Below are 55,938 nucleotides of genomic sequence, written 5' to 3'. Positions count from 1 at the left end.
CGAGAGGAGCGATCACGATGGACAAGGAACGACCGCACCCGGAAACCGTCTCCGTGGAACTCAGCGGGTGCAGCAAGGAAGACGCCCGCGTCGTGTTCGACACCCTGTGCGCCTGCTTCAGCTCCGACCGGTGCGCCGAGGACGTACCCCAGGAGCTTTCGGCGACGCGCCCGACGGTGTGGCTCGGCACGTTCGACGTCGCCGACACGCACGAGGGCGCCCGCCCCGCCCGCCTCGCGGCGTCCGTCACGGCCGACGTCCAGGGTGGCTACTGGGCGATCGACCGCTTCCGTTCCACGCTGGATTCGCTGTTCTCCGTGCATGAGGTCAGCACGGCGTCCGGGGACCAGGAGGAGGAGCTGCACGTACGGCTGGAGAGCCGGCACCCTCAGGTTGCCTGAGTAGCTCTCCGGTGTCTTTGCCTGTTCTTTACAACCCGCTTCCTCGCTGTCTCGTCTCTCCGCTCGATCCGTGACACGCCCGCTGAATCCGTGGGCAGGCGGAGCGACGAAAGAGAGCGACTGATGCGCCGAACTGTCCTTGCCGCCATGGCACTTGTGGGTACGGCAGTGCTGGGGGGTGCGGTGCCCGCGTTCGCCGACGGGGGGGCTCCGACGTCGGTTCCCTCCGCCCCGGGGAGCGCCAAACCGGCCCCGACGTCCATGGCCCCGACTGAGGACGCTTCCGAGGCACCGGCCCCGACGTCCACGACCAAGCCGGCCCCGACTGAGGACGCTGCCGAGGCGCCGACCGAGATTTCCACCCCGGCCCCCGCGGATCCGAGCGCCGAGCCGACGGTGGACTCGGGTCAGGTCTCCGTCGTACCGAGCGGTGCGCCCGAGACCGGGGAGACGTCGGGGTCCGGGGAGTCCGGCGGCGCGCTGATCGGCGGGGGTGCTGCCGCTGTGCTCGTCGGCGGCGGTGCGGTCGTCTTCCTCGTACGCCGGCGGAGGGCGTCCGAGGTATGAGGGCGCCGTCCAGGCGTGCGGTCGTCGCGGCGGGGCTGGGCTCGTTGCTCGTGGGGTGCGGTGGCAACGGGGGCGGTGAGACTGCGAGCGCACGGCCCAGCAGTACGCCTTCGCAAGCTGCCTCGAAGGCGAAGTCGGCGCAGCCTCTCGGTCGTTCGGAGCCGGTCGGTCTGCGGATCCCGGCCATCGAGGTCGACACCCCGGTCATGCGGCTGGGGCTGGCCCGGGACGGCAGCGTGCAGGTGCCTCCGATCACGGCGGACGACCGGGCGGGCTGGTACCGGCACTCGCCGACGCCCGGTCAGGTCGGGCCCTCGGTGATCCTCGGTCATGTCACGGTGGGCAGTCACGGGGACGGGGTGTTCCGTCACCTGGACCGGCTGCACCGGGGGGACCGGATCGTGGCGCGCCTGGCGGACGGCGCGGCGGCGGAGTTCGCCGTCACCGCCGTACGGACGGTCGCCAAGGCGGACTTTCCCGCGGACGACGTCTACGGCGACGTGGACCGGCCGGAGCTGCGGCTCATCACGTGCGGTGGGCCGCGTAGCGGGGACTGGTACCGCGACAACGTGATCGTCTTCGCCGTGCTGAGCTCCACGAGCCCCTGACCTCCCCACCCCCCTCACCACTCCGGCCCGCTCATGGCGGATCCCGGGCCGATGGAACGTACGCCATCGGTCCGGGCTCTTTCCGTACGAGTGTCCCTCCGACCCTGGAGAGCGTTGAAACGGTCCCGCGACAAGCGCGACAAGGCAGCGTCCGAACTGTTCGCCGCCCTCTACCCACGTCTCGCCGGCTGGTGCCGCCGGCTCGTCGACGACGACGAGACGGCCCACGAGATCGCCTCCGAGGCGTTCACCCGGCTCTGGGCCCGCTGGACCTCAGTGGAGGAGCCCCGCGGCTTCCTCTACGTCACCGCGGCCAACTTGGTCCGGGACCACTGGCGCAAACTGGAGCGTGAGCGAAGAGCCGTACGCCGTGCCACCTCGGAAGCCGCAGTCCGCCCGCAGACCGAGCAGGCCGACCCCACGGTCCGGCTGCTCGTGCAGTCACTGCCGGAGCGGTTACGCGTACCGATCCTGCTGCACTACTACGCCGACATGCCGATCCGGGAGGTGTCCGTGCTGACCGGGCGCAAGGAAGGAACCGTCAAGGCCGACCTCCATGCGGCCCGAGAACTGCTCCGCGCCCACCTGAGGAGAAGCCTTGACCACACGCTTTGACGACGGCGGCCCGGAGCCCGGCCCCGACGACCCCCTCGCGGTGATCCTCCGGCCCCCCTCCGACCACCTCGCCCCGCCCCTCGGCCGGTACGAGTCGATCCGCCGCGGCGCGGCCCGCCGCCGGCTGCTCCGCGCCGCGGCCGGAGCCGGTCTGTCGTGCGCGGTCGCCGCCCTCGCAGCCCTGCCGCTGCTGAGGACCTCCGACGCCCCCGCGTCCCCGACGCCCCCGCTCGCCCCGCCTCCCGCGACCAGCCCTTCGACGCCGCCCGCTCCGTCCACTCCGCCGTCCACTTCGCCTGACTCGGCGAACCCGTCGGCGCCGTCACCCGGGCCGTCCAGCCCTCAGCCCACAGCCGAGACCCCGACGGACGCCTCCGACGTCCCGTCACCTCCGCGCACCTCTACGCCCACTTCTGCTCCCACCGCCGACACCGCAGCGCCGGCACCGACCTCGTACCTGCCCTCGCCCACCGTCGAGCAGAGAGCAGTGCCGAGCGAAACACGCTGACCTCAGTCCTTGACCGCCACGGCTCCCAGTTGGGGGACGACCCGGGTTTCCGTCCCGGGCTCCGGTCGCCACAGTGAGCAGGAGACGAGGCCCGGCTCCAGGAGCGTGAGGCCGTCGAAGTACGTGGCGGTCTCCTCCCTGCTGCGGGCGGTGACCGGCGGCTTGGCGTTGGCGTTCCAGAAGGCCATCGCCTCCAGTTGGAGGTCGCCGCCGAGTGAGGGCTCCGTGGTGGGGTGGGTCAGGACGAGGAAGCTGCCGGGGGCGAGCGCCGCCACGAGCCGGCTCGCGATGGACCGGGCCTCGGCGTCGTCGAGGACGAAGTTGAGGATGCCCAGCAGCATCAGTGCGACGGGCTCGGTGAAGTCGAGGGTGTCGCCGGCGATACGCAGGATGGCGTCCGGGTCGTGCACATCGGCGTCGATGTAGTCGGTGGCGCCTTCCGGGGTGCTGGTCAGCAGGGTGCGGGCGTGTGAGAGCACGATGGGGTCGTTGTCGACGTACACGATCCGCGAATCGGGTGCGATCCGCTGGGCGATCTCATGAGTGTTCTCCATGACCGGCAGCCCGGTGCCGATGTCGAGGAACTGGCGTACGCCGCGCTCCTCGGCCAGGAAACGCACGGCACGGCTCAGGAACGCCCGGTCGGCGCGGGCGATGTCGCGGATGACGGGGATCATCCCGGCGACGTGGTCACCCACCTGCTCATCCACGGGGTAGTTGTCCTTGCCGCCCTGCCAGTAGTTCCATACGCGGGCGTTGTGTGCCGTCCCCGTGTCGATCCGCGTCTCTGTGCCGTCGGGGTCGTCGGGCTGGTTCTCGCTCACGTCGTCCTCTCCTCGTACGTCCTCGTACGCCCAAGGGCCGGATGGCGCCGGGCACTTGGGTCACGACCGTGGTACGGCCTGCTGGTGGCCGTCATTCTGCCGCCCCGGCCGTCGTAGGTTTGTGGAGGATGCCGGTTGGTGGACGATGCCGACTGGCTGGAACTCCCCCGGGAGGTGGCCGTGTTCAGAGGTCCTGGGTGGCGGATCGACGGGCTGGCGGGTCTCGCCGTGAGCGGTCGCTCGTTGCTGCGACGGCGTCCGGCCGCGCGTCCGAGGCTCGAGTTGCTCGAGCCGTGGGAGCAGGAGGTCGACGAACGGACCGCGCGCGCCCTCATCCGGAGCGGCATCCGAGGCTTCCCGTACCGTCCGCGCCGCGCCGAGGACGTGCCCGGCGGCGCGCTCGAGGAGCTGGGTCAGGCGGTCGGAGTCAGCACGTTCCGAGACGTGTTCGTCGTGCCCGCCCATACCCGGCCCGGCCGCATGGGAGGGAGCCGTCTGCAGCTGCTGACGCCGGCCGGCGTACTCGGTTTCGGCCCCGGCGGAGTGGCCCTGTGGGTCGGTGCTCCCGCCGAGCCCGGAGTGCGGGTGGCCCTCCGGCCGGAACAGGTGGCCGCGATCGAGACCGCACACGTCCTGCTGTACGCCCGCCTGACGATCCTCGCCACCGACGCGCGCCTGAACATCCACTACAACGCCGTCGCCGAGCACGAGCTGCACCCCTTGGTGCTGGCCCTGCGCCGCCGCGTCGCCCCCACAGAGCTGGACCTGCCCGATGTTCCCGTACCGAACGCCGGGCTCCCGTACAAATGGCGACGCCTGCTCACCTCGCACACGGCACGCCTGAACGACGGCGACCCGGTCGCCGCCGTCGCCGGTCCGCTGCCGGTACCCCCGCGCTCGGACCCCGCGTACGCCGCCGTCGTACTCACGCCCCGCGAACTCGTCGTCCTCGCCGACCCGGTCCACGCCGAGCGAACCGGCGACCGTCACGGCCTGGACACCCACTGCATCCCGCGGACGAGAATCGAGCAGGTACGCGCGGACGGCCCGCTTCTCCGAGTCCGCGTCTCGGGAGCGGACCTCCAACTGCCGCTGGGCGAACGGCTTTCGGCCCGGACCGTGCACGCCTTCGCGCGGCATCTGCCGGTCGCGCCGTAGTGCCTCCGTCAGCTCGTCGAGGCAGATGGAGCTGAGGCAGCGGCTGGTACAGCGCATCGTCGAGAGCGGCGAACCGCATCCTGTGATCACCGGGAAGGCGTTACGCGCGTGAGGTCCTCGCCGTTGCTCCGGGCGCCGATCGGGTGCTCCCGTCCTCCCGTCGGACGACGGGCTCGCCGATGCCCAACAGGTTTCCCTCGCTGTCGCGGAACCAGGCGGCCCGTTTGCCCCGCGCCCTTGCTTCAGAGATCTCGGAGCTTCAGAGATCTCGGACCGCGTCGGTGAGCGCTTCGTCGAGGATGGTGACGCCGCGGTCGATCTCGTCGTCGCTCGCCGTCAGAGGGGGTGCGATCCGGAAGGTGCCGCCCATTCCGGGCAGCTGGACGATGTTCATGTGCAGCCCGAGCTCGAAGCAACGCCGGGTGACGGCCGCGCCGAGCCGGTCGGCGCCACCGGCGCCCAGAACCTGGTCACCGACCAGTTCCATACCCAGCAGCAGCCCGCGACCGCGGACGTCCCCGATGACGTCGTGGCGGGTGGCGAGCTCGTCGAGACGGCCGCGCAGGGTCGCGCCGAGCCGGCGGGCGCGCTCGTCGAGGCGGTCGCGGACCAGCACATCGAGGACGGTGTTGCCGACGGCGGCCGGCAGTGGGTCGTTGACATGGGTGGTGAAGAACAAGAAGCCCCGGTCGTACGCCTGCTGCTCGATCTCCGCGCTGGTCAGCACCGCGGCCAGCGGCAGTCCCGCGCCGAGCGTCTTGGACAGCGTGAGGATGTCCGGTACGACACCGTCGTGCTCGAAGGCGTACCAGTCGCCGGTGCGGCACAGTCCGGTCTGAGCCTCGTCGAGGATCAGCAGCATGTCCCGTTCCCGGCACTTCTGCGCCAGGGCGGCGAGATAGCCCGGCGGGAGTTCGATGACGCCGCCGGAGCTGAGGATCGGTTCGACCAGGCACGCGGCGAGGCTGCCCACCGACTGGGCGTCGATCAGGTCGAAGCCCAGGTCGAGCTGGCGGCGCCAGTCGAGCGAGCCCTCGGCGTCGACGATGTCGGGGTGGAAGCGGTCCGGCACCGGCAGCGCGAAGTTGCCCGGCGCCGCGGGTCCGTAACCCCTGCGCCCGGCGCTGTAGGTGGCGTTCGCGGCGGCCTGGGTCATCCCGTGCCAGGACCGGGCGAACGAGACGATCTCATGGCGACCGGTGACGAGCTTCGCCATCCGCACCGCGGCCTCGTTCGCCTCCGCCCCTGTGGTCAGGAGCAGCGCCTTCTCCAGCGGCTCGGGCAAGGTTCCGGCGAGTCGGCGGGTGAGCTCGACGACCGGGCGGCTGAGCATGCCGCTGTGGAGGTGATCGAGGACGGCGACCTGCTCGCGCACGGTCGCGACGATCGCCGGGTGGGAGTGCCCGAGGATCGCACTCATCTGACCGGAGGTGAAATCGAGCAGCTCACGACCGCTCTCGGTGAACACCGACGTGCCCGCGGCACGAGCGATGAGCTCCGGCGTGAACGCGGCATGGCCGCTGTAGCGGATGAGGTGATGCTCGGGTTCCGGGGTGGCACGGGTTGTCTCGGCGACATGGGCTGTCTCAGCGACATGAGTTGTCTCAGCGGCATGGGCTGTCTCGGGAAGCATGCGGCCGACGTTAGGGACGCACCACCGCGCGCGTCCATGGCACCGTCACCATCGCGGTCGACGCGGCACACCGCAGCGCGCCGCGGTGAACGCGGTCGTCGCAGCACTGCGCGACCATCCCGAGATCCCGGCCTCGACCACCCAGGGGCCGCTGAGCCGGTAGCAGATGCCGGTAGCAGATCCGGAGCCCGCGGGGGACGCTGGTAGCAGCCACCCGCGAGGCAAGGGTCCGCCCGATGCGGGGACGAGCCCGCACGTCGGAGCACGGGAACAGGACGGGGTGACCACGTATGCGCCGCCACGGGGTCGCGTCGCCGGGCGACGGCGGACCCGCAGAGCCCAGGAGTCACCCTCGCGGCCTCGGGCCCCGGTGGAGGGAACTGGGCCGGTTCCTCCATACCAAGTGGGTGCGCGTATGGCGGCGCGGCAGGGAAGTGGAGCTGATGCACCGGGCGATGGGCTTCGCCGCCCTGGGACTGGTGACGATCGCCCCGCTGCTGATCGTGGTCGCGGCGGCCGCCCCGCTCCAGGAACGCGGCTTCGCCCTGTGGGTCGTGGACGGCATGGGGCTGTCCGGGCGCCCGGCCGACGCCGTGCAGAACGTCTTCTCCGCACCTCGCAAGGTCCTGAGTACGACCAGCGTCCTGAGCGTGGTGCTGCTCGCGCTCTTCGGTGTGCCGTTCGCGGGCAGTGTCCAGACCGGTTACGAAAAGGTGTGGGACCTGGCGGCCGGGCGCTGGCACACCGTATGGCGGCGCGCGGTGTGGCTCGCCGCTCTGACGGTCTACCTCTTCGCCGAAGCGCAGAGCGGGGCGGCCCTGGGGTCGGGAACCCTGCGCTCATCGATCCGGATCGGGCTGAGCGGGCTGTTCGGCGTGCTCTTCTTCTGGTGGGGGCAGCGTTTCCTGCTGGGCGGCCGGGTCCCCTGGCGGGCCCTGCTGCCGGGCGCCATCGCCACGATGGTGGGCCTGGGAGGCCTGCGCGTGTTCTCCTCCCTGGTCTTCTCCCCGCTCATCGTCACCAACGCGGTCTCCTACGGTGCGGTCGGCACCGTCCTGATCGTGACGTCCTGGCTCGTCGGCGTCGGCTTCGTCGTCCTCGGCGGCGCCCTCATCGGCCGCTACTGGTACATCCACGAACCGCACCACATCCCGCACCCGCACCTCCCCACACGGAAGTCCTGAAGCGTTGCCCTCTTCGGCCGTTCGTGGCCGTTACGGCCCTGGGATCGGCGTTGATTAACTCGGTGACCGGACCGTAGTTGACGGCTAACGTCGTGTAGTGGCAACCGAGTTGGACGGCGAAGCGGACGTGGAGGGGCGAGGGATGAAACGGCTACGGGGGATAGGCGTGGCGATGGCCGCCGGGGCGGCGGCGCTGCTGCTCGCGGGATGCAACAACGCACCGACGGACTACAGCGAGATCGTCACGTTCACCGACGAGCACGGCCGCGCCTGCACCGCGGCGGTGGTCGTCGACCAGGAGCAGAACGAAGGCGACGACTACGAGATCTCCACCCTCGACTGCGACTACCCCCCGGAGGGTCAAGTGCCGGGAGACACCCGCTACCTGCCCCTGCCGGATCGGGATGGGGGCGGGGAGTGACCGGCGTCAGCCGTCCACGTCCGGCCCGGCCGTTTGCGCTGTGCCCCATGGCTGATCGCGTTGTTGCGGATCGGGATACATGCTCTTCTGCGACCGCTCCGACGAGCGCAAGCAATGCCTGGGCGGTCATGCGGTGGCCGTGACGACCGATCTGAACGGCCGCCCGGATAGAGCAGAAAGTCCCCTGGGTCATGAATGCCATGGGGTCAGCCGTGGGCGGCGAGGGAGACGTGCTCCCACTCGGCCCAGGTGGCCAGCTTGCGTGCGTAGTGGTCCTTGACCAGCTGGATCGGCGGTCTGCCGAAGAACACCCGCAACGGCGGGTCCTCGGCGTCCACGATGGTCAGCAGCGCGGGTCCGACGGCCTTCGGGTCGCCCATGTCGGACAGGTCCAGGCCCTCGGTCAGGGCCTGACGGACTCCGTCGTAGAGCGGGTCGGGCTCGGAGTTGACCGCGGAGGCGCCGGGCCAGTCGGTGGGGTAGGGGCCGGGCTCGACCAGGGTGACCTTGATGTTCTGCCCGGCGACCTCGGCGGCCAGGGCCTCGGACAGTCCCTCCACCGCCCACTTGGAGGCGGCGTAGACGCCGAGGCTGGGGAAGGAGAGCACGCCGCCGACGGAGGAGACCTGGACGATGTGGCCGCCGCCCTGGATTCGCAGCAGCGGCAGCGCGGCCTGGGTGACCCAGAGGACGCCGAAGAAGTTCGTTTCCATCTGGTCGCGCGCCTCCGCCTCGGTCAGCTCCTCGACCATGCCGAAGTGGCCGTAGCCGGCGTTGTTGACGACGACATCCAGGCGGCCGAAGTGCGCGTGGGCCTTGTGGACCGCGTCGAACGCGGCGGTCTTGTCGGTGACGTCCAGGGGCAGTGCGAGCAACTGCTCGCCGTAGGCGATCGCGAGGTCCGTCAGGGACTCCGTGTTCCGCGCGGTCGCGGCGACCGAGTCTCCGCGATCCAGCGCGGCCTCGACGAACGCGCGGCCGAAGCCGCGGGACGAGCCGGTGACGAACCAGGTCTTGGACACGAGAACTTTCCAGTGGGAAAAGGGAGTTGATGGAATATGGAATGGGAGGTCAGGCCAGGAGCTGCTCGGAGACCTGCCACAGGCGCGCGGCCGCCTCCGGGTCCACGGCGTGCGCGGCGACCCCGGTGTTGGTGCCGGGCCGGTGCGGTTCGGCCTCGTCGCAGCCTGGCACCAGCGTGAGCACCCCGGCTTCGGAGTGCCGTTCCCGCCGACCGGCGAGCGCTTCGAGCGGCTGGAGGAGACCGGGCCCAGCCGTGCTCGTCGGTACGTCACACGAGCGGAACGGACACCGCGTCGTAGGGGGTGTTCTCGTCCCGATCCGGGGTGGTGAAGCGGGAGTTGGGAAGGTACAGCCGACCCTTGTAGGCGGCGGCCGTGGTGGGCAGGTCGAAGCGGTCGTCCCTGATCACTCGGATCGCAGTGCCCTTCGTTCCCGAACGGTTGAGCCGGATGACGTCCACCTGGTTGACGTTGGGCTGGACGACGTAGAGCGTACGGCCGATGAGCACCAGTCCGTCGCCGCTGGGCAGTGTGGTGTCACCGAGGTCGACCTTGCGGGTGACGCCGGTGCGAGGGTTGACGCGCATCAGCGAGCCGCCGTCGGCGGCCGCGTTGGTGACGAGCAGGGCGCTGCCGTCGGGGGTGAGTGCGATGCCGTTGGCGGTGAAGCCCGACTGCACCCAGTCACCCCTCAGCTCCAGGGTCTGCGGGGCGCCGAGGCGCCCCTGCTTGCCCAGCGGAAGCTTGTAGAGCCGTGCGCCGAAGGACTCGGTGAACCAGGCGGCGTCGCGGGTGACCAGGACGTCGTTGACGAAGCTGCCTTCTCCGCCTATCGCGTGGTTGGCGAGCAGCGCACCGCTGCGGGCGTCGACGACGCGCAGTTCACCGCTGCTGCCGCCCGCCAGGAACAGCCGTTCCCAGGCGTCCACCTTCAGACCGACCGTCTGGCGTCCCAGACCTCGGTGGACCACCTTCCCCTTCCCGCTGGCCAGGCCTGCTCGGTAGACGCCGCCGGTGGCGATCGACCCGAAGTAGGCGTACGGCCCGGCGCCGATGGCGACTCCCTCCGGCCCCCAGCCGTTGGGGAGAGGGAACTCGGTGGGCCAGGATCCGGCGGTGCCCGGAGAGGCCTGCGCCGTACCGGCGAGCAGGGCTGTCGCCCCGAGAGCGATGCCGGCGCCGAGCAGCTGCCTGCGGGCGAGAGAACTTGTCATCGATGGTCCTTCCTCGGAAAAGGGATATAGGTGCGCCGCCTGAGACTCATGCACCCGCCTCAATTATTGAGAGTTCAATAATCGCGTCACAGAGACGAATGTCCTGACTCTCGGCCAAGCGGGGCGGAGCGCTGAGGAGGCTGGGGGCAATCCAGCGCCGCGCGTGGCTGCTACTGCCAGCCGTACCAACGGCAGTCGTGCGAAGAGCAGTTGGTCCCACCAGGAGTCATACGATCCGTGATCACTGGTTGTCCCGCTCCGTCTGCCGCAAGGCGTACGCCGTGCCGCATCCAAGGGGCTTGTGTGGCGGATGTCGAGCGACGCGGGACGCAACCGCGTCCCGCGTCGCCACCCGCATGGTCGCCTCCATGTCGTCCTGAGGATGGGCCGTCATGCCACGTACGAGGTTCAGTGCCGGAACGTCGACGGCTTGTGGCCGTATCCGGGGCCGGACCGCAGCCGCAGCCGGGGGGCGTCGGCCTCGTTCTGCTCTGGAGCGTTCTCGGGCCGATTCGCGCACACGGGGGTTGTCGATCTCCGCCACCTTCCCGGCGCACGTTCATCGCCACCACGATCGTCGATGGTGCCGTCGTGGCAGGCGGTCTGATCGCGGGGCCTGCTCCGTTCGGCGCCGAGGCGGCCGCCGCGAGCCGCCGACGTGTGGCCGCCTGTCGTTGACCGTGAACGGCGAGCGGCACATCGTCACGGTCGACACCGCACCTCGCTGCTGGACCTGCTGCGCGAGGGCCCGGGCCTGCCCGGCACCGAGGAGGGGTGCAACGCCGGTGCCTGCGGCGCGTGCACGGTGCTGGTCGACGGCGAGCGCAGCGAGATGGGGGCCCCGGCCGGAGGCTGGGGGAGGGGCAACTCGTGCCTGACGCCGGCGGTTCGACTGCAAGGCGCCGAGGTCACGACCGTCGAGGGCCTGGCCAAGGGCGACCGGCTGCACCTGTTGCGGCAGGCGTTCATCGACCAGGACGCCTTCCGGCGCAGGTTCTGCACCCCCGGCCAGATCATGTCCGGAGTCGGCTGCATCCAGGAGGGCCACACGGCTCCCCCGTCGAGATCCGCGAATGGATGAGCGGGAACATCGGTGCTCAGGTCTGAAGAGGGAATGGGCGGTGAGGTCGGCGCGGGACCGAGGCGGTGGACTGCGGCGGTGGACCGCCCTCGACGGCCTCAGCTCCTGCCTGAGCGGCGTCACTTTGCAGGAAGGTGAGCCCGCAGCTATCCTCATATGCAACAATGCGACTAGGTGCCCAGTTGTCTATCGATGGCCGTGTGCCACTTCCATCAGCAGCGTTGACGAGAGGCGGTCGCCCCATGTCGAGCAGTGGGTATCTGCGCTATGTCGCCCTGGGCGACAGTCACACCGAGGGGCTCGGGGACGGCGACGACGTCCGTGGTCTTCGGGGCTGGGCGGACCGGCTCGCCGAGCAGGTCGCCCGCCACAGCCCCGGCCTGCTCTACGCCAACCTCGCGGTGCGCGGCCGTAAGGCCGGTCAGGTGCGCGCCGAGCAGCTCGCTCCGGCTCTCGCGATGCGGCCCGACCTCGCCACCGTGGTGGCTGGGGTCAACGACGCGTTGCGCCCGAGCTGCGACCTCGACGAGGTGGCCGGCCATGTTGAGGCGATGTTCGCCGCCCTCACCGCCCAGGGCGCCACCGTCGCGACCCTCATGGTTCCCGACGTCGGGCGTATCACGCCGTTGGCCCGCCCGATCGGTCACCGTGTTCTCGCACTCAACGCGCGCATCCGGGAGGCCGCCGACCGCCACGGCGTGGTGGTGGCGGAGACGGCCACGCACGCGGCGGCGACCGATCCGCGGTTGTGGAGTGCTGACCGGCTGCACGCCGGCCCACTGGGACACGCGCGCATCGCGGCTGCCGTGGCCCAGGCGCTCGGTCTGCCGGGCAGCGACGACAAGTGGACCCTTCCCCTTCCGGTCGCGGGGACGGACATCTCTGCCTGGAGGGCCGTGGGTGCCGAACTGCGCTGGGCCGGCGCCTTCTTCGGCCCTTGGATCGGCCGCCGCCTGCGTGGCCGCTCCTCCGGCGACGGCCGCCAGGCCAAGCGGCCGGCGCTGCTTCCGGTGGCCGCGTCCGCTGGGGACACCTCCCCAGCGGTGTGATGCTCTGGCTTGTGCCCTCAGCAGCACGCTCATGCCGGGGATGGCTGTTCATCACGATCTTCTACATCGCCATGGCGGTACCGACGTCCGGCGCCACGGTCCCCCTCCGGACACTCCCCGGCTTCCACCGCACCCTCTGGCGAGTTCCAGTCCCTGCGTCAGATCACCGGCGTCGTTCGCTCCGTCCTCTACTACGACGCCCAGGGCGACGCCGGACTGCCCCGAGGCTGGGTGATCCTGGGCTTGGGACTCGCGGTCGCGTGTCTCTTCGGCTTCGGCGTGACCCGGTTCTACGACCGCAAGGAACTGCATCGCAATCCCGCCGACAAGGAACCGCAGCCGGTCCTCGCTCGGACACAGACCGACGACCCCTGAGAGGCCGGGCTGCTCACGACCGTCCAGCTCATCACTTTGTTGACTAACTGTGTGGGTGGGACCGCCGCAGGTCAGCCGTCGGCTAGGAGCGCGGCCGTGCGCTGTTCGAGCCTGCGCAGCGCCATGTCCCCCCACTGGAGGTTCTCCCGTTCGAACGACATCCCGCGCAGCAGGGTGAGATACGGGCCGATGCGCTCGGCCTCGGCGAAGTACGCCTCCTCAGAGCGCCCGTCGAGCAGGCGCTGCCGGAGCCGCTCGTAGCGGGCCAGCTTGGCGGTGGCCCACTCCATGCGCTCGGCGATGGCAGTCCGGACCGCTTCCATGTCGCCCGCGTCCAGGCACTGCACCTTGACAAGCAACTCGTCCCGGATCACCGCCGGTTTACCCAAGGGCTCGGCGGTGTAGGCGTGGACGGCCTTCCGCCCGGCCTCCGTCAAGGAGAACAGTCGCTTGTTGGGGCGGCGCTTCTGCTCGACGACGCGGGCCGTGACGAGCCCTTCGGCCTCCATGCGATCCAGCTCCCGGTAGAGCTGCTGAGGCGTCGACATCCAGAAGTTGGCGACCGTCGCGTCGAACGCCTTCGCGAGGTCGTACCCGGACGCCTCGCCCTCCAACAGCGCGGCCATCACCGCGTTCCGCAAAGCCATGGATGCACGCTAACAGATTAATCAACAACGGGATCAATGGTCACCTCTTCCCTGTAGACAAGCCCTGACGGGCCCTCTAATCTCAACCACACTTATTCACATTTTTGTGTATCAGAGGTGGGCTCATGCATCCCTTCCCCAAGGCCGTCGAGAGCGGCGACCTGGACGCCGTGGCCGCTCTGCTGGCCGACGACGTCGTCTTCACCAGCCCCGTCACCTTCAAGCCGTACCCGGGCAAGGCCATCACCGCGACGATCCTGCGCGGCGCGCTCCGGGTCTTCGAGGACCTCACCTACATCCGTGAGATCGCCAACCCCGACGGCCGCGATCACGCCTTCGTCTTCACCGCCACTGTCGCCGGCAAGCAGCTCCAGGGATGCGACTTCGTGCACTTCGACGACGACGGGAAAATCGACGAGATCACGGTGATGGTGCGCCCGCTCTCCGCCGCCCAGGCGCTCGGCGAGGCCGTGGGCGCCCAGTCCGAGCAGATCGCCCGAGAGGCCGCCGAACAGTAACCACGACGACGGACTTCGACGGACTGCGCAACCCTCCTGGCGGAGCGCCACAACGTCCCCGGCTGCGCCACCTCCTTTCGACGAGGCCGCTTCGAGTTCGAGACGGCGCTGCACCAGCTGTCCAGAGGCGGCCGGAAGGCCAGCCGTACACGCTGCGCGGGCCGTTCGAGAAGCTCGGCGTCGCTGACTCACTTAGTTCGTCCAGGCGCACGACCTGTATCGCGCCGTGGTATCCGGCCGGCACGATGTGACCCTGCCCGCCGACGTACTGGCGGCCATGTCCGGTATGGAGCGCGAGTACATCCAGCGCATGCGTTGGCCAGCGGTCACGAAACCGGGTACGCCTGGTTGTAGAGGCTCCGCAGTTCGGGGGTGACCTCGGCGTCGCCGTAGCACGGCGGGATCTTGCCGTCCTTGGCGTAGACGAGGTAAGTCTCACCGACGGTGAACTCCTGCCCGAAGGACTCCGCCGCACCCTCCTGGTTGTTGTTGATCCGGACGGTGGGGGTTTCTTCGCCGCGGTACCAGTAGTCGACCCGGAGGCTGACCTGGTCGCCCTTGACGGAGGTGGCCGTGCCCTCGAAAGCGGTCGTGTACTGGTGCAGGGTCGCGGCGTTCAGCTCAGCGCATGCGGTCATGGCGTCGCGCTTCTGGACGGTCAGGGTCAGCGGGGCGGCGGTGGCCGGCGGGGTGTCACCGCTCTGCGTGACTCCCCAGCTGATGCCGCCGCCGACCAGCAGGGCAGCGGCTGCCGCGGCGAGCATCAGGGGGCGGCGGCGGGGTCCGGTCGCGGTGCCGTGCGGGGTGTGGGTCATGGTGTCGGCGGTCATGGCAGCCTCCAGGAGACGGTTGAGATCGGGGGGAGGAGTCTTGGAGGTCAGCGCCGGGTCGGTGGCCTTCAGCCGGGCCAGCAGTTCGTCGTCGTTCACCGGTTGCTCCTTCCTTCAGCCGTCTCATGTCCGCCATGGTCGGCGTTCTTTCGGTCGAGCAGGGCGGCGAGTCTCTTCTTCGCCCGGTGCAGTCGGATGCTGGCGGCGTTGGCGGTCAGCCGGGTCACCTCCGCGATCTGGCGCGGCGTCAGGCCCTCCCACGCCCAGAGCTCCACCACCTCACGGTCCAAGGCGTTGAGCGTGCCCAGTGCGGCGTGCAGTTCGGTGTGGTCGGCTTCCGCGTGGTCCGGCGGCGGTGCCGTACGGGTCAGCCGCTCCACCAGCCGCAGCCGGCGCCCTTGCGCCCGGCGGGCGTTGGACAGACAGCCGCGTGCCACGCCGTAACACCAGGGCAGCACCTCGTCGGCGTCGACCGGCGGCCCCTCACCGAGGCCGGGCACGTCCTCAAGACGGCGCCACAGGACGAGCATCGTCTCCGCGAGAATGTCATCGACCGCGTCGGCATCCGCCCGGCGCACCAGATATCGGTGCAGCGGTACGGCGACCGCGCGCGCCAGCGCCTCAAAGCGGACCTCTCGGGCCCGGGCAAGCTCCTGTTCCAGCATGGATTCCACGCCTCCACCTGTCCGGCACCGGTCGGTTCCTTTCACTGCCGCGGGAACGTCGTCACCACTGCCCAGGACAGACTGCGCCGAGACCGTCGGGGATTCTCGCACGGCCCCGGCTTCCGGTCCGCCGTCGCCCGCACGGCGAACATCGGATCACGGGCCATACCACCGCACCTGCAAACGGCTGGCTCGCAAAGGCTCCGCCACCCGGTCCGACGGGAAGCCTCCCTGGCAGAGGCGCAGGAAGTGGAGGTGTTGGAGAAGCAGCAGGTCCAAGCGATGCGGAAGGTACTCACCTGCCTCGCCGACCAGGCGGGAGAAGACGCAATCGCGACATACCCTGGGGATTCGAACCCGTGCAACCGAAAGAGGGGCCACATATCGGCGCTTGGGACGTCCGTCTGCGGATTCGCGAGCCACAGTGGACTAGACATCATCCAGCGCGACATAACGCGCTGAGTAAATGGAGCGTCAAAAGTGCGCCCTGACCTGCGATGACGCAGAAACGAAGGTGTGCCCCCAACGGGATTCGAACCCGTGCTACCGCCTTGAAAGGGCGGCGTCCTAGGCCGCTAGACGATGAGGGCTGGGGCCTGCCTGGGCGCCTTACGGCGCGTCGGGGACGTCAGCAGCATATGGGATGCCGGGAGGTATCGGCAAAACGGATTACGAGGAGGGGGAAGGGGAGGGAGAAGGCGGACGGGAGCCCGGAGACGGGGAGCCAGGCGAAGGGGAGCCCGGAGACGGCGATGGCGACGGCGTGGGGGACGCGCCCGGCTGGTTCTCCTCCGGCAGGTGGCGGCTGACCTCCGCCGTGGTCAGGCCCAGGCCGCCGAGCTTGATCTCGTCCCAGGCCTGGAGGCGGCGGGTGTCACGGTCCAGGTAGAGGATCGACGTCTCGATCGGGTCGGGATACTTGCCCTCCAGCGCGCGCAGCCCGCTCCCGCCCGTCGAACCCTCGAGCCGCAGGCGCGTGCCGTACTTCATGACCTCCATCTCCGGATGGTGGAGGTGGCCCGCCAGGACGAGCGGTACCGTGCCGTCCACCTCGCGGGCGGCGTCCGGGTTGTGCGCGACGGCGATGTCCACGGGCGTACCCGCCGCCTTCTGATCGCGGATCGCGGAGGCCAGACGGGCGCCCGCCAGCTCCTCCGAGGCGGTCGCCTCCTTGGAGCGGTCAGGGGTGAACTGAGGGTCGCCCATACCCGCGAACCGCAGGCCCGCGACCGAAACGGCCCGCCCCTCGTCCAGTACGTGCACGTTCTCCATGTCCTCCAGATAGGCCTGCGTATCCCGCGAATCGTGGTTGCCGCGCACCCATACGTACGGAGCGCCCAGGTCGGCGGCCGGGTCCAGGAAGCCGTTCTCCGCCGCGCTGCCGTGGTCCATGGTGTCGCCGGAGTCGACGATCACATCGATCTTGTACTGCTTCACCAACGAGGCGATGATCTTCCAGCTTGCCGGGTTGAGATGGATGTCGGAGACGTGCAGGACGCGGATGGTGGAGGGGTCGGGGGCGTACGTGGGGAGCGTGGACGTGGCGTCGTACAGCTGCGTCACGTTCGTCACCAGGCGCGCCAGCTCCTTCTGGTAGACGTCGAATTCGCTGACGATGCTGCGGGCGTTGCCGACCACTGAGGGGGCACTGCTCAGCAGGCCCGAGAACTTCGGCTCCAGGACCGACTTCGGGTTCCAGGTCGCGAAGGCCGTCGCTCCCGAGGCCGCCAGGAGGGCGAGGGCCAGCCCGCCGGCCGCCAGGGCGCGGCGCGGGCGGCGGTAGACGGCGAGGCCGAGTGCGGTGGCCCCGGAGACGACGGCGACGCCGGAGCGTACGGCCAGGTCGAGCGTGCCGTCGCCGACGTCGCTGGTGACCTCGTCCTGGAGGCCGGAGAGCCGTTCGGGGTGGTCGACGAGGGCCTGGGAGCGGACGGGGTCGAGCTGGTCCACGTCGACGTCCAGGCGGATCGGCGCGACATGGCTGCGCAGTTCGAGGGCGCCCAGCGGAGAGACGTTGATCTTTGTGCCGCCGGTGAAGGAGGGGCGCAGGGTCATGGTGGTGTCCATGGGGCCGACCGGGGCGCGTACGTTCCCCACGATCAGCAGGCCCAGCCACGCGCCGACCAGGACGACGGTGATCAGGCCCAGGGCGCGTGTGTAGGGGTGCGGCTGGTGGACGAGCTCGATGGCCGGGTGTGTGCGGCGAGCGCGATAGTGGCGTACGAGCGCATGTGGTGCCTTTCGTACGCGTTGCAGAGCGGCGGCGGGGACGCGGGCCATTGATCCCGTATGCCCAAGTCCGGGGCCGGATATGCCGGGCCCTTCACCCCTCGTACGTGACCTCCGTACCTGACAATGGCTCTGTGCTGGAGATGACGCGCGAGGAGTTCGAGGAACTGGTCGCCGAGGCCCTGGACCGGATCCCGCCGGAGCTGACACGACTGATGGACAACGTGGCGGTGTTCGTCGAGGACGAACCGCCGAGCAATGATCCCGAGCTGCTCGGGCTGTACGAGGGAACTCCGCTGACGGACCGCGGCGAGTGGTACGCGGGCGTGCTGCCGGACCGGATCACCATCTACCGGGGGCCGACGCTGCGGATGTGCGAGTCGCGGGAGGACGTCGTGGCCGAGACGGAAGTGACGGTGGTTCATGAGATCGCCCACCACTTCGGGATCGACGACGCGCGGCTGCACGCCCTCGGGTACGGGTGAGGTGCGGATCAGGTCCGTCCGTACGACTGTTGAAATACGACTGTTGAAAACTGTCCTTCGGGCGGCGTGTCCTCTTGCGGGCGGCGGGAGTTGGGCAGGGGGACTGCTTGTCCCCGCCCCGGAGGTGGCTGCCCGTGCGCGCCATGTACGTACCTGTCCGTCTGGCCGCCGCGGCCCTGGCCGTCGCGGCGAGTGCCGGATGTATGAGCGTCAGTAATGACGACGACGATGCGAGCGGGTCCAGGCCGTCGCACTCCGCGGAGCGGCGGGGCGGTGAGGCGCCGGACGTCGGCTCGGCGGTGACGGGTGGCGGCGGCGGTGGCTCCGGGCAAGGCGGGGCGGGTGACGAACAACACGGTTCGGCGGGGCCCGGTAGGTCGGGGGATGACCGTCCCCAGGACGGGGACGGGCCGGCCTCGCCGTCGCAGGACGACGGGAGCGGATCCTCGTCGCAGACCAAGCCGGGGAAGAAGAAGCCGAAGCCGCAGGCACCCGGGCCGACCAGGGCGAAGCCCGCCCCGCCCCGTACGACTCCGACTCCCGGGCCCAAGCCGCCGAAGCCGCCGAAGAACTCGCCCACGCCGTCGCCGCCCGCCCCGACCACCGCCGAACCGTCGTCCTCGGCACACCCGGAGCCCACGCCGCAACTCGCGGAGCGGGAGCCGGCGCCGCAGGCGGGTGTGAGCGGCTGACCAGGGCTGACGTGGGGCCGGCTGACGAGGGCCGATCCATGGCTGACCTGGGGTTATCGGCTCAATGCGCCTCTCGATTTGCCTTGAGGGCCGGAGGGTGCGTATCTTGGTAGATCGTTTGATCCCATTTGCCCGGCGCCAATGCAGAGCGCGCCGTGTGGCGCGTACTCTCCCTTGCCGTGGCTGGACCGCATTGAGGCGGTCGATTTGCGAACACGGAGTTGACGGGCGCGTGCCGACGAGACTCCGGAAGGTTTCGCATTCGCATGTCCATTTCCAGTACTGATCACATCGTCGTGCCCGAGAACGAGGCCGTCGAAGTGCCCGAGGCCGCCGCGGCCGAGGCCCCCACGACCCCCGAGGCCCCCGAGGTCACCTTCGGCGACCTGGGTCTGCCCGACGGCATCGTGCGCAAGCTCGCGCAGAACGGCGTGACCTCCCCCTTCCCGATCCAGGCCGCGACCATCCCGGACGCCCTGGCCGGAAAGGACATCCTCGGCCGTGGCCGCACCGGCTCCGGCAAGACCCTCTCCTTCGGTCTGCCGCTGCTCGCGCAGCTGTCCGGCGGTCACACCGAGAAGAAGAAGCCCCGCGGCGTCATCCTCACCCCGACCCGTGAGCTCGCGATGCAGGTCGCGGACGCCCTCCAGCCGTACGGCGACGTGCTCGGCCTGAAGATGAAGGTCGTCTGCGGCGGTACGTCGATGGGCAACCAGATCTACGCCCTCGAGCGCGGCGTCGACATCCTCGTCGCCACCCCGGGCCGCCTGCGCGACATCATCAGCCGCGGCGCCTGCTCCCTGGAGAACGTCCAGGTCGCCGTGATCGACGAGGCCGACCAGATGTCCGACCTGGGCTTCCTGCCCGAGGTCACCGAACTGCTCGACCAGGTCCCGCCCGGCGGCCAGCGCATGCTGTTCTCGGCCACGATGGAGAACGAGATCTCCACGCTGGTCAAGCGCTACCTGAGCAACCCGGTCACGCACGAGGTCGACAGCGCCCAGGGCAACGTCACGACGATGTCCCACCACATCTTCGTCGTGAAGCCCAAGGACAAGGCGCCGGTCACCGCCGCGATCGCCTCCCGCAAGGGCCGCACGATCATCTTCGTACGTACGCAGCTGGGCGCCGACCGCATCGCCGAGCAGCTCCGTGACGCGGGCGTGAAGGCCGACGCGCTGCACGGCGGTATGACGCAGGGCGCGCGGACGCGGACGCTGGCCGACTTCAAGGACGGTTACGTCAACGCGCTCGTCGCCACCGACGTCGCCGCCCGCGGTATCCACGTCGACGGCATCGACCTGGTCCTGAACGTGGACCCGGCCGGTGACCACAAGGACTACCTGCACCGCTCCGGCCGTACGGCCCGCGCGGGCCGTTCCGGCACGGTCGTGTCGCTGTCCCTGCCGCACCAGCGCCGGCAGATCTTCCGCCAGATGGAGGACGCGGGCGTCGACGCCTCGCGTCACATCATCCAGGGCGGTGCCGCCTTCGACGCGGAGGTCGCGGAGATCACCGGCGCCCGGTCGATGACCGAGGTGCAGGCCGAGTCCGCGGGCAACGCCGCGCAGCAGGCCGAGCGCGAGGTCGCCCAGCTCACCAAGCAGCTGGAGCGCGCGCAGCGGCGTGCCTCCGAGCTGCGCGAGGAGGCCGACCGCCTGCTCGCCCGCGCCGCGCGCGAGCGGGGCGACGACCCGGAGGCCGCGCTCGCCGAGGCCGCCGCCGTCGTGGAGGCCGCCGCGGCCGAGGCCGCGCTTGCCGCCTCCGTGCCGGAGCAGTCGGCCGCACCGGCGTACGAGCAGCCGCGTCAGCGCCGTGACGAGCGGGGCAACTACGAGCGCCGGGACCGTCGTGACGGTGACCGGGGTGGCTTCCGCCGGGACGAGCGCCGTGACGACAGGCGCGACGGCGACCGTGGTGGTTTCCGCCGTGACGACCGCAGGGACGGTGACCGTGGCGGTTTCCGTCGGGACGACCGTCCGTCGGGCGGCTCGGGCGGGTTCCGTCGCGATGACCGGCGTGACAACGACCGGGGTGGCCGTTCGTTCGACCGCCGTGACGGTGAGCGTGGTGGCTTCCGCCGTGACGAGCGCCGTGATGGTGACCGTCCGTCGGGTGGTTTCCGTCGGGACGAGCGTCGTGATGGTGACCGTCCGTCGGGTGGTTTCCGTCGGGACGACCGTCCGTCGGGCGGCTCGGGCGGGTTCCGCCGCGATGACCGCCGTGACGGCGACCGTCCCACCGGTGGCTTCCGCCGCGACGACCGTCCCTCCGGCCACCGGGGCAGCGACCGCCCGTTCAACCGCGACCGTCAGGGCGACCGTCCCACCGGCGGCTTCCGCTCCGGCGGCCACGACCGCCCGCACGGCCGCCGTGACGACCACCGTGGCGCCGGCTCCGGTACGGGTACGGGCTCCGGCTCCTCCTTCGGCCGCCGCGACGACAAGCCGCGCTGGAAGCGCAACGGCTGACCTGACCCTTACCCGGAGGGCCCGGACGACTTCGGTCGTCCGGGCCCTCCGGCGTTCGCGGGCCGCGAGCGAGCCGACCGACCGTTCGCCGCCACGTGGTGGTACGCCTCGGCCCGCCACTGGTCCCTCAACCCGGACCACGAACACACCCGCACCCACGAGGCGTCCCGCGCGAACACCCCGGAACCGGTAGATCCCTGACGCTTCCACCCACCCGACGTGGCCGGGACCCCGATACCCGATCGGAGACCCGGCCACGTCCGGCTATGCTCGGGGGAGCAACATCGCCAGGGCCCTTAGCTCAATTGGCAGAGCAGTGGACTTTTAATCCATTGGTTGTGGGTTCGAGTCCCACAGGGCCTACCTCCAGCGGGTTGGCGGATACCCCGTCCGACCCGCGCTTGAGCGCCCTGTCCGGCTGTGCCGGGCAGGGCGCTTCCGCGTTCTCGGCCCCGCTGCGTGAGCGAAGTGGATCAGGTCGCTGCGGCTGCCTCGGCGCGGGAGATCGCGACGTCGAGTACGACCAGCAGCGCGTCCCGGACCGAGCCGGTCCTCCGTGCGTCGAAGACGATCAGCGGCACGTGCTCGGAGATGTCCAGTGTCCACCGCACCTCGTCCAGATCGTCCCCGACCTCCCCGTCGAACGCGTTGACGGCGACCGCGAACGGGAGGTTCTTGTGCTCGAAATAGTCCACCGCTGCGTAGCAGTCGTCCAGGCGGCGGGTGTCGACGATCACCAGGCCGCCGAGGGCGCCCTCCACCAGGTCGTCCCACATGAAACCGAACCGGTCCTGGCCCGGCGTGCCGAACAGGTACAGCTTCAGTGTCGGGTCGATGGTGAGGCAGCCGAAGTCCATGGCGACCGTGGTGGTGCTCTTGCCAGGAGTGTGCGTGAGATCGTCCACGCCGGCCGCGACCTCGGTGATCGCGGCCTCCGTGGTGAGCGGCCGGATGTCGGAGATCGAGCCCACGGCCGTGGTCTTGCCGACCCCGAAGCCGCCGGCGATGACCAACTTGACGGGCGTCGGCGGCTGTTCAGCCGGAGTTGCGGAGTGTGCCCCGTGACTCGGGGACGGCACGGAGACCATCGATAACCCTTCTCAGTACGGAGAGATCCTGGGCTGTCCCGGCGTTCGGCCTGTGGACCGCCAGATGCCCGGCGGCACACAGATCCTCGGCCAGCACGCGGACGACGTTGAGGTGCAGTCGCAGCTGGGCGGCCAGTTCCGCCACCGACTGCGGCCGTCGGCAGGCGGCGATGATGTCGTGGTGCTCGAAGGTGAGCGTGCGGAGGACGGAGAGCCCGGTCGAGGTCGACACGACCTGGGTCTCGATGGGGATCGGTGGCGCGGTGCCGCGTCCCGACACGCGACCGGCGGTCAGCAGGAAAGGCCGGATCGAGCGGGCGCGGCCGGCCGGCTCCGGTGAGCCCCCGGCTTCCCCTGCTGCATCGTGTGGTGCTGGTCCACCGACGGCCATCACGGTCCCTTTCTGAATGCCTGTACCCGCGCTCTCGCTGCGGGACGGTCAGCTGGCCGGCGCGGCACCGACGCTCTTCTTCAGCTCCAGTACCAGTTGGGGGGTGAGCGCGGCCCCGGCCCGGTTGGTGAAGAGGGCCATCTCATAGGCGATGTTGCCCAGTTTCGCCTCCTTCGAGGTCACCACGCCGAGGACGGCGCCGCCGCCGATGGCCGACACCAGAACATGGCCGCCCTCCAGGTCGATGATGACCTTGTTGAGGCCGCCCAGGCCGTAGTTGCCGGAGGCGCCCGCGGCGAGACTCGTCATGCCGGACACGATCGCGGCGAGCCGCTCGGAGTCGGCCTGGTCGCGCAGCCGGGAGACCGCGATCAGCAGGCCGTCGGACGACACCGCGATGGCGTCGAGGACACCGTCCGTCTCCGAGGCGAACCGGTCGAGCAGCCAGGTGAAATCGGCCGCGGCGGCTCGCAGATCGGTGGGTGTTGCTCGCTCGGAACTGCTGTCACCTGTCGACGTGGTCACTGCCCGACTCCTTCTTGGATTCCTGGTGTGGCGATGGTGCAGGCTCCGTCCTGCCCAGGGGACTGTCCTGCGCCGCCCTGCGTACGGCGGCCTCGAACTCATCGAGTTCCGAGCGGATCGCCTCGGCGTCGACGGGGGGCCGTACGGCAGCCGGGGCCTCTCGGTCGGCCGGCTGGGTGGTCCTGGAGAGTGTCGCGCCACGCACCCGTCTGGGCCGGGTCCGGGAGGCCTCCGCCGCGGGCTTCCCGGGGGCGGCGGTCCGGCTCGTGGGGACGCGTTGGGGGAGGCCGCCCTGCGGCGGCGGGGCCGTCAGCCGCAGTTCGGGTGCGGAGGCCCGTACGGGACGGGGCTCTCGGGATTCGAGTTCGTTCGCCTCCGGCCGTTCGGTTCTGGCGCCGACGCTTCTCGGACTTCGCTCGTTCCTCGCTGTGTCCGCGTGCGCTCTCGCTGTGTCGATCAGCGGCTTCGCCGCGGGCGGCGTGGCCTTTGACTCGCTCACGGGTGCGACGGCCTCCAGCTCGGACCTCTGCCCGGACCTCGTCGGGAGTACCGCCACGGTCCCGGTCGGGCTCGGGGGCGGAGTGGGGTCCACGGGGCTCATGGTCAGCAGGAGCGCGGAGGGGATCCAGACGGTGCTGGTGACCCCGCCGCCCGGCGTACGGCTCAGGGTCACCCGTATGCCCCAGCGCCGGGCGAGGCTTCCGACCACGAAGAGGCCGAGCATTTTGGTCGGTACGAGGTCGAGCCGTTCCCGGCGGATGAGCCGGGCGTTCTCCTCGACGAGGCGTTCCGCGCTCATGCCGAGGCCGTGGTCGATGACCTCGACCAGCGCACCACCGTCCGAGGTGACGTCGGTACCGGGCCGGACGGCCACCTCGACGGGCGTGTGGGACGGGGAGAACGCGACCGCGTTCTCCAGCAGTTCGGCGAGCATCAGCGTCAGGTCGCCGATGACGTCGGGGGCGACGGTGACCTCTGTCTCGGACCGCAGGGACACCCGCTGATACCCCTCGATCTGGCCGAGCCCCACCCGTATGACGTTGGCCAGGGTGGTCGGCCGGGCCTCGACGCCGGTCTCCCGGATGCCGGCGAGCAGCATCAGGCTGTCGGCATTGCGCTGGAGGCGTACGGCGATGTGGTCGATGCGGTAGAGCCGCTCGAGGAGGTCGGGATCGGTTTCCTCGCGTTCGATGGCATCGATCAGTGTGAGCTGACGCGATGACAGATTGCTGACACGTCGCCCGACGTTGCCGAACATCTCGGCGACGTTGCGTCGGCTCAGCACCTGCCGCTCCAGCAGCGCGGCGGCGGCGACCTGCACCTGGTTGAACGCCTCGGCCAGCTCACCGATCTCGTCACGGACCGGAACCGGGATCGCCTTCGGACGCAGCGGCGTGCTGTCGGCGGCCTCGTCCTCCGCGACCCGGGCGAGTTCCTCACCCGCCACGTCGACGACCTGCTGAGCCGCGCCGGTCAGCGCCGCCAAGGGGCGTACGACCGAGCGCCGGACCAGCACGGAGAAGGCCAGCCAGCCGGCGAAGCCGAGCAGGGCCAGGCCGAGCAGCATCAAGGCATTCCGCAGGGCGCTCGCGGACATGGCGTCGGCCCGAGCGGCGGTCTGGTCGATCAGCGACCGGGTGATGCCAAGGCGGGTTTCGGCATGCTGTGCTCCGGCAGCGATCTTCTTGCTCAGTTGCTGTGGCGTCTGGGCCTGCAGGGAACTCGGATCGATCTGGAGCTCCGCGAACTGGGCCTCGATGCCGCTCTGCCCGGCACTGCGCTCGATGCCGCTCAGGGTCAGGACCTGGGCCGGCGTGGCGATCCGGCCGAACCGGTCCGACTGGTGCTCGTAGAGCGTGTGGGCGCCGAGCGCGCGGCTGTACTCGGTGAGGGCGTTGGCGTCACGGGTCTGCGCGGAGAACACGGCGCTCTCGAAGGCCGCGTGGGCGGCGTCGGCGCGCAACACCGTGTCGAGCAGAGTGATCACCGAGGATGAGGGGGTGTCCGACAAGCGGTCGAGCCCGATGCCGTCGATCAGGTAGTCGACCGCGGAAGCGTACGCGGGGTCGATGTTGGCGACGGGTACGTAGTCCCGTTCGAGCTTCTCGCGCAGGACGGCAAGGCTGCTGATGTACTCGAGGGCCTGCTTCTCCTTGTCCGGCAGGCTCGAACCGAACGCGGAACGCACGGCGGCGACTTGTGCGTCGGTGTTCCGCTGCGCCCGGCGGTAGTCGGCGGTCGACGGGCGGGCGGCCCCGGAGCGGTCCGACTCGTACCGCACAGACAGCACGAGCGCCTGCCGGTGTTCGGCCTGCACGCCGTTGATCAGCCTCGCGACCTGTTCGCTGTCGCGCACCAGATCAGCGATCCGACCGGCGTCCCGGGCCCGTACCACCTGGTCGACGACACCGGCGCCGAGCAGCAGGCCGACGACCAGGACGGGCGCGCTCACCAGGACGTTGAGTTTTCGCCGGAACGGCCATCGGTCGAGCACGGCTCCCGCTCTCCGGCGCAACGGCGGTGTCACCTCCGCAGGCCCTGGCGGGTCGGGTGCGAGGTGGTGATCCCCCCACTCAGCCGAAGCCGAGAGCGGGGGAGGGTCCACTGTGTTCACGGACACCCTGGCCTCCTTCGTCGTGTTCCTGAGCGGTGACCGAGGTGTCGTTCGTGCCGGACCGCGAACCGCCGGGAGCGGAGCGTGACACTTTTGACGCGCCCGTCGCTGATAGGTACGAAAGGATTGCGCCACGTGTCCGAATCCGGCCGTGCGGAGACTATCGTTCGGGCGGAGGTTCGACTGGCCATATGCCATCAAGAGTTGATTACAAAATATTTCTTGGTTTATGTGCGGACATTGACGCTTTGTCGTAGGAGGGTCCGCCGCCGACCCATGTCCGGTGCAGGGCGGCGGAGTTGACGAGGGCCGACGTGTCCCACATGGTCCGGGCGTTCTGCGTGTTCTGCGCGTTTCGTGCGACCTTCGGCATCAGCGGCGTGTAAGTCGTCGGCATCGTTGGCGCCTTGCACGGCCCGGCTCGGCGCCAGATCGTCACCTCGGCGTCGTGCGGAGGGGTGCGACGTCGTGTTGTCGGACGTTCACTCGCACCCTGCTACATTCCCCCGGCATATGCCCTGGCTCCCTCCGGGAGCACCGTCGTCGCTGTGGCCGCCCCGCCACGGACTCGGCATCGCCGTCGGTGCCGCGGCCTCTCCTTCGGCGGAGGTGCCGCGCCGGAACCGTCGGCGCCTTCGTCCATCTCCTCCCCCCACTCGCCCCATACCCTCTTTTGCCTTGTTGAGGAGACCCCAGTGCACGCCACCCGCCAGGCGACCGTGTCGGCCGCCGCGTTGCTGGCCATGGCCACCGCCGTCGTCGGCTGTGACAGCGGTTCGACCACTGCCGCAGCCACCGCCGACTCCGCCAAGCCCGGCTGTCCCGCCGTCCTCGCCCGTGTCAAGTCGGCGGTCAAGAAGGCCGAAGACGTCGACGCGCCGTGGGACGGTCCCACCACCGGTCCCCGGGCCGTTCCCGACAAGACCATCGTCTTTGTCGCCCAGACCCTGGCCAACCCCGGTGTCACCGGCGTCGCCCAAGGCGTTGAGGAGGCTGCCAAGGTCATCGGCTGGAAGGTCCGCGTCATCAATGGACAGGGCACGTCCGCCGGTATCAAAGCCGCCTTCGGCGAGGCCGTGGCCCTCGAGCCCGCAGGTATAGTCATCGGCGGTTTTGACCCCAAATCCACTGCCCAGCAGGTCCGTCAGGCCAAAGCCGCGGGTATCCCGCTGATCGGATGGCACGCCGTTGGAGCCCCTGGCCCCAGCGAGGACCCGGAGCTCTTCAGCAACATCACCACCAAGGTCGAGGACGTCGCGAAGATCAGCGCCGACTGGATCATCGCCCGGTCCAACGGTCGCGCGGGCGTCGTCCTGTTCACCGATGCCTCGATACCCTTCGCCAAGCGGAAGTCCGACCTGATCAAGAAGGAACTCGCCACCTGTTCCGACGTCAGGCTGCTGAGCTACGAGGACATCCCCATCCCCGAAGCCAACAGCCGCACCGTTGAGGCCGTCTCTTCCCTTCTCTCCCGTTTCGGCAGTGAGTGGACCCACTCCGCCGCCATCAACGACCTCTACTTCGAGCACGCCGCCACCGCTCTGCGCGCCGGCGACCGGCAGGGCGCCGACGCCCCGTTCAACATCGGCGCCGGCGACGGCGACCCGTCGGCTTTCCGGCGCATCAACGGCAGGGAGTACCAGGCCGCCACCGTGCCCGAGCCCCTCTCCGAACAGGGCTGGCAGATCATCGACGAGTTCAACCGTGCTTTCTCCGGCAGAGCCGACAGCGGATACGTCGCCCCTGTCCACATCGCCACCGCCTCCAACAGCGGTGGCGCACTGTCCTGGGACTCCGAGGGCTATCGCCAGGCGTACCGGAAGATCTGGGGCAAGTAGGCCATCGGCCAACGGCCCCAGCCACCAGCCAAGCCGGTACGTGCCCGGCAGCGTCGTCGCCGACGGGCACGAGCGGCGCCGCCTCCAGGTGGACGTCGCAGGGCAGCCGCAGGGGTCCGCGTGAGCGATGCGTGAGCGGACGACGCCGCACAGGCCGGGCCGAGCCGGACTTGAGCATCACGCTTCACCCGCCTCCGACCAGGCATAACAGGACGGCGGGAGACCGTCGGGCACCGCCCGGCAAGGGGCGGCGGGGACTTTTAATCCATTGGTTGTGGGTTCGAGTCCCACAGGGCCTACGGGTGGTAGGCGAGGGATATTGCCTCTGACCTGCTACGCAGCGTCCGTGTCGGCTTCGGCCGGCTCGGACGCTGACTCGTTTTCGGGGCCGTACGTGAGCGAGGCGTGACGTCGGCCGACGGTGAAGGTGTCGGAAGGCGAGATCGAAGGCGCGCTGCGGTCAGCCCAGCAGACGCAGGGAGATGGACTTGATGAAGCGGAAGTCCTGTCCGCTCCCGGCACGTACGGCTCCGACCAGTAGCCCGACAAGCCCGACCAGGATGTAGCAGAACACCAGGAGCATCGGCAGTGGCTGGGTCTGCGGGTAGGACGACGGCAGCCCGATCAGGGCCGAGAGCAGGGCGCCGCCGAGGATCGCCAGGAACGAGGTCAGACCGAAGTTCGCCGCGTGTGTGGCATGTTGGCGGGTCCACGGGTTCCCGGTCCGTGACCGGATGGCCAGCGGGACCAGCCAGATCACGAAGATCCCGAAGCATGTGAAGCCCACGAGCGCCGCACCCAGATACGACCACACCGCTCCCGCCCGGCTGCCGGTCCGCTCCACCATGACGCCCTCCTGCTTCTCAACGGCTACTGTCCTACCGCCGACGGTCCGGGACGGGTCCCCGAGCAACCCGCACGACATCGCGGAGAGACCAGCTTGCTCGGCACGAGGACCCAGCCGGACTGCTGGCCGGACGCGGCCACGAATGCGGCGGCCTGGCCGACGATGCGGTGGGCTGTCTCGGCGCCGATCTCCGGGTGATCTGTGATGACGCGACGGACAAGCCGGCTCATCACCTCGGGGGCGACCAGAGTGACCGGGGCGACGGTGTCCACGGGGCGCTCCAACGCGATGGTCACGTTCTTCCTCCTGCTGCGGACGGGTGCCCCGGGTTTTCGGGACGCTGACCGTTCCCACCGCCGGGGTTCGCACGGAGGTGGGAGGGAGCTCTCAGAAGCTGGCGCGCTACGCCGTTCGGCTGCGGTGGAACTGCCTGCTGCTTGCCACCCGCTGCATGCGGCCGTAGCCGCTCCCGCTGTCCACCCGTTGTGCGCCCGCTGGTCGATCCGCAGCCGGAGCTTGTGGCCGTGACAGCGCGGGTACCGCTTCACCTTCCGCCAGCGCTCCACCTCACCCGCCCCGTTGAGCCACCACCGGGACGGATCTTCACCGTTTGCACTCAGACCGGTAACGGAACCAACCCACCTCTTCACTTATCGCCTACATCGGATAACGTCCCCCATCTCACGAAACACCGCACAAGGGGGGCACATGAGCCAGCAATACCCGCAGAACCCCGGATACGGGCCACCACAGCAGCAGCCGGGCTGGGGCACACCACAACAGCAGCCGACCCAGTGGGGTGCACCAAACCAGCAGCCGCAGCCCGGCTGGGGCGCACCACCGCCGCCGCTGCCCCCGAAGAAGTCCAGCACCGGGAAGATCGTCGGCCTGGGCTGCGCCGGGATCGTCGCGCTCTTCGTCATCATCGGCATCTTCAGCGCTGCACTCAGCGGCGACTCCGACGACAGCAGCAAGGGCAGCACGGTCAGCTCCGAGCCCACCGCCAAGGACGAGCCCGCCGCAGAAACCCCGGCTGAAGACACACCCGCCGAGGACGCCCCAGAGGAGAAAGCGCCGGCCAAGAGCCAGGCCGGCCAGTTCAAAGACTGCGTTGCGAAGAGCGGCACGGCAACGGAGAAGTCGGCCGTCAAGCACGTCACGAAGGTGACCGGTGCGGACGAGCAGAACGACATCCTCGACGCGGCCGAGGTGTTCACGGACTACACCGGCGGGCTGGTGGGCCCACACGCGTCGGACGGGAAGCTGATCGCGTCGGCGTTCGCCTCGTGCTACGAGTCGGAGAACGGGTTGGTGACGGTGTACGACAAGTCGGGTGAGATCTTGTCGAACGGCAACTTCTGATCCGACGCCGCTGGCCCGGCTCGCGCCTGTGCGCGGCCGGGCCTCCGCATGCTCGCCGGAAGATCACCACCCCCGTCCGGGCCACAGTGCATCCCATGCCCGCCTACCCGGCGCGCTGCCCCGCTGTCGTCGTTGCGGGGCAGGGAGGGGGCAGGAGAGGGGAGGCTGAACCGCTCGAGGATGGCGTCCCGCTGGATGGTGTAGGCCGTGAAGATCTGTGCAACGAGGCTGGCATCGGTGAGCACCGTGGGGTTCGACATAACCGATCGACGCCCTGTTTGTGATGGCGTTAGCTGGTCGACATGCCAGAACTGCGTAGCGATCGCCTTCTGCTCCGCCGGTGGCGGGAGTCCGACCTCGAACCGTGGGCGGCGATGAATGCCGATCCCGAAGTCCGAGAACACCTGGGGGAACTGCTGACGCGGGAGCAAAGCGATGCCGCGGTGGCACTCATGCAGGCCGAGTTCGACGAGCGAGGTTTTGGGTGGTGGGCGCTCGAAGCACGGGAGACCGGTGAGTTCATCGGCCGCGTCGGCTTGGACGAGGTGGACGAGGACATGCCGTTCGCGGGGGTGGATATCGGGTGGCGGTTGATGCGTTCGGCGTGGGGTCACGGTTACGCCACCGAGGCCGCCCTGGCCTGCCTGGCCTTCGGCTTCGAGGCTCTCGGGCTGTCGGAGATCGTTGCCTCGACGACCGTCAACAACCTTCGTTCCCAGGCAGTGATGCGCCGGATCGGCATGACCCGGGACCCGGCCGACGACTTCGAGGACCCGAGCGTGCCCGAAGGGCTGCTTCGCCAGTGTGTGCTGTACCGGATTTCTCGCAGAGGAGCCCGTGGGCTACACCACGCGGCGGGGCACGACCCCGAGACCCGAGAAGGAGCGGGGCGGTCGGCCGCCGAGTAGCTGACGGTACGGGGTGACTCACTCTGAAGGGGCCGCGCGATGCGGCCCCTTCAGGCGTTCGGGTCGCCCTCTTCGGGAGCGTCGCTGGGCGGCTGCTCGACGACGAAGGAGCCCTTCCCGCGCACAGTGACGATCAGCCCGCGCTCGCGCAGTTCCTGTGCGGCCCGCCGTGCCGTGAGTCGTGCCACGCCGTACTCGTCGGCGAGGTGGTTCTCCGAGGGGATAGGCCTGTCCGGGGCCAGCTCCCCGGACGCGATTTTCCCGGCGACGACGTCGGCCAGCTGTACGTAGAGCGGTCTCGCGCTCATCGGGTCCAGGGTGGCGTTCGGCTCTGCCTTATCGCTCATACGTCCAACGTAGAGCGGCAGTGACCTGCACGGTCGTGTGGATCCCTCTGTACTTGTATACAGAGGGCTGCATCTCGGTGTAGCTTCGAAATGGAAAGACCCCGGCGAGGTGGCTAGACCTCCCGGGGCACGGCCAACGCTTAATAGGAGCGTCGACATGCACGACCTTATCCGCCGCACCCTCGAATGGCTGCGCCTCCTCTTCGCCCCGGGCACGGGCAAACGGCGCCGCCCCCACCGGCACCTTCACTTCTGCCTTCACCTCACCGTCGTACGCCGCCCCTCGTCCCCTCTGTCCCCGGACCTCCCTCGCAACCGCTCCCCGTACGGCCTCGTCACCCTCCTCGACGGCGCCGACTCCGCTCTCGTACGCCCCTACCTCACCGCCCACGAACAGGAAGCCGCCCTCCAGGAACGCCGTCGCCTCGCCCTCGTGCTCGCCGCCGACTTCGGGATCGACCTCGACCGGCACCTGATCGGCGCGCAGGAGGTGGCCGCCTGATGAAGCACACCACCGACCCCGCGGCGGCCACCTCCGCTCCCCGTCTCCTGCCCTGGCCGTCCCCCGACGGCAATCCCTGCTACCTGATGACGGACAGCGGTGGCGGATACGTATCCCGCCTCGCCGACGACCTGGAAGCCGTACAGCTCGCCATGGGCACCGACGTACTCGGCCTCGCCCGCGCGGTGCTGGACGACCCGGCGTCGCCGTACACCGAGGTCCGCTACGCCGGGCTCCGGCTCGCCGAGTGCCTGACCGACGCCCTGCGCGTCGCCGAGTCCCGCGGCCTGCGCCTGCCCGCACCGGACACCGCGGGAGCCGAGGAGGCCGAAGGCGCCGAGGAGGCCGACGCGACCGAACGCAGCACGGCGTAACGGGACCGAGACCCGAGGGCGCCCCTGGAAGACCCTCCCCGGCCAGGTGGCTGGTCGCGGAAATGTGACAGTGCGGCACCTGAGTGTCACATTTTTTCGCGACTGCCTACCGGGGGTCCGGCAGCGTCGACCGGAGCGCCCGCACTGCCGCCGGAATTCGGCTCGGCCCGGGCGCTGCTTCGTCATCGGGCGAGCACAGGGGACACCGACTCCGTGTCCGTGGTGGTTTCCGTGGTCGGCACGGATGCCGCCGCAGTTCGGTCAGGACAGGCTGTGACCACAGCGGCAGGGCCTGACCGGGCACACCGAGCCGCTCGTGACACACGACCACAGGAGTGATCATGGCCGGCGCCAAGAACAGCTCGTACGAGGGATTCACGGCCGAGGAGCGGGCCGCGATGAAGGACCACGCCCAGGAGCAGAAGAAGGCGGTGCGTCGCGGCTCGCGTGCGGACAAGGCGGCGGAGGCGGAGCGGGACGTGCTCGCGAAGATCGCGGAGATGCCGGACTCGGACCGGATCATGGCCGAGCGCGTCCATGCCATCGTCAAGGCCAACGCCCCGGTCCTCGCGCCGAAGCTCTGGTACGGGATGCCCGCCTACGCACTGGAAGGCAAGGTCGTCTGCTTCTTCCAGAGCGCGGCGAAGTTCAAGTCGCGCTACGCCACCCTCGGGTTCAACGACCCGGCGAAGCTGGACGAGGGCACGATGTGGGCGACCGCTTTCGCCCTGACCGAGGTGACGGACGAGGCGGAGGCGCGGATCGCCGCACTGGTGAAGCAGGCGGTCAGTTGAAGGCACACGCAGCGGCGGTTGTCGGCTATCGGTCGGACTTGGGTGTCAGGCCGAGGCCGGTGAGCGCGGCCGTGCCGGCGATGGCGTGGTCGCCGCCGGCGAGGAGCAGCGTGCGCGCCGACTGGTAGGGGCAGCCCGCCGCGTCGAACGCCGCCGCGGCGGCGAGCTGGCTCGGCAGGTCGCCGTCCAGCAGGGCCTCCGCTCGGTCCACTTGGGCGGTGGCGACCGGGTTGCCGGTGACCACGGCGCGCGCGGCGTCGATCCGGGCCCGGGCGTCCGGGTGTCCGGCGAGCACCGCTGTCTCCGCCCGGAGCGACACGTACCAGTGGTGCCAGATCCAGCACACCCACTTCCACACCTCGTCAGGCTTCGGCGCGACCCGCTCCAGCGCGGCGTCCACCTCCCCGTGGTGGAGCAGGACCATGGCGTCGAAGACCGCACCGTAGCCATGACGGTGCTGCTCAACCGCCGTGTCCGCCTGATCGACGATCGCGAGCCAGGTCGCCCGCGCGTCGTGGTCGCCACGCAGGCCGTGGATCATGGCGACCGACGCGGCTGCGGCGCCGAGGGAGAGCGAGCGCTGGCGGCCGCTCTGCTCCCACGCGTCGAGGAACCTCACGCTGCGGGTGAGTACCTCGTCGGCATGGCCGGCGAACGCGTCCGCGGTCAGGATCCAGGACGTGGCGTGGTGGCCCGCCTCGGCCAACTGGGGGTGGTCGGCCAGCTGCCTGCCCCACCGTCGGGCCTCCGGCAGCTCACCCACACCGAGGGCGGTTCCGGCGGCCATGGCGAGGGCGTCCATCAACTCGTGCGTACGGGCAGGAGTTGGCGGTACGGAAGCCAGGATGTCGATCCGGCGCCGGGCGAGCCCTGCGACGGCGAAGGCATCACCGGCCCAGCTCCGGGCGCCGGAGAGCGCGTCGAGTGCGGCCGATTCCGCCACCGGGTCGCCGGTGCGCCGGGCGAGCCCGACGGCCTGTTCGGCTCGCTCGACCGTCTCCTCGACGGTGTTCTCCGTATCTCCCTGAATCGCGCCGTACGCGTCCGCGACCACCGCCGCCTCGGCCAGCGCGACAGCCGCTTCGGCGGCCGGGCTGTCACCGGACAGTTCTCGTGCCTCCGCGAGCATGGCGGTCACCTCGTCCACGGGGGGAATGCGCGTGAACGAGGTGGAGAAGCGGTACGCGACGGTGGCGGCGTCCGCCAGGTCGCGGCCGGCACCGGCGCTGTCCCCGGCCCGGCGGGCGGCCTCCGCGGCGGCACGATGCAGTCGGAACATGTCGTCGCCGAGCCTGCGGCACCCGGCCACTGAGGCGGCGTGCCGCAGCGCAGCGGCACCGGCGGCGGCGTCGTCGGCGAGCCGGGCCGCCTGCTCGTACCGCTGCTGGGCCTCGCCGAGCAGGTTGCGGGTGAACGCCAACTCGGCCAGCGACAAGGCGAGTTGGCAGGCGTCCGCGTGCCGCTCCGACTGTTCGGCGGCCCAGGTGAGAGCGGCCCTGAGGTCGTCCGCCAGAGCGTCGAACCGGGCGCGCCAGTCCGCGCCGCCGGCTCCCATGAGGGCCCTCGCGCCGGCCAGGCACCAGTCCACGTGGCGGGATCGGACGTCGATCAGCTCACCGGCGTCGGCGAGCCGCTCCGTCCCGTACTGGCGGATGGTCTCCAGCGCCTGGTAACGGGTGCCGTCCGCGGACGGTGTCACGGCGAGCAGGCTCTGCTCGGCAAGCCTGCCGAGCCCGTCCGTGACCGCGGCCGGATCCAGCGGGGCGAACCCGGCCATCGCGGTGGCCGCCTCGGCGGTGAACGGCACAGCGAACACCGACACCCGGCGCAGCAGGGCCTGATCCTGCGGCTCCAGCAGGTCATGGCTCCAGTCGAGGACCGTCCGCACCGACCGGTGCCTGTCGTCGGCGCGGGCCCCGCCGGTGAGGATCCGCAGCTGATCGGAGAGGCCGGCCGTGAGGCCGTCGAGGCCGAGCGTGGACCACCGCGCCGCCGCCAGCTCGATCGCCAGCGCCATGCCGCCGAGCCGTTCGCAGACGGCCACGACGCCTTCGCTCACCGCCGGACCCGGAGGCTGGCCGACCGCCGCCGCCCGGTCCATGAACAGGGCCACCGCCTCCGAGTTGTCGCCGCCGGCCCGCGACAGCGGCGGGACCGGGAAGACCCGCTCGAACGGCACCATCAGCCGGGCCCGGCTCGTCACCAGCACCCGCAACCGCGGACAGGCCGTCAAGAGCCGCTCCACGAACGACGCCACCCCGTCGCGTACCTGCTCGCAGTTGTCCAGCACCAGCAGCGCCCGGTGATCCGCCAGCGCGGCCGGCACCGCGTCGTCGATGCCGCGCCCGGGCTGCTCGCCCACACCCACGGCCGCCGCGACCGCCGCCCCCACCCGCTCCGGATCGGTGACCGGGACCAGGTCGACGAACCACACCCCGTCGGCGAAGTCGCCGGCCACCTCCGCCGCCACCGCCAGCGCGAGCCGGGTCTTGCCGACCCCGCCCGGGCCGACCGCGGTCACCTGCCGGTGCGTCTTCACCGCCTCGGCCAACTCGCCACGCTCGCGCGCCCGGCCGACGAACGGCGTCAGCCGCGCCGGAAGAGCGGGTGCCGACCGCGACCGCTCGGCGTGGGCGGACTCGGCCGCGCGCCGGGAAAGCGCCCGCCGATCCGGCACCTCCAGCTTGCGCAGCAGCGAGGAGACGTGCGACTCGACCGTACGTATGGAGATGACCAACCGCGCGGCGATCTCCGCGTTGCTGAGGTGCTCCCCGAGCAGCGCGAGCACTTCGGCTTCCCGGGCGGAGATCACTGGAGTGGACACCGGCTCATTATCCGTATCCGTATTCGTTTATCCGTGGCGGTTTCCGTGGTCAGCACGGAGGTGGACCGCATCCGGTCCGGGAGAGGCTGTGGCCACAGCGATCGTGACCCCCGACCACAGGAGTGACCATGACCGTGGTGTACGCCGACCCCCGCCCCCGCGCCCAGCGCCGCCGCGACACCGAGCACCGGCTCACCCACGACACCGACATCTGGGTGGCCAGTGCCTCGACGGACGGCGCACCGTACCTCGTGCCGCTGTCCTACGTCTGGGACGGCGAGGCGCTGCTGGTGGCCACCCCGGCAAAGAGCCCGACCGGCAGGAATCTGGCCGCCACCCGGACCGCCCGAATCGGGCTGGGGCACACCCGCGACGTGTCCATGATCGACGGCGAGGTCGAGGTCCTCGAGATCGACGAGTTGCCGCAGCGGCAAGCTGACCGGTTCGCCGCACGCACCGGCTTCGACCCGCGCCCGCTGGCCACGCCGTACCGCTGGTTCCGTATCACCCCGCGCCGCATCCAGGCCTGGCGCGAGGGGAACGAGCTGCGCGGCCGCGAGTTGATGCGCGACGGTCGTTGGCTGGTCTGACGCTGCGGCCGGGCGCACCTGAGTCGCGCGGCGTGAGCACTTCGCCCCGCCGTGTTCACGCATCGCTCGTCTGAGCGCCTGAAGGGCATTCTCCCCGCGTACGTGTTCGCGCTTTCCGCGGACAGGGGTGTGAACCGCGAGGTTATTTTTTGAACGTGTTCAAATTTCTGCGATAGGCTCGCTCATGCGCACCGAGGGGGAGCCTGATGAAGATCGTGATGCCTGGGGGTACCGGGCAAGTCGGTACGGTCCTGAACCGCGAACTGACCGCGGCAGGCCATGACGTCGTGGTCCTGACCAGACGGCCGCGGCGCGAGAGTGAAGTCCACTGGGACGGCGAGACCTTGGGGCCCTGGGCCGAGGTGATCGACGGCAGCGACATCGTGATCAACCTGGCCGGACGCAGCGTCAACTGCCGGTACACCGCGGCCAATCTGCAGGCCATGATGGATTCTCGCGTCAACTCCGCCCGCGTCGTGGGCGAGGCGATCGCCGCCGCCGCTCGGCCTCCCCGGGTCTGGCTGCAGATGAGTACGGCCACCGTCTACGCCCACCGCTTCGACGCACCCAATGACGAGGCGACCGGCGTGCTCGGCGGCACCGAACCCGGCGTCCCGGACTACTGGGCGTACAGCGTCGAGATCGCCCAAGCGTGGGAGCGGGAACAAGAGCGTGCCGACACCCCGCACACCCGTAAGGTCGCCCTGCGCTCGGCCATGGTGATGAGCCCCGACCGTGGAGGCGTCTTCGACGTCCTGCTGTGGCTGGCGCGGCTCGGCCTCGGCGGACCGGTCGCGGGCGGCGCACAGTACGTGTCCTGGATTCATGACCGCGACTTCGTCCGCGCCGTCGAGTTCCTGATCGACCGGGGCGACCTCGCCGGGCCGGTGAACCTCGCCGCTCCGGGTCCGGTGCCGCACCGCACGTTCATGCGCACGCTGCGCGCCGCCTGGGGCATGCCCGTGGGTCTGCCCGCCACGAAGTGGATGGCCGAACTCGGCGCGTTCGCGCTGCGCTCGGACACCGAACTTCTACTGAAGAGCCGCCGCGTCACCCCCGGCCGCCTGCTCGGAGCGGGCTTCACCTTCGACCACGCCCAGTGGCCGGAGGCCGCCCAGGATCTCGTCGGGCGCGTACGAGGCGGACGGGCCGCACGGGCGGTACGAAGCGAGCCGTCGGCTCCGCGCTGAGCGGGCCCAGTGGACCTTGCCCGGGTGAACCCTTGCCGAATCTATCGATTTTCGATAGATTCCCATCGTTGCTCGATCATAGGAGAGGCGATGGGAAAGCTGGCCGTGCTCGCGCTGCGCGCCGTGCTCGTGGTGGTGCTCACCGGCACCGTGTTCGTACAGGCAGGGATGGTGTGGGCGTTGGTCAGCGGGAGCGACCCGGAGGACGGGTCACTCCCGCTGACCCCGCTGCGCGTGATCACGATCCTGGGCATCGGGACGGCCCAGGTCGCCCTGGTCTGTGTATGGCGACTGGTAACGATGGTGAGACGCGGAACCGTGTTCTCCCACGCCGCCTTCCGGTACGTGGACGTCATCATCGGCGCGATCGTTGCGGCTGCTCTCGTCTGGTTCGCGGTCACGGCCCTGAATGCGCCCGGCCAGCGGGACGACCCGGGCGTCACTCTCATTATGGGCGGGATTGGCGTGGCCATCCTGGGTGTCGCGCTCATCGTGCTCGTGCTGCGGATGCTGCTCGCCCAGGCCGTCGCCCGCGACGTCGAGGCGACGCGGATGCAGGCCGAGCTGGCCGAGGTGATCTGATGCCGATCGCCGTCGACATCGACGTGATGCTGGCCAAACGCAAGATGTCCGTGGGCGAGCTCGCGGAACGCGTCGGAATCACGCCCGCCAACCTGGCGGTCCTCAAGAACGGCCGCGCCAAGGCCGTACGGTTCACCACGCTCGCCGCACTCTGCGAGGTGCTCGAATGCCAGCCGGGAGACCTGCTGCGTTGGGAGACCGACAAGGCCGAGGAAGCCGACGAGGCCGAGGGAGCCGACGAGGCGAAGCAGGGCGGCGGAGTCAGCCCGCGTTGAGTTCCGGCAGCGGCAGTGTGTGGCGGGTCTGGAGGACCTTGGCCCGCAGGTAGCGGACGTTGTGGGCCGTCGTGAACACGCCCGTGGGGACCCGGCGTTGGACGTCGACGCCCAGTGCGCGGAGCTGTTCCGCCTTGTCCGGGTTGTTGGACAGCAGGTCGAGGGACGAGATGTCCAGGGCTGCCAGCATCTGGGCCGCCGACGTGTAGTCGCGGGCGTCCTCCGGCAGGCCGAGGGCCGTGTTCGCGGCGTACGTGTCGAGGCCCTCGTCCTGGAGGGCGTACGCGTCGAGCTTGTTGTAGAGGCCGATGCCGCGGCCCTCCTGGCGGAGGTAGAGGAGTACGCCGCCGCGTGTGGCGATCTGCTCGACCGCCTCGCGGAGCTGCGGGCCGCAGTCGCAGCGGGCCGAGCCGAAGACGTCGCCCGTCAGGCACTCGGAGTGCAGGCGGACCAGCGGAGTCGCCGAAGGGTCGCCAAGGACGAGAGCCACGTGTTCCTGGCCGTCGGTCAGTCCGTGGAAGGTGACCACGTCGGCGTCGACGCCGTAGCCGTCGTGGAAGCGCAGCGGGACCCGGACGCGTGCGCGCGGGGTGGCGGCGGGGAGTTCGGGCATGCGGGTTCTCCGAGTCCAGGATCCGAGCTGCTTCTGAACAGCCTCTTCGGAAGCAGCCTGTTCAGAACAGCCTCAACAACAGCTTCAGATCTGCTCTGCTCTGCTACAGATTTGAAGCAGATCTTCTGATCGAGACCCTAACTCATGGTTTAAAGTTGAAGCAACAGTTCCGAATGTTGCTCATGAGCCCAGAACACGCGCCTGTGCGGAAGGCCGCGGCGAGCCGCCGCTTCACGAGGGGCTTGTCCGTCCAAGCAGCCTTGGTGAAGTCCGGTGCGGTACCGCGCGCCCCTAAAGGAGGCCGCAGGCCCCTTTAGGGGCGCGGGGAACTGCGCGACCAGCCACAACGGACCCGCAGCTTTCGAACTGCCTAACCAGCGGAGCGCTCGGCGCGGACGACAAAAGCAAAGGCAAGGAGCTCACCCGCTCCTTGCCACTCTCAACTTATAGCGCACCGGGGGGCTTGCGGCAAGGCCCCCGTCGTGCCGCAGAATTGCCCGGCCAAGGCCAGGACCTGCGGAAATGGGAGTCGCGAAGTGCGTGTGTTGTTATCGACCTATGGGTCGCGGGGGGACGTTCAACCGATGGCGGGACTCGCGGTGCGGTTGCGGGAACTCGGCGCGGAGGTGCGGGTGTGCGCACCGGCGGACGAGGAGTTCGCGAAGCTGCTGGCCGGTGTCGGCGTGGAGCTGGTGCCCTTCGGGCCGTCGGCGCGCGCGCTCACGAAGGCGGCGCCGTCCCTGCCCGCGGAGGGCCTGCCCCGGCGCGCGGCCGAGGTGATCGCCGGCCAGTTCGACGTGGTCATCCCGGCGGCCGAGGGATGTGACGTGCTGGTGGGGACCGGCATGACGCCGGCCGCGGCGGGCGCGCGGTCGGTGGCCGAGAAGCTGGGCATCCCCTCCGTGTCCGTGACCTTCCAGCAGCTCCAGCTCCCGTCGCCGCGGCGTCGGCCGCTGGAGTATCCGGGCCGGCCGTTGCCGCCGGACGTGACCGACAACCGGGTGCTCTGGGACCTGGACGCCCAGAACATCAACGCGCTCTTCGGTGAGGCGCTCAATACCAACCGGGCGTCGATCGGCCTGCCCCCGGTGGACGACGTCCGCGACTACGTCATCGGCGACCAGCCGTGGCTGGCGACGGACCCGGTTCTGGACCCGTGGCAGCAGACGCCGGACCTCGACGTCGTACAGACCGGCGCGTGGATCCTCCCCGACGAACGCCCACTCCCGGCCGACCTGGAAGCATTCCTGGAGGCCGGCGAACCACCGGTGTACGTGGGCTTCGGCAGCATGCCCCTGCACGGCTCGACGGACGCCGCCCAGGTGGCCGTCGAGGCGGTCCGCGCGCAGGGCCGTCGTGTACTCGTCTCCCGCGGCTGGGCCGACCTCGGCCTGATCGACACCCAGGACGACTGCTTCGCCGTCGGTGACATCAACCACCAGGCACTGTTCGGCCGGGTGGCCGCCGTCGTGCACCACGGCGGCGCGGGCACCACGACGACGGCCAGCCGGGCCGGCGCGCCCCAGGTGGTCGTCCCCCAGCTGGCGGACCAGCCATACTGGGCCGACCGGGTGGCCGACCTGGGCATCGGCGCGGCACACGACGGTCCGACCCCGACCTTCGAGTCCCTGTCGGCCGCGCTCACCACGGCCCTGACCCCCGAGACCGGAGCACGAGCAGCCGCCATCGCCGCCACGATCCGTACCGACGGGGCGGCGGTGGCCGCGAAGCTGCTGCTCGACGCGATCAGCTGAGAAGGGCCGCCGGTGCCCGCGTGCACCACGCGGGCACCGGCGAGCCAGGACCAGAACGCCAAAACCCAGAACGCCGCAGAAGGCCAGAACCCGGACATCTGGTCCCCTCGACCGACAACGGCCACAGGGTCGCAAACGACCCCAGATCGGAGCCGACGACGTGAACCCGCTGACCACCAGCGTGTTTGACCTCCCCGACCACCTTTCCCCCAAGACCGACCCGAAGCTGATCGCCGACGACGAGCAGCACTTCGCGGCCATCGCGGAGTGCCTCGAGCAGACGATCGCCGAGGTCTCCGGCCGCCTCGACGCCGAGCGCAGGGCACCCGGCGGCATGGGCCGGCACGCCATGGACCGGGACACGGAGATCCACCGGCTGACCAATCGCCTGCGTACCCTGCGTCGCTTCGGTCTGGACCTGTGCCTCGGCCACATGGTCGGCGCGGACGACCAGGAGCCGGTGTACGTCGGACGACTCGGCCTCACGGACAGCACGGGCCGTCGGCTGCTGGTCGACTGGCGTTCCCCGGCGGCCGAGCCGTTCTTCGGAGCCACCCACGCCAACCCGATGGGCCTGGCGAGCCGCCGCAGGTATCGCTGGACCCGCGGCCGGATCAGCGACTACTGGGACGAGGTGTTCACCGCGGACGGCTTCGCCGGGCACGCCGCGCTCGACGACCAGTCCGCCTTCATCGCCAGCCTGGGCAGCAACCGGTCGCCGCGGATGCGAGACGTACTCGGCACCATCCAGGCCGACCAGGACGCCATCATCCGCGCGGGCTCCCGCGGCGCTCTCGTCGTCGACGGCGGTCCGGGTACGGGCAAGACCGTCGTCGCCCTGCACCGCTCCGCCTACCTCCTCTACTCCGACCCTCGCCTCGGTCACCGCCGCGGCGGCGTGCTCTTCGTCGGTCCGCACCGGCCCTACCTGGCGTACGTCGCCGATGTCCTCCCCAGCCTCGGAGAGGAGGGCGTACAGACCTGCACCCTGCGGGACCTCGTCACCGAGGGCGCCGCGGCAGCGGTCGAGGCCGACCCGGACGTGGCCCGCCTGAAGTCGTCCGCGAATCTGGTGGAGGGGATCGAGAAGGCCGTCAGGTTCTACGAGGAGCCGCCCACCCAGGGGATGACGGTCACGACCCACTGGTCCGACATCTGGCTGAGCGCCGACGACTGGGCCGTGGCGTTCGATGCGGCGGAGCCCGGTACTCCGCACAACGAGGCGCGCGCCCAGGTGCTGGAGGAACTGCTCACGATCCTGGTGGACAAGCACGGCGAGGACGACGCGGACGGTTTCTCGCCCGACCTGCTCCGCAAGTCGCTGCGGCGGAACAGGGAGCTGCTCACGGCCTTCAACCGCGCGTGGCCGCTGCTCGAGGCGACCGACCTCGTCTCAGACCTGTGGTCGGTGCCTGCCTACCTGCGGATGTGCGCTCCCTGGCTCAGCCGCGAGGACGTACAGAAGCTCCAGCGCGAGGACCCCCAGGCCTGGACGGTCTCCGACCTGCCGCTCCTGGACGCGGCACGGCAGCGGCTCGGCGACCCGGAGACGGCCCGGCGCAAGAGCCGGTACGAGGCCATCCTCGCCGCCCAGCGCGAGCGCATGGCGCAGGTCGTCGACAACCTGGTCGACGCGGTGGCCGACTCCGGAGCCGACGGTGACGACGGCGAAGGCCTGGTGAGGATGCTGCGCGGCGAGGACGCCCAGGTCAGCCTGGTCGACGAGTCCGAAGCGCCCACCGTCGACCCGGACCTGCTCGCCGGCCCGTTCGCGCACATCGTCGTGGACGAGGCTCAGGAACTGACCGACGCGGAGTGGCAGATGCTGCTGCTGCGCTGCCCGTCCCGGAGCTTCACCATCGTCGGCGACCGCGCCCAGGCCAGGCACGGGTTCACGGAGTCATGGCAGGAACGGCTCGAGCGGATCGGGTTCGACCGGATCAACCTGGCCTCCCTGAGCATCAACTACCGGACGCCGGAAGAAATCATGACGGAAGCCGAACCGGTCATCCGAGCCGTACTCCCGGACGCCAACGTGCCGACCTCCATCCGCAGCGGCGGCGTCCCCGTCGTCCACGGATCCGCCTCGGAACTGAGCTCGATCCTCGACACCTGGCTCACCGCACACGCCGACGGAATCGCCTGCGTCATCGGCGACCCCACATTCCGTACGACATTCCGTACGCCGTCGTCCCGCGTCCGCTCCCTGACCCCGGAGCTGTCGAAGGGGCTCGAGTTCGACCTCGTCGTCCTCATCGACCCGGAGAAGTTCGGCGAGGGCATCGAAGGAGCGGTCGACCACTACGTCGCGATGACCCGGGCGACCCAGCAGCTCGTCGTCCTCACGAGCACCTGACGTTCACGAACACCTGACGCCGGACGAACGCCCGCCGCCCATGTGAACCGGGTCGCCTATGTGAGTTGGGTGGACGAGCGCCGCCGCCACGGCAGATCGTCCGACGCGGGCTGACCCCCGTCCCCCTGGAGCGCCCCCGCGACCCCCGTGAAGATCTCCTCCAACTGCCCCACCTGCTCCGGGGTGAGGTGCTCGAAGAGCGCGGTGCGCACCATCTCGACATGACCCGGCGCCGCCCTCTCCAGCACCTCCATGCCCTCGTCGGTCAGGAACGCGAGGCTCCCGCGCTTGTCCATGCGGCAGCCTTCACGGCGTACGAGACCGTCCTTCTCCAGGCGCGTCACGGCGTACGTCAGCCGGCTGCGGGTGATCTTCAGCGCCTCGGCGAGATCCGTCATCCGCAGACATCGGTGGTCGGTCTCGGAGAGGGTGGCCAGGATCGTGTAGTACAGGTGCGGCATACCGGCCTCCTGCTGGAGCTGCCGGTCGAGCGCGTCCTCCAGAAGGTGGGAGGCGGCGATGTACGCGCGCCAGGCGCGTTGCTCGTCGGGGGTGAGCCAGCGGGTCGTCATGCCACCCAGTGTAGGTACTGTTTAAAAATTGAACCACCATCGCCCGAAGCAGACGCACCGAGCCGAGCGGAGAGTACGCCCCATGCCCCACCCCTACGTCCTGTTGTCCGCCGCCGTCTCCCTCGACGGCTACCTGGACGACACCGGCCCCGAACGGCTGCGGCTCTCCGGCCCGGCCGACTTCGACCGGGTCGACGAGGTGCGGGCCCAGTCCGACGCGATCCTGGTCGGCGCGGGCACCCTGCGCGCCGACAACCCCCGCCTCCTGGTCAACTCCGCCGAGCGGCGCGCGGCCAGGCTCGCGGAAGGCAGCCCGGAGTACCCGCTGAAGGTCACCGTCAGTGGCAGCGGAGACCTGGACCCGGCCCTCAACTTCTGGTCCACGGGCGGCGAGAAGATCGTCTATACGACGGACAAGGGCGCCCCGAAAGCCACAGCGGCCCTCCGCGGACTGGGCGTCGACGTCGTCCCCGTCGGACCGGAGCTCGACTGGACGGCCGTACTCGAGCACCTTCACGACGTACGAGGCGTACGGCGACTCATGGTCGAAGGCGGCGGACGCGTGCACACGCAGCTGCTCCAGGAGGGCCTCGCGGACGAGTTGCAGCTCGCCCTCACGCCCCTCCTCGTGGGCCAGCCGGACGCACCTCGGCTGTTCGGACCCGGCGGCTACCCGGGCGGGGTGCGCAACCGGATGCGGCTCGTGGAGACGCGGCCGGTGGGCGACGTGGTGCTCATGCGGTACGTACCCACGGCGCCCGGTGCCGGCGGGCTGGCCTCCGCCGCCGACCGGCACTGGCTGGAGCTCGCCTGCGAGCTCGCCGACCGGTGCCCGCCCTCGCGGACCGCGTTCAGCGTCGGCGCGGTCGTCGTCGCGGCCGACGGCACAGAACTGGCCCGCGGCTACTCCCGCGAGTCCGACCCCGTGTCGCACGCCGAGGAGGCCGCCCTCGCCAAGCTCGACCCGGCCGACCCGCGCCTTCCCACCGCCACCGTCTACAGCAGCCTGGAACCCTGCGCCCGCCGCGCCTCCCGGCCCGCGCCCTGCGCCCGGCTGATCCTCGAAGCAGGAGTACGCCGCGTGGTCACCGCCTGGCGCGAGCCCGACACGTTCGTGCCGTCCGCCGACGGAAGCGGTCTGCTTTCCGCCCAGGGCGTCGATGTCGTCGTACTCCCGGAATACGGGGAGCGGGCCGCTGAGCCCAACCGCCATCTGCTCGGCCAGTGACAGGGACCGGCTGGGCTGAGAGCAGCGGACCGGTTAAGAGCAGGGAGCGAAAAACCGTGTGCTGAGCGTCCCGCGGATGGCGTACACTGGTCTTACCGACGCGGGGTGGAGCAGCTCGGTAGCTCGCTGGGCTCATAACCCAGAGGTCGCAGGTTCAAATCCTGTCCCCGCTACTGAAGACTCAGGGCCGGAACCTACGGGTTCCGGCCCTGAGTGTTTTTCCCGGCGTTCCCGGCGTTCCCGGTGTTCCCGGTGTTCCCGGTGTTCCCGACGGTCCTCCTGTCCCCGATGGCCCGCTCACCCACTCGGCCCGCACAGGTCGCTCCCCGACCACTCGCCGGGAAACTGGACAGAGCGCGGTGAAGGGCAGGAGACACAGTGGTGGGGCCCGGAGAAATGGAGACCGGCGGGCGGAGCGCCGCGTACGTCCGTACCCTCGTCCGGGCTCTCCCGGTGCTGCTGATCGTCGCGGGCGTCTGCTACGACCTCCTCACCCCTCCCCCCTTCACCGCGGTGCCCTTCTTCACGGTGGCCCCGCTCATCGCCGCACCCCTCTCCACGTTCGCCAACACACTGCGCACCGGAGTCGTGGCCGTTGCCTCCCTGTCCCTGCTGCACATCAGGGGCTCCTTCGACGTGGGAGCGGCCACGGAGGTGGCCACCGCGGCGGCGGTCGCCGTGCTGGCCCTTGTCATCAACCGTCTCGTACGCCGCAGTGACAAACGTCTCGCTTCCGCGCGCGAGATCGCGGAGGCGGCCCAGCGCGCCGTACTGCCCGAGCCGGCCGAGCGGATCGGCGGGCTCGACATCGCGGCACGGTACGAGGCGGCGCAGGCGGACGCGTTCATCGGGGGCGATCTGTACGCCGTGCAGGACACCCCGCACGGCGTACGGCTCGTCGTCGGGGACGTACGCGGGAAGGGCATGGGCGCGGTGGCGGCCGTGGCCGTGCTCATCGGGGCCTTCCGGGAGGCCGCCGAGCAGGAGGCGACCCTGGAGGCGGTGGCGCAGCGGCTGGAGCGGGCGCTGGTGCGCGAGGCCGCCCGGCGCGGCGGCCTCGAGGCGGTCGAGGGCTTCACCACCGCCGTACTCGCCGAGATCCCGCACGCTGGCGCTGTCGTACGCCTCGTCCACCGCGGTCACCCGGGGCCGCTCCTGCTGTACGGGAACGGCTCGCTGGACACGCTGCGGGCCGAGGACCCCGCACTGCCGCTCGGGATGGGCGAGTTGGGCCCGTGGCCCGACCGTGCGCAGGAGGTCCCGTTCCCCGGCGGGGCCACCCTCCTCTTCTACACGGACGGGGTGACCGAGGCCCGGGACCGGCACGGCGTCTTCTTCGACCCGGCCCGGTGCCTCGCGGGCCGGACCTTCCGAGGCCCTCGGGCGCTGCTCGCCACGCTCGTGGAGGAGGTCGTCCGGCACACGGGAGTCGGGGGCGCGACAGACGACATGGCGCTGCTGGCGGTCAGGAGGCCGTGAGGCGGATTCTTGAATCGCCCCGGGTCTGATGCCTGAAGGGCCTCAATATCACCGGTAGTAGTTGAGTCAACTCACTCCGGTTAGCAACTGAAACATTGTCAACAGAAGTCACAGCGGTGAATTGCCTCCGAGTCGCGGTCAACTCGCCCGATTCATCCCGCTCATGACCTGAAAGTCCAGGCCAAGGCCGCCAACGAATCTCCAGAACAGCTTGGAATCCGGTGCCTGCCTCTATTAACGTTCGATAACGCAGCGCGGTCGTCCCAGCCGGCACAAGAGTCGGCTCCGTGCGCACGCGCCGAATCCCGCAAGGGAACCGGGGAACCACCAACTTGGGGTGAATCGGGCGTTGTTCTCGGTGGAGACACCGTGAGTGACGCGCGTAGGAGACCTTCCTGCTCCGAACCCGTCAGCTAACCCGGTAGGCGACAAGGAAGGAAAGGAGTGCGCCTACGTGGCGTCCAACCGGCCTGCCCCCCAGACCTCGTTCGCACCGGATGAGCAGCAGCCCGACTCATTCGGCTACGGCAAACGCCAGGACGAGGAGACCTGGGAGGAGTGGAACCCCACAGAGGATTCCCTCAAGCCCATCCGCGGCAGGCACCGCGTCGGCAAGCAGCGCGGCGGAGGCCTCGCACGCAGCTCGACGGTTCTGGGCGTCGGCGTCATAGCGGCCGTCAGCGCGGGCGGTATGGCCAGCGCGAACACCGGCAAGCCGCCGGTCTCCATCACTCTGCCCGACCTGCCGCTGATCTCGGACGACGAGCCCGAGGAAGAGGCCGGTTCCACTACGCCGCTCACCCAGGCCGGTCTGACCACGGCGGACGCCAAGCAGGGCAACTCCCACGCGGGTGAGGCCCTGCGCGCCCGCATCGTCCTCCAGGCCGAGCGGCAGCAGGACCAGGTGGACCGCGAGGCCAAGAGGGCCGCGGAGACCGCCGCCGCGAAGAAGGCCGCCGAGCAGGCGGCCAAGGAGCGGGAAGCGGCCAAGGCCAAGGCCGAAGCCGCCAAGGAGAAAGCGGAGGAGGAGGCCCGGCAGAAGGCCGAGGCAGAGCGCCTCGCCGAGCTCGCCAAGAGCTTCGCGCTGCCCACGTCCTCGTACACCATCACCTCGACCTTCGGTCAGTCCGGCGCGCTGTGGTCCTCCGGGACCCACACCGGCCTGGACTTCGCCGCCCCGACGGGTACGCCGCTCAAGGCGGTACACAGCGGCACCATCACCGAGGCCGGCTGGAACGGCTCGTACGGCTACCTCACGAAGCTCAAGCTCGACGACGGTACGGAGGTCTGGTACGCCCACCAGTCCTCGATCAGCGTCAGTGTCGGCCAGAAGGTCAGCACGGGCGAGGTCATCGGCCGCGTCGGTGCGACCGGCAACGTCACCGGTGCGCACCTCCACATGGAGGTCAAGACGGCGGGCGGCGACGGAATCGACCCGGCGGCGTGGCTGCGGAGCAAGGGGCTCAACCCGTAAGTCCCGACCAGGTACCAGGTCTTCGACGCCATCCGCTTTCGGACGAGAAGCGGGTGGCGTCCTGGTTTTTCTTGGTGCCGGCCTGGTTCCGGGCTAGTTCCGGTAGGGGTTGTAGGCCGGGTCGTACGCCGGGTAGGGCGACCCTTGCCCGTACGTGTTCCCGTACGTGTTCCCGTACGCGGGCCACGGCGGCGGTACCGGGAGGGGAGCCGTCGCCCGGGCCGCGTACGCCAGCGCGGGGCGGGCGAGCTCGCGGCGGGCCCACAGCTCGTGGAGCAACTCCCGCTCCCGTACGACGAAATCGGTGCTCGCACGGCCGCGGCGCCCCCGGTGGCGCAGGAACGCCAGCGATGTCGCGTACGCCTCGTACTCCGCGACCGCCCGCCCCGCCGCGCGTCCGCCGTGATGCGTGGCGTACTCACGGGCCAGTCGCCGCGCCTTCATCGAGCCGAGCACGAACGGCTCGGGAACGGTCAGCCAGCCCGCCATGGCGTACGCGGGCAGTTCGGTGCGGATCGTGCCGAGTTCACGCTGCCGGGTCCAGATGGCCAGCCAGGTCAGCAGGCCGAACGCGGGCACCATGAACGCCGCGTACACCGCGAAGAAGCCGTACGTGCCGAAGGTCGAGGAGCCGTTCCAGAGGGCATGCATGCCCATCGCCAGCAACAGGCCCGTGAAGGGCAGCAGTACGCGTCGTATGTGCTGGCGGTCCGCGGAGAGCGCCGCGATGCCGAAGCCGATGCCTGTGAGCACGGTGAACAGCGGATGCGCGAAGGGCGACATGATCACGCGTACGAAGAAGGTGGCGGCCGTGACGGAGGCGATGCCGCCGTCACCGCCGCTCAGCTGGTCGGTGCCGAAGGCGGTGCCGAGGTAGAGGATGTTCTCGGTGAACGCGAAGCCGGTCGCGGTGACCCCCGCTATCACCACGCCGTCGACGATCCCGGTGAAGTCCCGTCTGCGGAACAGGAAGACGAGTAAGACGGCGGCGGCCTTCGCGCTCTCCTCCACGACGGGTGCTATGACGGTCGCGCCGATCGTGTCGGCGCTCGACGGGTCCGCGGTGGCCGTCGCTATCCATCGCGTCGCGAAACTGTTCGCCACGATCGCTATCAGCGCCGCCGCGCAGGCACCCCAGGCGAACGCGAACGTCAGGTTCCGCCAGGGCCCCGGCTCGACCCGGTCCAGCCAGCGGAACGCGGCGATCAGCAGCGGGACGGGCAGTACGGCGAGGCCTAAGCCCACCAAAAAGCCTTCGGTGCCGGTCTGTTCGCGGACCAGGGCCAGGATGACGAGACCGGAGAGGGCGAGCAGGGTGGTCAGCGCGCCGTAACGCACCCACTTGCGGCGCCACCAGTGTGTATGCCGCCGGGTGCCTCCGGCGGGGGTGCCGGGGGGCGGGGGGTACGCCGGATACGGGGGACTGGTGGCCACGGCATCGACCCTAACCAGGGAGGGGGTTGGCTGGCGATGGTGCCGGGCTCACGTGGCGCTGCGCGTGATGCTGGATGGCACGCGGAGGAACAGCAGATCGTGCACCACATGTCCCTTGTCCAGGCCCTGGCCCTCAAAACGGGTCAGCGGGCGGAAGTCCGGGCGGGGCGCATAACCGCCGTCCGGTCGGGTGTTCTCGAAGTCCGGGTGTGCGGTGAGGACTTCGAGCATCACCTCGGCGTACGGCTCCCAGTCCGTGGCGCAGTGCAGCAGCGCGCCGGGCCTGAGGCGGGACGCGGCCAGGGTGAGGAAGTCCGGCTGGATCAGGCGGCGCTTGTGGTGACGCTTCTTGGGCCAGGGGTCCGGGAAGTACACGCGCAGGCCGCTCAGGGAGTCCGGCTGGAGCATCTCCCTGAGCAGGATGATCGCGTCGCCGTTGCCGACCCGGATGTTGGACAGACCCTTCTGGTCCGCGAGATTGAGGAGGTTGCCCTGGCCCGGGGTGTGCACGTCGACGGCGAGGATGTTGGTGTCGGGATCGTCGGCGGCCATCCGCGCGGTGGCCTCGCCCATCCCGAACCCGATCTCCAGCACGACGGGCTTGTCGTTCCCGAACAGCTCCGCGAGATCGATCTTCCGCTGCCCGTCGATGTCCAGCCCCCACTTGGGCCACAGCCGCTGCAAGGCGTCCGCCTGCCCCTGGGTGACCCGGCTCCGCCGCGGCTGAAAGCTGCGGATCCGGCGCTCGAAGTGGGAGCCGGCGGGGTCGGGGCGAGGGCCGTCGGGGAAGCGGGGTTCGCCTTTGGCGCGGGGGTGGGGGCGGCGGGACTCTTCGGTGTTTTGACGTTCAGACACAGTGGTTCTGATTCTACGGAGTGGGTTGGGTGCGGGAAGCCGCAGTCTTTTCAGGGGCGCGGGGAACTGCGCGACCAGCCACGACGGGCCCGCAGCCGCGACACGACGTGTGACCCACCACCCCCTGGCGGGGGGCCTGGGGGCGCAGCCCCCAGTTTCGGGAAGGGGCGGGGCTGGGGAAAGAAACTCCGCAGTCACCCCCGCCCCAACGCCTCCAGAACCCGCCGCCCCACCTCACGCCCAATCGGAAGCGAAGCGGTAGCCGCAGGGGACGGCGCGTTCAGCACATGAACCGTCCGCGGCCCCTCCCGAAGAAGGAAGTCGTCCACCAGCGTGCCGTCCCGAAGGACCGCCTGGGCGCGGACGCCCGCGGAAGCCGGAACCAGGTCATCCGAAGTCACCGCGGGCAACAACCGCCGCACAGCAGCGGCAAACGCCGCCTTGGACACCGACCGCCGCAGCTCACCCCCGCCATACCGCCAGTGCCGCCGAGCGATCCTCCAGGACCCGGGCCAGGCAAGCGTCGCCCCCAGCTCCCGAGCCCGTACGGTCCGCCAGTCATATCCCTCGCGGGCCAACGCCGGCACAGCGTTCGGCCCGATATGGACACCCCCGTCGATCCCCCGGGTGAGATGCACCCCGAGGAACGGAAACGCGGGATCCGGCACCGGATACACCAGCCCCTTCACCAGCCAGGGTCGCGCCAGCGAGTAGTACTCCCCCCGGAACGGCACGATCCGCATCCCGGGCTCGTCCCCGGCAAGACGAGCGATCTCGTCACAGTGCAGCCCCGCACAGTTGACCAGCACACGCGCGCGTACGACGTCACCATCGCCCGTACGAACGGCGACCCCGAGGTCGGGACGCCGGTCGATGTACGTGACCTCCGCCCCGTACCGAATCTGCGCCCCGGAAGCCTCCGCAAGCTGCCGAGCCACCCCTACGAAGTCACAGACGCCTGTCGTGGCGACGTGGATGGCAGCGAGCCCCCGGACCTCCGGCTCGTACTCGGCGATCTGGGACGCCCCCAGTTCCCGTACCGCAATACCGTTCTCCCGCCCCCTCTGCACCAGCGCATGCAGCCGAGGCAACTCGTCCCGCTCCGTGGCGACGATCAGCTTCCCCGTCACGGCATGCGCGATCCCGTACTCCGCACAGAACTTGACCATCTCGGCCGCACCCCGCACGGCATACCGCGCCTTGAGGGAGCCGGGCCGGTAGTAGATCCCGCTGTGGATAACCCCGCTGTTGCGCCCCGTCTGGTGCCGCGCCGGCCCAGGCTCCTTCTCCAGCACCATCACCCGCGTCCCCGGCGCGGCCCGCGTGATCGCATACGCAGTCGACAGCCCGACGATCCCCCCACCGACCACGACCACATCACAGTCATAAACGATCACCCGCGGCACCACTCCCACCTCCCAGTTAGATAGTGCACTGCACCACTGACAACGCGCTCAAACCTGGGAAAGGGCGCGCCCGCTTGAGGGGCCGCAGGCCCCGATAGGGGCGCGGGGCTGTATCGATTTGCGGCTCCGCCGCGTGGGCGCGACCAGCCACACACAACCCGCAGTCGCAAGACGACCGAGACCCGGCAGACGCGAAGGAACCCAGCTCTACGCGGGAGCGACCAGCAACGGCCGAGCCCTCTCCCGCAACTCAACAACCCGCGGCTCATCCCCATACGGCTCCAGCCGATGCAGAAGATCCTTCACGTACTCCGTCGTGCGGGCCGACGAGATCCGCCCCGCCACCTCCACCGCGCGCACGCCCTGCTCACACGCCGCGTCCAGGTTCCCCGACTCCAGCTCGGCGACCGCGGACACCACAAGCCGCAGGCCGTGCGACCGCACGAACTCCTCCGTCGGCTTCGACAGCGCCTGCTCGGTGAAGCGCCGCACCTGGCGCGGAGCCTTGAGATCGCGGTAGCACTCCGCGGCATCGGCGGCGAAACGGTCGTACGAGTAGAAGCCGAGCCAGGACGGGTCCTGGTCGCCGTCGCGGGCCCGCTCCAGCCAGCCCTCGGCGGCCTTCAGGGCCCCGCCGGCCGCCTGGGCGTCGCCGGCACGCGCGTGTGCGCGTGCCTCGACGAGGCTGAAGAAGCTCATGGTGCGGGCCGTGGCCAGGCCACGGTTGCGCTCCAGGGCGGCCTGGGCGAGGTCCACGCCCTCGTCGCCGAAGCCGCGGTACGTCGCCTGGAGGGACATGGAGGCCAGTACGTAGCCCCCCAGAGGCACATCGGCCGCCGCGCGCGCGAGACGCAGCGCCTGGATGTAGTACCGCTGTGCGGCCTCCTGCTGGCCGGTGTCGAAGGCCATCCACCCGGCGAGGCGGGTCAGTTCGGCCGAGGCGCCGAACAACGCCCGGCCCACCTCGTCGGAGTACGCGCCGAGCAGCAGCGGCGCCGCCTCCACTCGTAGGCACTCGGGCACCATGGACGAACGCCAGTCGCCGCCTCCGTACTTGGAGTCCCAGCGCCTGGCGTCCTCGGCGGCCTCACGCAGCTTCTGCACGTCGCTGTGGCCGACTTTCAGCGGTGCTCCGGAACCCTCCACGGGGCTCGCGTCGCGGGCCACCGAGCTGTCGGCCGGGGTTATCAGCCACCGGGAGGCGGGAGTCGCGTACGCGCTCACCGCGAACGATCCGGCGAGCGACTGCCAGATACCGCCGGAGCCGGCTTTGCGCCCGGCGAGGTCGAGACGGTACAGGTCCGTCGCGGCCCGTACGGCCTGTCCTACGTCACGGGGGAAGGCGAGGCCCACTTCCGGTGCGGGGTCCGCGTCCGCCAGACCGATCTCGTGGAGCGGTACGGGCCGGCCGAGCTTCTGGCCGATGGCCGCGGCGATGAGGTGCGGGGCGGCACCCTGCGGCACCATGCCCTTCGACACCCATCTCGCCACCGAGGTCTTGTCATAGCGAAGAGTCAGGCCGCGCTGTGCGCCAAGATCGTTGACGCGACGGGCGAGGCCTGCGTTGCTGATTCCCGCGAGGGCGAGAACGGCGCCGAGTTTGTCGTTCGGCCCGCGTTGCTCCCTGGACATGCGCCACCCCTCGACACAGACGGCTGCCGCGTTGGCATAACCACGCGGCATTCGTAAACCCAGCGTAGTTCGCCGCATCCCATGCGTTAAGAGGCATAGTTCCGGATGGCGGGATTGTGGTCCGCGGGGAAGCACGCAGCGTTGTGGTGTGCTCCTGGTGTGTGGCTGTGCGCCCGCCCGTGCGCTCTTCTCCGGCCACCGTCGAATCGCTTCCATGGATCCTGCGTGGGTCGGCCCGCTGTACTGGATCCAGTGGGCTGGGGGACACCGCCGTCACATATCCCCGCGGGCGGCGGACCGGTCCGGGAGGCGAACTCCGCCTCCCGGATCGTGCGTTGCGCAGGGTCTGTACGGAGCGTGTGCACGCCCGTGCGCCCATCACGGATTTGGCTGATTTTCGCCCCTGCCTTCTGAGGTCGAATACCCCTCTTACCATGGCACTTGAGGGCGCGTTGGGTGTCGTGGGGGAGCGAACCGGGGGCGCATTCACGTCGTAATCTCCCTGCTCGGTGCGTGCGTTCGCTCCATTGCGGGCATCTCCTCAGGGGCGCACTCTGGGGAGCACAAGCGAAGGCAGGGGCCCACCGGCGCGCTCTCTTCGTGGCAGCATGGTGCCCAGTTCGTACGGTGCACTGGTTGTCCACAGCCTGTGGAGGCGGCGATGCGGTGGTTGGTGGGGTGGAGCAGTACCGCCACTGCGGCTCCTGAGGTCGGCTCGGCGGGGGCCACTGGCAGCGACGGTGAGACGGTGCACCCGGTGGGGTCCCAACTCCTGTGGGGCGACCCGGATCCGCTCTGGGCGGTCGGAGACTGGCGCCCCGACGAGGTGCGCGTCGTGAAGGCCGACGCACAGAACCGGATCGCGGTGCTCGGCACCTGCGGCGCCTCCGACGAACAGCTGCGGGTGGGCCTGGTCGCCGCGCGCGGAGGGGCACTTCGCCATCTGACGGCCTGGTCCGGCAGCTACACCGCGGTCGTCCAGGTGGGCCGCCGGGTGATGGTGTGCGGCGATCTGGCGGGCGCACGGCCGGTGTTCTACACGCCCTGGGCGGGCGGCACGGCGTACGCCACGGCCGCGCTCCCCCTCGCCGACCTCATCGAGGCCAACCTCGACTTCGGACACCTCGCGGCCATCCTCGCCGCCCCCGACGTACCCGCCGCCCTGCACAACTCCACGCCCTACCTGGGCGTTCAGCGCATCCCGCCGGGGCACGCGCTGATCCTGCGCGCCGGCGCACGCGAGATCGCCGGTTACGAACCGGTGGCCTCCCTCGCCGTCGCGGCCCCCATCGCCGACCCGGACAGCGCGGTGGACGCCGTACGCGACGCCCTGGTGGAGTCCGTACGTGCTCGTCTCGCCGCTCCCCGGCACGTCCCCGGCGCCGATGTGGACCCCGGCCCCGTGCCCGGCATGGGGCCCGCCGAGCGGCGTGCGGCGCGCGGTATGCCCGTACCCGGCATCGGAGCCGACCTCTCCGGAGGCCCCGCTTCGGGAACCCTCGCCCTCCTTGCCGCCGGCCTCCCCGGAATGCCGGGCACCGTCCTGGGGCACGGCACCGGCGCCGGTGAGCGTCTCCTCGCAGTCACCTTCAACGACCTCGCCGTGAAGGGGCGCGAGGCCGAACTGGAGCGCGCCGGGACGCTGGCAGCCAACCCCCGGCTGCACCACGTAGTGGTCGCCGGCGGCGAAGAGGTCCTCCCCTACGCCGAGTTGGACGGCCCCCTGACGGACGAACCAGGCCCCTCCCTCGTGACCGCCGCCCGCCACCGCGCGCGGCTCGCCGCGGGCAGCGCGGACCACTTCACGGGGTACGGCGCCCGGCAGGTCCTGGACGCCCACCCGGCGCGCCTCGCCGACCTGCTGATGGACCGCAAACGACGTCACCTGGTGCGCCCCGTCGCCGCGTTGGCGAGGGCGGACGGTTCGGTCATGGTCCCCGCGCGCGTGTACGGCGCGGCGCGCAAGCTCGCCCGTACGCCCTATCTCGTCGGCATACAGGGTCTCGCCGACCGGCTGCTGCACCGGCGCTTCGACGAGCCGGGAGGTGCCGTGGGGGCGTCCCTCGCCGCGCTCACCTGGGCCAGACCGGGCCCCGCGGCGCGCTGGCTCACCGGCGAGGCGCTCGCTGAAGTATCGGTTCGCCTGACGGGCGCGACGAGCCGGGCGAGCGTCGGCCCCGGCCAGCGCCCCGGCGACTTCCGCGCCCGCGCCGCCCTCGCCCGGCACGCCGCCGACCTCCGCATCCTGGAACAGGCCGCCGAGATCCGCTTCCAGCGCCTGCACGCCCCCTTCCTCGACAACCAGGTCGTACGCGCCTGCCGAGCCCTCCCCGAGGCCCTCCGCGTCCAGCCGGGCGCCCGCGCCGCCATACTCCGTACGGTCCTGGAGGGCGCCGGCGTAGTCGACCTCCCCCCAGGCTGGGGCGCCCCCTCCCACGCCTCCTCAACAGCCGCCGCCCGCACGGGCCTGCGCGCCGCCGCCGACACCCTCGTCGACCTCTTCGACACCCCGCTCCTGGCCCAGGCGGGCCTGATCGAGGCCAGGGTGGTCCGCAAGGCCCTCCGATCGGCGGCGGACGGCGAACCCCTGCCCCTGGAGGGCCTGGCGGACCTGGTCTCACTGGAGCTGTGGCTCGGCCGCCTGCTGGACCGCAGGGGGACTTGCTGGACGGGGACGCCTGCGCGGGCGCGGGCGGTGCCCGGGGGGATTGCTCCGGAGCGGGGGGCGTTGGGGGCGGGGGCGGCGGCTCGGCGGGGGGAGTGACCGCACCCGCACGTATCGGCCCAAGCACACCGGCCCACCTGCCCACCTGCACCTCCACCCGCCCAGTCCAGGCACAAGCAGCCTGTCCGGCGTTTGAGGACGAGGCCGTTCAGGCCCTGTCTC

At 70.3% G+C, this 55,938-nt stretch carries 53 protein-coding genes, 3 tRNA genes, 3 pseudogenes and 1 riboswitch; of the genes and pseudogenes, 34 read left to right on the top strand and 25 right to left on the bottom strand.

Translation table 11 applies throughout. The annotated features are described in order from the left end of the window. Window positions 1-17 precede the first annotated feature (17 nt). The 5 genes from OP79_RS18775 to OP79_RS51830 all read left to right on the top strand — a co-directional run bounded on the left by OP79_RS18775 (window position 18) and on the right by OP79_RS51830 (window position 2,699). Window positions 18-401: a hypothetical protein gene (locus tag OP79_RS18775; protein ID WP_033321407.1), complete on the top strand. Its 384-nt coding sequence runs from the start codon at window positions 18-20 to the stop codon at window positions 399-401. Between the two features lie 123 nt (window positions 402-524). After that, a complete protein-coding gene (locus tag OP79_RS18770) occupies window positions 525-968 on the top strand; it encodes a hypothetical protein (RefSeq protein WP_033321406.1) in 444 nt (147 codons plus the stop codon). Beyond that, window positions 965-1,576 (top strand): class F sortase, encoded by a 612-nt coding sequence (locus tag OP79_RS18765; RefSeq protein WP_033321405.1) that lies wholly within the window; start codon window positions 965-967, stop codon window positions 1,574-1,576. The genes OP79_RS18770 and OP79_RS18765 overlap by 4 nt, the downstream gene beginning before the upstream one ends. A gap of 114 nt (window positions 1,577-1,690) precedes the next feature. Beyond that, on the top strand, window positions 1,691-2,191 hold the full coding sequence (locus tag OP79_RS18760; RefSeq protein WP_033321404.1) for an RNA polymerase sigma factor: 501 nt from the start codon (window positions 1,691-1,693) through the stop codon (window positions 2,189-2,191). Next, on the top strand, window positions 2,175-2,699 hold the full coding sequence (locus OP79_RS51830) for a hypothetical protein (protein ID WP_078491875.1): 525 nt from the start codon (window positions 2,175-2,177) through the stop codon (window positions 2,697-2,699). Before OP79_RS18760 ends, OP79_RS51830 begins: the two co-directional genes overlap by 17 nt. A gap of 2 nt (window positions 2,700-2,701) precedes the next feature. Here OP79_RS51830 and OP79_RS18755 read toward each other — a convergent pair whose 3' ends face one another. After that, the gene (locus OP79_RS18755; protein ID WP_033321403.1) at window positions 2,702-3,523 is read right to left on the bottom strand and encodes an SAM-dependent methyltransferase; all 822 of its coding nucleotides are present in this window, start codon (window positions 3,521-3,523) and stop codon (window positions 2,702-2,704) included. Between the two features lie 138 nt (window positions 3,524-3,661). Here OP79_RS18755 and OP79_RS18750 point away from each other — a divergent pair, with 138 nt between their 5' ends. After that, window positions 3,662-4,681, top strand: a complete 1,020-nt coding sequence (locus OP79_RS18750) for a hypothetical protein (protein WP_033321402.1) — start codon at window positions 3,662-3,664, stop codon at window positions 4,679-4,681. 163 nt (window positions 4,682-4,844) lie between these two features. Here OP79_RS18750 and OP79_RS58555 read toward each other — a convergent pair. Together OP79_RS58555 and OP79_RS18745 are read right to left on the bottom strand one after the other, a co-directional pair. Then, window positions 4,845-4,916: pseudogene (locus OP79_RS58555) on the bottom strand (VOC family protein); the annotation flags it as partial. Between the two features lie 24 nt (window positions 4,917-4,940). Next, window positions 4,941-6,314, bottom strand: a complete 1,374-nt coding sequence (locus tag OP79_RS18745; protein ID WP_033321401.1) for an aspartate aminotransferase family protein — start codon at window positions 6,312-6,314, stop codon at window positions 4,941-4,943. 290 nt (window positions 6,315-6,604) lie between these two features. Between OP79_RS18745 and OP79_RS18740 the strand changes: the two genes are divergently transcribed. Beyond that, window positions 6,605-7,498: a YhjD/YihY/BrkB family envelope integrity protein gene (locus OP79_RS18740; RefSeq protein ID WP_078491874.1), complete on the top strand. Its 894-nt coding sequence runs from the start codon at window positions 6,605-6,607 to the stop codon at window positions 7,496-7,498. A 97-nt stretch (window positions 7,499-7,595) separates the two neighbouring features. After that, the gene (locus tag OP79_RS18735) at window positions 7,596-7,919 is read left to right on the top strand and encodes a hypothetical protein (RefSeq protein WP_245685369.1); all 324 of its coding nucleotides are present in this window, start codon (window positions 7,596-7,598) and stop codon (window positions 7,917-7,919) included. Window positions 7,920-8,125: 206 nt separating this feature from the next. Here OP79_RS18735 and OP79_RS18730 read toward each other — a convergent pair whose 3' ends face one another. Beyond that, entirely contained in the window at window positions 8,126-8,941 is an 816-nt protein-coding gene (locus OP79_RS18730) for an SDR family oxidoreductase (RefSeq protein WP_033321399.1), read from the bottom strand. A gap of 49 nt (window positions 8,942-8,990) precedes the next feature. Further along, complete coding sequence (locus OP79_RS58050) at window positions 8,991-9,125, bottom strand: hypothetical protein (protein WP_281193212.1); 135 nt, start codon at window positions 9,123-9,125, stop codon at window positions 8,991-8,993. On the opposite strand from OP79_RS58050, the pseudogene OP79_RS57045 reads away from it, so the two are divergent. Then, window positions 9,093-9,185, top strand: a pseudogene (locus OP79_RS57045) (LLM class F420-dependent oxidoreductase); the annotation flags it as partial. The gene OP79_RS58050 and the pseudogene OP79_RS57045 overlap by 33 nt on opposite strands. A gap of 25 nt (window positions 9,186-9,210) precedes the next feature. Here the strand turns inward: OP79_RS57045 and OP79_RS18725 are convergent. After that, entirely contained in the window at window positions 9,211-10,155 is a 945-nt protein-coding gene (locus OP79_RS18725; RefSeq protein WP_033321398.1) for an NHL repeat-containing protein, read from the bottom strand. Window positions 10,156-10,641: 486 nt separating this feature from the next. Here OP79_RS18725 and OP79_RS49760 point away from each other — a divergent pair. The 3 genes and pseudogenes from OP79_RS49760 to OP79_RS58275 all read left to right on the top strand — a co-directional run bounded on the left by OP79_RS49760 (window position 10,642) and on the right by OP79_RS58275 (window position 12,660). Then, window positions 10,642-11,262 (top strand): annotated as a pseudogene (locus tag OP79_RS49760) ((2Fe-2S)-binding protein). Between the two features lie 216 nt (window positions 11,263-11,478). Further along, window positions 11,479-12,285, top strand: coding sequence for an SGNH/GDSL hydrolase family protein (locus OP79_RS18715; protein WP_033321397.1), 807 nt, complete (start codon window positions 11,479-11,481; stop codon window positions 12,283-12,285). 243 nt (window positions 12,286-12,528) lie between these two features. Beyond that, on the top strand, window positions 12,529-12,660 hold the full coding sequence (locus tag OP79_RS58275) for a hypothetical protein (RefSeq protein ID WP_342669529.1): 132 nt from the start codon (window positions 12,529-12,531) through the stop codon (window positions 12,658-12,660). Between the two features lie 71 nt (window positions 12,661-12,731). Here the strand turns inward: OP79_RS58275 and OP79_RS18710 are convergent, their stop codons facing one another. After that, window positions 12,732-13,307, bottom strand: coding sequence for a PadR family transcriptional regulator (locus tag OP79_RS18710; protein WP_033321396.1), 576 nt, complete (start codon window positions 13,305-13,307; stop codon window positions 12,732-12,734). A 125-nt stretch (window positions 13,308-13,432) separates the two neighbouring features. Between OP79_RS18710 and OP79_RS18705 the strand changes: the two genes are divergently transcribed. Then, window positions 13,433-13,825 (top strand): nuclear transport factor 2 family protein, encoded by a 393-nt coding sequence (locus tag OP79_RS18705; RefSeq protein ID WP_033321395.1) that lies wholly within the window; start codon window positions 13,433-13,435, stop codon window positions 13,823-13,825. A gap of 326 nt (window positions 13,826-14,151) precedes the next feature. Here the strand turns inward: OP79_RS18705 and OP79_RS18700 are convergent, their stop codons facing one another. The 4 genes from OP79_RS18700 to OP79_RS18685 form a co-directional block, all read right to left on the bottom strand. Next, window positions 14,152-14,754 (bottom strand): hypothetical protein, encoded by a 603-nt coding sequence (locus tag OP79_RS18700; RefSeq protein WP_033321394.1) that lies wholly within the window; start codon window positions 14,752-14,754, stop codon window positions 14,152-14,154. Next, entirely contained in the window at window positions 14,751-15,320 is a 570-nt protein-coding gene (locus OP79_RS18695; RefSeq protein ID WP_245685375.1) for an RNA polymerase sigma factor, read from the bottom strand. The genes OP79_RS18700 and OP79_RS18695 overlap by 4 nt, the downstream gene beginning before the upstream one ends. A gap of 517 nt (window positions 15,321-15,837) precedes the next feature. Beyond that, window positions 15,838-15,910, bottom strand: a tRNA-Glu gene (locus OP79_RS18690). Window positions 15,911-15,989: 79 nt separating this feature from the next. Then, window positions 15,990-17,600: a metallophosphoesterase family protein gene (locus OP79_RS18685; protein ID WP_033321392.1), complete on the bottom strand. Its 1,611-nt coding sequence runs from the start codon at window positions 17,598-17,600 to the stop codon at window positions 15,990-15,992. A gap of 83 nt (window positions 17,601-17,683) precedes the next feature. On the opposite strand from OP79_RS18685, the gene OP79_RS18680 reads away from it, so the two are divergent. From OP79_RS18680 to OP79_RS18670, 4 genes are all read left to right on the top strand, one after another. Then, the gene (locus tag OP79_RS18680; protein WP_033321391.1) at window positions 17,684-18,034 is read left to right on the top strand and encodes a metallopeptidase family protein; all 351 of its coding nucleotides are present in this window, start codon (window positions 17,684-17,686) and stop codon (window positions 18,032-18,034) included. Window positions 18,035-18,177: 143 nt separating this feature from the next. Further along, window positions 18,178-18,726 (top strand): hypothetical protein, encoded by a 549-nt coding sequence (locus OP79_RS51815; RefSeq protein ID WP_342669532.1) that lies wholly within the window; start codon window positions 18,178-18,180, stop codon window positions 18,724-18,726. 266 nt (window positions 18,727-18,992) lie between these two features. Further along, window positions 18,993-21,197: a DEAD/DEAH box helicase gene (locus OP79_RS18675; protein WP_033321390.1), complete on the top strand. Its 2,205-nt coding sequence runs from the start codon at window positions 18,993-18,995 to the stop codon at window positions 21,195-21,197. Between the two features lie 290 nt (window positions 21,198-21,487). Continuing rightward, a tRNA-Lys gene (locus tag OP79_RS18670) sits at window positions 21,488-21,560 on the top strand. 110 nt (window positions 21,561-21,670) lie between these two features. Here the strand turns inward: OP79_RS18670 and OP79_RS18665 are convergent. The 4 genes from OP79_RS18665 to OP79_RS18650 are packed head-to-tail and all read right to left on the bottom strand — an operon-like array spanning window position 21,671 to window position 25,695. Further along, on the bottom strand, window positions 21,671-22,285 hold the full coding sequence (locus OP79_RS18665; protein ID WP_033321389.1) for a GTP-binding protein: 615 nt from the start codon (window positions 22,283-22,285) through the stop codon (window positions 21,671-21,673). Then, entirely contained in the window at window positions 22,233-22,676 is a 444-nt protein-coding gene (locus tag OP79_RS18660; RefSeq protein WP_033321388.1) for a DUF742 domain-containing protein, read from the bottom strand. Before OP79_RS18660 ends, OP79_RS18665 begins: the two co-directional genes overlap by 53 nt. A gap of 48 nt (window positions 22,677-22,724) precedes the next feature. Continuing rightward, window positions 22,725-23,201 carry a roadblock/LC7 domain-containing protein gene (locus OP79_RS18655; RefSeq protein ID WP_033321387.1) on the bottom strand — a complete coding sequence of 159 codons (477 nt, stop codon included), beginning with the start codon at window positions 23,199-23,201 and terminating at the stop codon, window positions 22,725-22,727. Next, window positions 23,182-25,695, bottom strand: a complete 2,514-nt coding sequence (locus OP79_RS18650) for a sensor histidine kinase (protein ID WP_245685368.1) — start codon at window positions 25,693-25,695, stop codon at window positions 23,182-23,184. Before OP79_RS18650 ends, OP79_RS18655 begins: the two co-directional genes overlap by 20 nt. 815 nt (window positions 25,696-26,510) lie before the next feature. Here OP79_RS18650 and OP79_RS18645 point away from each other — a divergent pair. Next, window positions 26,511-27,653 (top strand): substrate-binding domain-containing protein, encoded by a 1,143-nt coding sequence (locus OP79_RS18645; RefSeq protein ID WP_033321386.1) that lies wholly within the window; start codon window positions 26,511-26,513, stop codon window positions 27,651-27,653. 460 nt (window positions 27,654-28,113) lie between these two features. On the opposite strand, the gene OP79_RS18635 is transcribed toward OP79_RS18645, so the two are convergent. Beyond that, window positions 28,114-28,500, bottom strand: a complete 387-nt coding sequence (locus OP79_RS18635; RefSeq protein ID WP_033321385.1) for a magnetosome magnetite crystal formation protein family — start codon at window positions 28,498-28,500, stop codon at window positions 28,114-28,116. Between the two features lie 23 nt (window positions 28,501-28,523). Continuing rightward, window positions 28,524-28,796, bottom strand: a complete 273-nt coding sequence (locus OP79_RS55290; protein ID WP_033321384.1) for a hypothetical protein — start codon at window positions 28,794-28,796, stop codon at window positions 28,524-28,526. 412 nt (window positions 28,797-29,208) lie between these two features. Between OP79_RS55290 and OP79_RS18625 the strand changes: the two genes are divergently transcribed. Both OP79_RS18625 and OP79_RS18620 read left to right on the top strand, forming a co-directional pair. Next, on the top strand, window positions 29,209-29,862 hold the full coding sequence (locus tag OP79_RS18625; protein WP_051744733.1) for a hypothetical protein: 654 nt from the start codon (window positions 29,209-29,211) through the stop codon (window positions 29,860-29,862). A 302-nt stretch (window positions 29,863-30,164) separates the two neighbouring features. Next, window positions 30,165-30,770: a GNAT family N-acetyltransferase gene (locus OP79_RS18620; protein WP_078491870.1), complete on the top strand. Its 606-nt coding sequence runs from the start codon at window positions 30,165-30,167 to the stop codon at window positions 30,768-30,770. 50 nt (window positions 30,771-30,820) lie between these two features. Here OP79_RS18620 and OP79_RS18615 read toward each other — a convergent pair whose 3' ends face one another. Next, a complete protein-coding gene (locus OP79_RS18615) occupies window positions 30,821-31,117 on the bottom strand; it encodes a GntR family transcriptional regulator (protein WP_033321383.1) in 297 nt (98 codons plus the stop codon). A gap of 157 nt (window positions 31,118-31,274) precedes the next feature. On the opposite strand from OP79_RS18615, the gene OP79_RS18610 reads away from it, so the two are divergent. The 3 genes from OP79_RS18610 to OP79_RS18600 all read left to right on the top strand — a co-directional run bounded on the left by OP79_RS18610 (window position 31,275) and on the right by OP79_RS18600 (window position 32,787). Continuing rightward, window positions 31,275-31,619: a hypothetical protein gene (locus OP79_RS18610; RefSeq protein WP_033321382.1), complete on the top strand. Its 345-nt coding sequence runs from the start codon at window positions 31,275-31,277 to the stop codon at window positions 31,617-31,619. Next, window positions 31,619-31,993: a hypothetical protein gene (locus tag OP79_RS18605; protein WP_033321381.1), complete on the top strand. Its 375-nt coding sequence runs from the start codon at window positions 31,619-31,621 to the stop codon at window positions 31,991-31,993. Before OP79_RS18610 ends, OP79_RS18605 begins: the two co-directional genes overlap by 1 nt. 341 nt (window positions 31,994-32,334) lie before the next feature. After that, window positions 32,335-32,787: an iron chaperone gene (locus OP79_RS18600; protein ID WP_033321380.1), complete on the top strand. Its 453-nt coding sequence runs from the start codon at window positions 32,335-32,337 to the stop codon at window positions 32,785-32,787. Window positions 32,788-32,812: 25 nt separating this feature from the next. Here OP79_RS18600 and OP79_RS18595 read toward each other — a convergent pair whose 3' ends face one another. Beyond that, window positions 32,813-35,611, bottom strand: a complete 2,799-nt coding sequence (locus OP79_RS18595) for an ATP-binding protein (protein WP_033321379.1) — start codon at window positions 35,609-35,611, stop codon at window positions 32,813-32,815. 128 nt (window positions 35,612-35,739) lie between these two features. Here OP79_RS18595 and OP79_RS18590 point away from each other — a divergent pair, with 128 nt between their 5' ends. The 4 genes from OP79_RS18590 (at window position 35,740) to OP79_RS18575 (ending at window position 38,248) form a co-directional block, all read left to right on the top strand. Then, a complete protein-coding gene (locus OP79_RS18590) occupies window positions 35,740-36,201 on the top strand; it encodes a pyridoxamine 5'-phosphate oxidase family protein (protein WP_033321378.1) in 462 nt (153 codons plus the stop codon). 206 nt (window positions 36,202-36,407) lie between these two features. Next, window positions 36,408-37,391: a TIGR01777 family oxidoreductase gene (locus OP79_RS18585; protein ID WP_033321377.1), complete on the top strand. Its 984-nt coding sequence runs from the start codon at window positions 36,408-36,410 to the stop codon at window positions 37,389-37,391. A 90-nt stretch (window positions 37,392-37,481) separates the two neighbouring features. Then, the gene (locus tag OP79_RS18580) at window positions 37,482-37,973 is read left to right on the top strand and encodes a DUF2975 domain-containing protein (RefSeq protein ID WP_033321376.1); all 492 of its coding nucleotides are present in this window, start codon (window positions 37,482-37,484) and stop codon (window positions 37,971-37,973) included. Next, complete coding sequence (locus OP79_RS18575; protein WP_033321375.1) at window positions 37,973-38,248, top strand: helix-turn-helix domain-containing protein; 276 nt, start codon at window positions 37,973-37,975, stop codon at window positions 38,246-38,248. The genes OP79_RS18580 and OP79_RS18575 overlap by 1 nt, the downstream gene beginning before the upstream one ends. Here the strand turns inward: OP79_RS18575 and OP79_RS18570 are convergent. Continuing rightward, window positions 38,235-38,861 carry a GTP cyclohydrolase II gene (locus OP79_RS18570; RefSeq protein WP_033321374.1) on the bottom strand — a complete coding sequence of 209 codons (627 nt, stop codon included), beginning with the start codon at window positions 38,859-38,861 and terminating at the stop codon, window positions 38,235-38,237. The genes OP79_RS18575 and OP79_RS18570 overlap by 14 nt on opposite strands. Before the next feature lie 584 nt (window positions 38,862-39,445). Here OP79_RS18570 and OP79_RS18565 point away from each other — a divergent pair. Together OP79_RS18565 and helR are read left to right on the top strand one after the other, a co-directional pair. Continuing rightward, entirely contained in the window at window positions 39,446-40,615 is a 1,170-nt protein-coding gene (locus OP79_RS18565; RefSeq protein ID WP_245685367.1) for a glycosyltransferase, read from the top strand. Window positions 40,616-40,775: 160 nt separating this feature from the next. Continuing rightward, on the top strand, window positions 40,776-42,971 hold the full coding sequence (gene helR / locus OP79_RS18560; RefSeq protein WP_033321373.1) for an RNA polymerase recycling motor ATPase HelR: 2,196 nt from the start codon (window positions 40,776-40,778) through the stop codon (window positions 42,969-42,971). 56 nt (window positions 42,972-43,027) lie between these two features. On the opposite strand, the gene OP79_RS18555 is transcribed toward helR, so the two are convergent. Beyond that, the gene (locus tag OP79_RS18555) at window positions 43,028-43,543 is read right to left on the bottom strand and encodes a MarR family winged helix-turn-helix transcriptional regulator (protein WP_033321372.1); all 516 of its coding nucleotides are present in this window, start codon (window positions 43,541-43,543) and stop codon (window positions 43,028-43,030) included. Between the two features lie 82 nt (window positions 43,544-43,625). Between OP79_RS18555 and OP79_RS18550 the strand changes: the two genes are divergently transcribed. The 4 genes from OP79_RS18550 (at window position 43,626) to OP79_RS18535 (ending at window position 47,724) form a co-directional block, all read left to right on the top strand. After that, entirely contained in the window at window positions 43,626-44,771 is a 1,146-nt protein-coding gene (locus OP79_RS18550) for a dihydrofolate reductase family protein (protein ID WP_033321371.1), read from the top strand. A gap of 99 nt (window positions 44,772-44,870) precedes the next feature. Further along, a tRNA-Met gene (locus OP79_RS18545) sits at window positions 44,871-44,944 on the top strand. Window positions 44,945-45,167: 223 nt separating this feature from the next. Continuing rightward, window positions 45,168-46,250, top strand: a complete 1,083-nt coding sequence (locus tag OP79_RS18540) for a PP2C family protein-serine/threonine phosphatase (RefSeq protein ID WP_033321370.1) — start codon at window positions 45,168-45,170, stop codon at window positions 46,248-46,250. A 286-nt stretch (window positions 46,251-46,536) separates the two neighbouring features. Further along, window positions 46,537-46,693, top strand: a riboswitch (cyclic di-AMP (ydaO/yuaA leader). Between the two features lie 11 nt (window positions 46,694-46,704). Then, the gene (locus OP79_RS18535) at window positions 46,705-47,724 is read left to right on the top strand and encodes a M23 family metallopeptidase (RefSeq protein ID WP_033321369.1); all 1,020 of its coding nucleotides are present in this window, start codon (window positions 46,705-46,707) and stop codon (window positions 47,722-47,724) included. 93 nt (window positions 47,725-47,817) lie between these two features. Here OP79_RS18535 and OP79_RS18530 read toward each other — a convergent pair whose 3' ends face one another. The 4 genes from OP79_RS18530 to OP79_RS18515 all read right to left on the bottom strand — a co-directional run bounded on the left by OP79_RS18530 (window position 47,818) and on the right by OP79_RS18515 (window position 53,051). Then, complete coding sequence (locus tag OP79_RS18530; RefSeq protein ID WP_033321368.1) at window positions 47,818-49,158, bottom strand: PrsW family intramembrane metalloprotease; 1,341 nt, start codon at window positions 49,156-49,158, stop codon at window positions 47,818-47,820. Between the two features lie 48 nt (window positions 49,159-49,206). Continuing rightward, the gene (gene trmB / locus OP79_RS18525; RefSeq protein ID WP_245685366.1) at window positions 49,207-50,013 is read right to left on the bottom strand and encodes a tRNA (guanosine(46)-N7)-methyltransferase TrmB; all 807 of its coding nucleotides are present in this window, start codon (window positions 50,011-50,013) and stop codon (window positions 49,207-49,209) included. 194 nt (window positions 50,014-50,207) lie between these two features. Continuing rightward, on the bottom strand, window positions 50,208-51,419 hold the full coding sequence (gene lhgO, locus OP79_RS18520) for an L-2-hydroxyglutarate oxidase (protein ID WP_425428581.1): 1,212 nt from the start codon (window positions 51,417-51,419) through the stop codon (window positions 50,208-50,210). Between the two features lie 207 nt (window positions 51,420-51,626). Next, entirely contained in the window at window positions 51,627-53,051 is a 1,425-nt protein-coding gene (locus tag OP79_RS18515) for an NsdA family TPR-like regulatory protein (protein WP_033321366.1), read from the bottom strand. A gap of 661 nt (window positions 53,052-53,712) precedes the next feature. On the opposite strand from OP79_RS18515, the gene OP79_RS18510 reads away from it, so the two are divergent. After that, window positions 53,713-55,815, top strand: coding sequence for an asparagine synthase-related protein (locus tag OP79_RS18510; protein WP_033321365.1), 2,103 nt, complete (start codon window positions 53,713-53,715; stop codon window positions 55,813-55,815). The last annotated feature ends 123 nt before the right edge of the window (window positions 55,816-55,938 follow it).

Source organism: Streptomyces yerevanensis, assembly GCF_000716805.1.
Lineage (GTDB): Bacteria > Actinomycetota > Actinomycetes > Streptomycetales > Streptomycetaceae > Streptomyces > Streptomyces flaveus.
This window is presented reverse-complemented; position numbering and strand designations above follow the sequence as displayed.

Excerpts from the sequence above, each read along its gene's own strand:
- OP79_RS18775 (WP_033321407.1), top strand. The coding sequence starts at position 18 with ATGGACAAGGAACGACCGCACCCGGAAACCGTCTCCGTGGAACTCAGC.
- OP79_RS18770 (WP_033321406.1), top strand. The coding sequence starts at position 525 with ATGCGCCGAACTGTCCTTGCCGCCATGGCACTTGTGGGTACGGCAGTG.
- OP79_RS18765 (WP_033321405.1), top strand. The coding sequence starts at position 965 with ATGAGGGCGCCGTCCAGGCGTGCGGTCGTCGCGGCGGGGCTGGGCTCG.
- OP79_RS18745 (WP_033321401.1), bottom strand. The coding sequence starts at position 6,314 with ATGCTTCCCGAGACAGCCCATGCCGCTGAGACAACTCATGTCGCTGAG.
- OP79_RS18740 (WP_078491874.1), top strand. The coding sequence starts at position 6,605 with ATGCGCCGCCACGGGGTCGCGTCGCCGGGCGACGGCGGACCCGCAGAG.
- OP79_RS18725 (WP_033321398.1), bottom strand. The coding sequence starts at position 10,155 with ATGACAAGTTCTCTCGCCCGCAGGCAGCTGCTCGGCGCCGGCATCGCT.
- OP79_RS18715 (WP_033321397.1), top strand. The coding sequence starts at position 11,479 with ATGTCGAGCAGTGGGTATCTGCGCTATGTCGCCCTGGGCGACAGTCAC.
- OP79_RS18710 (WP_033321396.1), bottom strand. The coding sequence starts at position 13,307 with ATGGCTTTGCGGAACGCGGTGATGGCCGCGCTGTTGGAGGGCGAGGCG.
- OP79_RS18705 (WP_033321395.1), top strand. The coding sequence starts at position 13,433 with ATGCATCCCTTCCCCAAGGCCGTCGAGAGCGGCGACCTGGACGCCGTG.
- OP79_RS18695 (WP_245685375.1), bottom strand. The coding sequence starts at position 15,320 with ATGCTGGAACAGGAGCTTGCCCGGGCCCGAGAGGTCCGCTTTGAGGCG.
- OP79_RS18685 (WP_033321392.1), bottom strand. The coding sequence starts at position 17,600 with ATGGCCCGCGTCCCCGCCGCCGCTCTGCAACGCGTACGAAAGGCACCA.
- OP79_RS51815 (WP_342669532.1), top strand. The coding sequence starts at position 18,178 with ATGTACGTACCTGTCCGTCTGGCCGCCGCGGCCCTGGCCGTCGCGGCG.
- OP79_RS18675 (WP_033321390.1), top strand. The coding sequence starts at position 18,993 with ATGTCCATTTCCAGTACTGATCACATCGTCGTGCCCGAGAACGAGGCC.
- OP79_RS18665 (WP_033321389.1), bottom strand. The coding sequence starts at position 22,285 with ATGGTCTCCGTGCCGTCCCCGAGTCACGGGGCACACTCCGCAACTCCG.
- OP79_RS18660 (WP_033321388.1), bottom strand. The coding sequence starts at position 22,676 with ATGGCCGTCGGTGGACCAGCACCACACGATGCAGCAGGGGAAGCCGGG.
- OP79_RS18635 (WP_033321385.1), bottom strand. The coding sequence starts at position 28,500 with ATGGTGGAGCGGACCGGCAGCCGGGCGGGAGCGGTGTGGTCGTATCTG.
- OP79_RS18625 (WP_051744733.1), top strand. The coding sequence starts at position 29,209 with ATGAGCCAGCAATACCCGCAGAACCCCGGATACGGGCCACCACAGCAG.
- OP79_RS18620 (WP_078491870.1), top strand. The coding sequence starts at position 30,165 with ATGCCAGAACTGCGTAGCGATCGCCTTCTGCTCCGCCGGTGGCGGGAG.
- OP79_RS18615 (WP_033321383.1), bottom strand. The coding sequence starts at position 31,117 with ATGAGCGATAAGGCAGAGCCGAACGCCACCCTGGACCCGATGAGCGCG.
- OP79_RS18610 (WP_033321382.1), top strand. The coding sequence starts at position 31,275 with ATGCACGACCTTATCCGCCGCACCCTCGAATGGCTGCGCCTCCTCTTC.
- OP79_RS18605 (WP_033321381.1), top strand. The coding sequence starts at position 31,619 with ATGAAGCACACCACCGACCCCGCGGCGGCCACCTCCGCTCCCCGTCTC.
- OP79_RS18600 (WP_033321380.1), top strand. The coding sequence starts at position 32,335 with ATGGCCGGCGCCAAGAACAGCTCGTACGAGGGATTCACGGCCGAGGAG.
- OP79_RS18590 (WP_033321378.1), top strand. The coding sequence starts at position 35,740 with ATGACCGTGGTGTACGCCGACCCCCGCCCCCGCGCCCAGCGCCGCCGC.
- OP79_RS18585 (WP_033321377.1), top strand. The coding sequence starts at position 36,408 with ATGAAGATCGTGATGCCTGGGGGTACCGGGCAAGTCGGTACGGTCCTG.
- OP79_RS18580 (WP_033321376.1), top strand. The coding sequence starts at position 37,482 with ATGGGAAAGCTGGCCGTGCTCGCGCTGCGCGCCGTGCTCGTGGTGGTG.
- OP79_RS18575 (WP_033321375.1), top strand. The coding sequence starts at position 37,973 with ATGCCGATCGCCGTCGACATCGACGTGATGCTGGCCAAACGCAAGATG.
- OP79_RS18570 (WP_033321374.1), bottom strand. The coding sequence starts at position 38,861 with ATGCCCGAACTCCCCGCCGCCACCCCGCGCGCACGCGTCCGGGTCCCG.
- OP79_RS18565 (WP_245685367.1), top strand. The coding sequence starts at position 39,446 with ATGGCGGGACTCGCGGTGCGGTTGCGGGAACTCGGCGCGGAGGTGCGG.
- OP79_RS18555 (WP_033321372.1), bottom strand. The coding sequence starts at position 43,543 with ATGACGACCCGCTGGCTCACCCCCGACGAGCAACGCGCCTGGCGCGCG.
- OP79_RS18550 (WP_033321371.1), top strand. The coding sequence starts at position 43,626 with ATGCCCCACCCCTACGTCCTGTTGTCCGCCGCCGTCTCCCTCGACGGC.
- OP79_RS18540 (WP_033321370.1), top strand. The coding sequence starts at position 45,168 with ATGGAGACCGGCGGGCGGAGCGCCGCGTACGTCCGTACCCTCGTCCGG.
- OP79_RS18515 (WP_033321366.1), bottom strand. The coding sequence starts at position 53,051 with ATGTCCAGGGAGCAACGCGGGCCGAACGACAAACTCGGCGCCGTTCTC.
- OP79_RS18510 (WP_033321365.1), top strand. The coding sequence starts at position 53,713 with ATGCGGTGGTTGGTGGGGTGGAGCAGTACCGCCACTGCGGCTCCTGAG.